Below are 57,671 nucleotides of genomic sequence, written 5' to 3'. Positions count from 1 at the left end.
ACCTGCATACGTTGCCACCGGCCTCACCCGACATGAACACACCGGAAAAGCCAGCACCGCAGGATTTCCGTCAGCTGTTACAAAATCTGGTTAAACGTCCCGGAAAAAATCCATGATGCGTCGACTGCTTCCTCTTCTGCCGCTGCTGTTGCTGGCACCGGTCGCCCATGCCCAACTGCCGGGCCTGGTTAGTCAGCCATTAGCCAATGGTGGCCAAAGTTGGTCACTGCCGGTGCAAACGCTGGTTTTTATTACCTCGTTAACGTTTCTTCCGGCCATTCTGTTAATGATGACAAGCTTTACCCGCATCATTATCGTTTTCGGCCTGCTGCGTAGTGCCCTGGGGACGCCTTCCGCGCCACCTAACCAGGTATTACTTGGCCTGACGCTCTTTTTAACTTTTTTTATTATGGCCCCGACGTTCGATAAAATTTATCAGGATGCCTACCTGCCTTTTAGTCAGGATAAAATCAATATGGATGTGGCGATTGAAAAAGGGTCGCAGCCGCTGCGTGAGTTTATGCTGCGTCAAACCCGTGAGGCCGACTTAGCGTTATTTGCCCGCCTCGCTAATACAGCACCCATTGCTGGGCCCGAAGCCGTGCCGATGCGCATTTTGCTGCCTGCTTATGTCACCAGCGAATTAAAAACCGCTTTCCAAATTGGCTTTACGGTATTTATTCCTTTCTTAATTATCGACCTGGTCGTTGCCAGTGTATTAATGGCGTTAGGTATGATGATGGTTCCCCCGGCAACCATTGCTCTGCCTTTTAAATTAATGTTGTTTGTTCTGGTGGACGGCTGGCAATTGCTGGTGGGATCGCTGGCACAAAGTTTCTATTCCTGATCTCATCCGTTGCACGGGAGAAATACATGACACCTGAATCGGTAATGGCTATGGGACAGGAAGCGATGCGCGTTGCGCTGCTCCTGGCTGCCCCCATGCTACTGGCCGCGCTGGTTAGCGGTTTACTGGTGAGCCTGCTGCAAGCGGCTACCCAGATCAATGAACAAACGCTGTCTTTTATTCCAAAAATTATTGCAGTGGCAACCACTGGCATCATTGCCGGCCCGTGGATGTTAAACGTGTTGCTGGATTACATCCGCACCGTCTTTTCTAACCTGCCTTATATCATCGGCTGATGATTACTCTCGATAGTAGCCAACTTGTTCACTGGGTCAGTCAGTTTTTCTGGCCGCTGGTGCGCATTTTGGCCCTACTGTCGACCGCTCCGGTGCTCAGTGAACGATCGGTGAGCAAACGGGTAAGAATTGGTCTTGCGGCCATGATTACCTGGATACTGATCCCCAATTTGCCCCCGGTAAACGTGACCCTGTTTTCACCGGCGGGCTTCATGTTGCTGATTCAGCAGATGCTCATTGGTATTGCCATTGGTTTTACCATGCAGTTTGCCTTTGCCGCCGTTCGTACCGCCGGTGAGTTGATTGGCTTGCAGATGGGCCTGTCGTTTGCCACCTTCTTCGATCCCGCCAGCCGACTGAACATGCCCGTCCTTGCTCGCTTCCTCGACATGCTGGCGATGCTTTTATTTTTGACGTTCAATGGCCACCTGTGGCTTATTTCGCTGCTGTCGGACAGTTTTCATACGTTGCCCATTGGTGGCGAACCGCTGCACGCTAATGCTTTTATGGCACTGGCAAAATCGGCCAGCATGATTTTCCTTAACGGCATGATGTTAGCGCTACCCTTGATCGTTTTACTCCTCACGCTAAACATGGTCCTGGGTTTGTTAAACCGCCTTTCACCACAGTTATCAATCTTCGCGATTGGCTTCCCGATTACCTTATCAGTGGGCATCCTGACCATCAGCCTGCTAATGCCTCTCCTTGCGCCCTTCTGTGAGCACCTGTTCGGCGAAATATTTGATCTGCTGGCCCTGTTCCTGACAGAACTGTCCCCCGCCTGAACATTAAGTATCTAACTATTTATCACTTTTGATACTTAAGAAACCCATAACTATCAGAGCATTTTTCAAACCACATTTTTCAGAAATCAACTAAGGATAATCTGATAAGCGTGCGGAAAGTCTTAAAATTATTCTTATTAAACCGCGCTTCGCGTATTTTAGTCAGGCGGTTAACAGAGTCATCGACAGGGTTGTTTTGGTGATAAATTCGGCAATACATTGAATTTATTCAAGAAAAATTTTTATGTGATTTTTCTTGTCAGAAAATGTTTTTTCCGGCATTGTCAAATCGCTTATCGACATCACACTTTCGTGAAATAAATGTTTTTAAGACTTGTCCTATCAGAAAACTCTGGGTTTTCGGCGATAGTGACAGCGCTCCCAAAAAACGGTATTTCGCTCAGTGCGGCTTTATATCAACAAATCAGGTTGATACAGGCTCATGTGTGAGGTCAGAGCAATACAAAATTTTTGCAGAACGGGTCAGGGAAGAAGACTTTTATGGGCCATTGCCTGTTGCCTCGCTGCATCAGCACAATAAAAAAAAGCGCTTTGAAATCTTCTCGTACCGCAACGCGTAATTCATCGTTGATTTAAACGGATAACAAATTGGTGAGGGTCGCTAACATGCCAACGATTATTATGGATTCCTGCAACTACACACGCCTGGGATTATCAGATTATATGTCGTCGAAAGGAGTGAAAAAGAAAAATATCACTTCCGTCTCCGACATTGAGCAATTACAGCAAAGATGTGAGCAGTTAAAACCAGGTGTTGTTTTTATTAATGAAGATTGCTTCATTCATGAAACCGACTCCAGCGAACGTATTCGCAGTGTTATTAATCAGCATCCTGAGACACTGTTTTTTATATTTATGGCCATCAGCAATATTCATTTTGAAGAATATTTGTATGTCCGTAAAAATTTAATTATCACCTCAAAAGCCATCAAGCCTTCGACGCTGGATTCACTTTTGAGTACCTATTTGCAAAAGAAACTCAATATGTCACCGCGTATTTCTTCGGGTCTCGATGTCCACCCGCTTACGCTAAGTCAGACGGAGTCCAATATGCTGAAAATGTGGATGTCAGGTCATGACACCATCCAGATATCAGATAAAATGCAAATTAAAGCGAAAACCGTTTCGTCCCATAAAGGCAATATCAAGCGGAAAATTAAAACGCATAACAAACAGGTGATTTATCACGTGGTGCGTTTAACCGATAACGTGACGTCCGGCATCTATGTCAACGTAAGGTAGTACCTCCCGTCTTCAGGAACTGGCCCACAAGGCCGGTTTTTTTTTGGATTAGCGATCCAGATCTCATTTTCAAGCGTAAACCTTTCCGTTCTTTTGCCGATGTTTTGTTCAACAGAACAACCTCCTAAGAGAGCAAGGAAATGAACACGACGCTGGTTAATGAAGGACATCACAAACTCAGTATTTGGCAAAATATCCGCCTGGTTCCTCTGTTTAGTTTGATATTTGGCGGTATCTTGTTTCTGTTCGCGCTCTGTATCGCGATATCAAGCTATTTCCTTATCCTTAGTAATCAATCACTAAAAGACGCAACCGACGAAATTCAGGTACGTAATGGGCTGGTCGACAGTTCCTCTCATATGCGTTCTGCGCGGTTAAATATTATCCAGGCCGGTGCCGCAGCACGTATTGGCGAAATGGATGAGTTCAACGCCAACCTGGCGGCAACCGATGATCGTATCAAACAGGCTTCAGAAGGTCTTAAAATCTATCTGAATCGTAAAAGTAAAACCCCTGAAGGCACCAAGGTGGACGAGCAGTTACAGGCTCTGTTCAAAGAGTATGTGACTAAGGGCCTGATGCCGATGATCGACGCCGGAAAACAGGGCAGTTTTGAAAGTATCATTGCTCAGGAAACCGATACGACGCGCAAACTGGATAACGCCTATAAAGCCGTGTTGATGCAAGCGATTAAACTTCGTGATGTGCGCTCCGCGCAGATCAACGAGCAGGCTGCCGAGCAGTCTCGCATTGGCTTTATCGCTATGGGTTCCGCATTTATTGCTGCCCTTCTACTGGTGTTGCTGACCTTTGTGTTTTTACGTCGGGTGGTCATTAATCCACTGCACAGTTCAGTGGCGCATATAGAACGTATCGCGCAAGGGGATTTAACGGCACCTTCCGTCCCGCACGGTCGTAACGAGATTGGTTTGTTGCTGGACAACCTGCAACACATGCAGCAGTCGTTAATCAAAACGGTAGGCACGGTTCGTGAAGGTGCGATTGCGATTTATCAGGGATCAAGTGAAATTACGGCTGGCAACACCGACCTTTCTTCTCGTACAGAGCAACAGGCTGCCGCACTCGAACAAACCGCAGCCAGCATGGAACAGCTAACGGCCACGGTAAAACAGAATGCTGATAATGCGCACCATGCAAGCCAGCTGGCCGCTGATGCATCAGGCAAGGCACGTAGTGGCGGTGATATGGTGAACGGCGTGGTGAAAACCATGAACGACATCTCCGGCAGTTCGAAGAAAATTGCCGAGATCACCAACGTGATCAACAGCATTGCCTTCCAGACCAATATTCTGGCGCTTAACGCCGCGGTTGAGGCTGCGCGTGCAGGTGAACAGGGACGCGGGTTTGCGGTCGTCGCCAGTGAAGTACGCAACCTTGCCCAGCGCAGTGCGCAGGCTGCAAAAGAAATCGAATCGCTAATCGCAGAATCCGTGAAATTGGTCAGCAGTGGTTCACAGCAGGTGGGTGAAGCCGGCAGCACCATGGGCGAGATCGTAGAAGCGGTCCGTCGGGTGACCGATATTATGTCGGAAATTGCCGCGGCCTCCGATGAACAAAGCCGGGGTATTCAGCAGGTCAGCCAGGCCGTGACTGAGATGGATAACGTTACACAGCAAAACGCCTCGCTGGTTGAAGAAGCCTCTGCAGCAGCGTCCTCACTGGAAGATCAAGCGGGTAAGTTAACGAAAGCGGTCGCCGCGTTCCGTTTACAGGATACGCCGGTAGCGAAGTCAACTTATCAACCGGATACAGCCCCAAAAGTTTCCGCGCCAACGTTACGTCCAGCCGCGGTCACTCACGGCAACGAGAACTGGGAAACGTTTTAAAAAACGCTGAAGCTTTAGCCACACTGCCAGACATTATCTGACTGGCAGGCAGACAAGTAAGAAAAAAATCGCCCTCTGCGTATCACTATGCAGAGGGCAATTTTTTTACCGGTTACGCGCAGGCGTCAGGCGGAAGGATAGGGTTCGACGAAAACGCCATCCTGATGGCTGCTCTCGTTAAAAAACCAGATACCCTGCGGGTAATCTTCCAACGCGACCAGAAACATTGTGCCTTCACTAAAAGGCTCTACGGCAAGAATTGTGCCGGTTCGCCGTGGCCCACCATCCGTTTTAACACTGACGCGATCGTCTACCTTCATTTACGACTCTCCTGATATTTTCCTGCTGAACAGTTTAATCGAAGAGCGCCCGTAATGCAGGCGTTAGCGACGTGCGATAACCCAGACAGCGTGGATGATACCCGGGATGTATCCGCATAGCGTCAGTAAGATATTGAGCCAGAACGCGCCTGCAAAACCCACCTGCATAAAAACACCGAGTGGGGGGAGTAAGATCGCGATAAGAATTCGAAGTAAGTCCATAACCATTCCTTTAGGTATTGATAAAAAACGTTTTGTTATCAAATATAGCCCCTTTTTGCCAGGTTACAGCAAAAGTCAGGTAAATCTGAGTAATGCGTTTTTTCATTTTCCTGACATTTCCCTGCGAGACGTTTAACAGGCAGAACAGATAAGCTTCATTTCGTTGCTTTCCTCCCCAGGAAATACAACACCCAAAGTAACAAGGATTATTTGCCCGCGCAGCGCGGGCTTTTTTTTAACTTCCCTGCCCCCGCATTTTCCGCTAAGTTGTATATTTATTGCTCACACTGACCGCTGGAGGCATGCCATGACGCTTCCCCACTTACCCGATCAGAACGACAGAGACAGAGAAATGGACGCGCTGCTTAAGGCGATACAGCCTGAAAGCACTGGCGATCTTCAGGATTACTTTTCTCAACAAAAGCATTCATCCTCGCTCGCGGATGATCATCGTGCCGGGCTGTGCCGTGAACCCGCCGAGCAATGTGAGATGGATATTCAGGATTGCCGTTATGGCGAGATAAGCCGATAGACGACAAGCCGCGCGCCTGTCGCCATAGCGCACACAAAAAAATACCCGGCGCGAGCCAGGTAAGTAGTCAATTCGTTACATCAGGGAAGTCATAGTGCTCTTCGAGACTACGCTTCCCATAAGCCATAACAAGCCTTTTCCATGCGTGTTTTACTCACCTCATTGCCGTCCGCGCGGTCAAACCCACTTCTCTGTCTTGTTAATTCAGCAATAATCGATGCACGATATGACGGAACCGGCTTTTCCCCTCTTCCGGTTTTAGGAATCCTCCTGATTATAAAGCTTCCACTGCGCAAATCAAAGCCTGCTGTAGACTCAACTACACTAAAACGTAATGACTACGCTGTAGTGTCAAACCAGAGTGAAGGAAATCAGGATGCCCAATTTGAATGAATCGCTGATGATAGTGACCGACCTCGATGGATCGCTGCTTGACCACCACGATTACAACTGGGATGCCGCCGCAGAGTGGCTCGACAGGCTGAGGCAGCACGCTGTCCCCTTAATTATTTGCTCCAGTAAAACGGCGGCTGAAATCCTGCCCCTGCAACGCAAACTCGGCGTTGTGGGCGCGCCTTTTATTGCTGAGAACGGTGCGGTGCTCTACCTCGACGACAGCAAAAGCGTTCGTATCCCGGACGATAAAATGAACTATAAGTCGATTTGTCGGGTTCTGGCCACGTTACAGCAGCAGTTCCGCTTTACCGGCTTTCATGACTTTAGCGATGTCGATGTGTCATCCATGACCGGCCTGAGTGAGGCGGATGCCGCCCTCGCCCGCCAACGTGATGCATCCGAGGTGATCGTCTGGCGGGATACCGATGAGGCGTTCAATCGTTTTCGCGCAGCACTTGCTGACTATCATCTTTCCCTGACCCAGGGCGGTCGTTTCTGGCATGTGATGCCCGCCAGAAGCGGTAAAGGTGAAGCCTTACGCTGGTTGCTGTCGCACCAGACAGACCAGCCGTATATCACTGTCGGCCTGGGCGATGGGCCAAATGATGCCCCGATGCTGGATGCGGTCGATTATGCCGTGGTGATAAAGGGCTACAGCAAGACGCCCGTCACTCTGCAACGCGCGGATAATGACCGCGTTTTCCATTCGACACATCATGGCCCGGAAGGCTGGCGTGAAGGTCTGGACCATTTTTTGACTCAGCCATGAAAAGCTGTTGTTCCTCTGGCAACCCCATAAGGATGATGCAATGAGTGATTTTTTTCAGAATGGCGTAATTACTAACTTTCACAATCTTACGCACCGCAGCGTTGAGTCACTGGAAAAGGAAATGGTGCGCTTTGCCCGTAAGCGCAAAATGGGATTGATCCTGCCATCGCTGTTTTCCGAACTGGAAGGCCCGGCATTGACGAAAATCGTGGATGAGCTGGCTAAGGTGCCCTATCTCGATGAAATTGTCATCGGGCTGGACAGGGCTGACCGCGATCAGTTTCTTCATGCCCGCGAGTTTTTTTCCCGACTGCCACAGCGTCACCGTATCCTGTGGAATGATGGCCCGAGGCTCAAAGCCATTGACGCGGAACTCGACAAAGAGGGCTTATCGCCCACCAATCCGGGCAAGGGCCGTAACGTATGGTTTTGTACCGGCTATACGCTGGCGTCGGACCGCACCAGCTGTGTCGCACTGCACGACTGCGATATCGTCACCTACGAACGCGGCATGCTGGCGCGCCTGCTCTACCCGCTGGCGAACCCGGCTTTCCAGTATGAGTTCTGTAAAGGGTTTTACGCACGGGTTGCCGATGGCAAGCTGAACGGCCGCGTAGGTCGCCTGTTGGTGGGCCCGCTGCTGCGCTCATTGCAAAAAGTCTACGGTCACTCCGAATACCTTGATTATCTGTCCAGCTTTCGCTACCCGCTCTCCGGCGAATTTGCGATGCGGACACACGTGCTTAATGGCATCAAAATTCCGGGTGACTGGGGACTGGAAATCGGCGTGCTCTCGGAAATTTACCGTAACTACACCACACGCCAGTCGTGCCAGGTGGAGATTGCGGATAACTATGACCACAAACATCAGCCGCTGGCGGAAGATGATGGCACCGGCGGCCTGAAGCGCATGAGCAACGATATTGTTCAGTCACTGCTGCGCAAGCTGGCGACCATGGGCGTGCCGTTAACCAGTGACTCCTTCCGGGTGCTTAAAGCGACCTATTACCGTAATGCGCTGGATATGATGGAAATCTATAATCACGAAGCGGCCATGAACGGTTTGAAATTCGATCAGCACGTTGAGGAAGCCGCCGTCGAAATGTTTACGCAGTCGATTCTTGACGCCGGACAGTCATTTATTGAGCGCCCAAATGATAAACCCTTTATCCCCAGTTGGAGTCGGGTCCAGTCGGCTTTTCCGGATATTCTGCAGCGTATTTATAAAGCGGTAGAAGAGGATAACGACGGCAACGTCTGATGCTGCGCGCGCCTTGTGATAACGGCGTGTAAGCCAGGTAGCATAAAATCGGCCAGGCCAGTGAGCAATCACAGGCCTGGACGGCAGAAATCAGGACGTAAACTGGGGCTGCGATTCGCTGGAATGACTAAGCTCATCACTGCGAAAAGCTTCATTCCTGACCGCATAACCATCATACCATCGACATTCCACCATGCCGCTGGCATGTCCGGTCACCACCATCGTTTGCCCGCCTTCCTTATGCTGTACTTCATCACTGATTGCAAAAACCATGTTGCGCCCTCTTTGAGAATTGGCTGTCATTGAAACCATTTCTTTATAGCACGGTAAAAGAGTTGCTGCTGTTAAGACGCGCATAAAAATGGCTAATTCAGAATAACGTAGAAGGATATAGCGGAAATAAATAAAGCGGATAAGGCATTATCCGCTTCGGGGGTTGAGTAGATTAGATTTTGCAGCCTTCGCAATCGGCGTCGTCAATCAGGTCTTCTGGCACTTCTGCCGCCTTTTTTTCTGCCTTCGCTTCGGCCTGCTCTAACTGAGCATCAATATCAAATTCAAACATGTCGTCGCTCATAGTTTTCTCCCCAGAACGCGTTAAAGAATGCGCTTTTATACCGATGACTCACGCAGTTTGGCAATAAGGTTAACCACTAACAGCACGATTGACCCAATGATAAAACCAATCACTAAGTTTGCGCCGTTACTGAGCAGGCTTGAAACCAGCGCACTGAACGGTGCAATCGCATTTTCAATCAGATGATGTAATGGGGTCAGGCCATGGACAATAATGCCGCCACCGACCAGGAACATCGCCAGCGTGCCGACCACGGTCAGAATCTTCATCAACCAGGGGGCAGCGGCCAGTAATACCGCACCCAGCGCCTGCGCCACGCGTGAGGATTTTTCACGCAGCCAGAACCCCAAATCATCAATTTTAACAATGCCGGCCACAATGCCATAGACGCCAATCGTGACCAGAATCGCGATACCTGCCAGGATCACGACCTGATTCAGTAACGGAGCTTCGGAGACGATGCCTAAGGTGATGGCGACGATTTCGGCTGACAGAATAAAATCGGTTCGCACAGCGCCTTTGATCTTTTTCTTTTCGAAATCGCGCGGATCTTGTTTGGACAACTTATCCAGACGTGCCTGACGCGCCTCTGGCGAGTTTTCTTGTTTATCATGCTGTAGGCTGTGCAGCACTTTCTCCACGCCTTCATAGCAGAGGTACGCCCCGCCAATCATCAACAATGGCGTAATCAGCCAGGGCGCAAACGCGGAGATAATTAGCGCCAATGGCACTAATATCAGTTTGTTCAGGAAGGAGCCTTTGGCAACGCCCCACACGACCGGCAACTCGCGGTTGGCTTTCACACCGCTCACCTGCTGTGCATTCAGTGACAGATCGTCACCGAGTACGCCTGCCGTTTTCTTTGCGGCGACTTTTCCCATTACCGAGATATCATCCAGCAGCGTGGCGATATCATCAAGTAGCGTTAATAAACTGGTTCCTGCCAAAATATTTCCCTTATTCGGTCATCAGCAACGGTTTCTGCCTGCATCAGCCGTAACACATCATCCTCGACGATGTGCATGGCAATGCGGTGTTCACCGTGGTGCCTGTTCCGGTTCGTTATGTTGACAACACGGGCATCGTTCAATTTCTGTCACGGTCATATCAGCGATGCCCTCACAATCCCATTCGACACGCACTGCTTGTCCGGACGGACCCGCCATATGCAGATATTTACTGACCGGGCTTTCCGTCATCCCGGTAATCTCTTCCGTGGCCACCAGCGTTTCCCCAGCATAGATTCTGGCGGTGGCTTTGGTGTTCACCATGCGCTCATCACGAATCTGATAAAGGCGTTTAACCGTCAGTTTTATGCTGCTCATTTTGGGCTCCCGGTCACGGAAAAGCGTCTATCTAACCTTTTACGCGACGGATTAGCAAGGCTGGCTCATTCACTCTCGCGGTAATGATGAATGCCCTGGTGATCAATCTCGGCGCTGTCACTCATCGCCAGCAGCCACTCTTCCAGGCGTTCAAGCAGCGCCTCATCGTCCAGTTTGACTTTACCGCGTAGTGCACATTCCCAGATGATCAGTACCTTCCAGCCATTTTCCCGTAACTGCCGGACGTAACGCTGGTCGCGCTCCACATTGCTGTTAATTTTGCCCGTCCAGAATTCGGTGCGCGTGGCGGGCACTTTAAATAAATAACAGTGATGGCGATGCCAGAAGCAGCCATGAACAAAGATAATGGCCTGATGCGACGTCACGACAAAATCGGGCCGGCCCGGTAGATTTTTGTCCTGTACCCGGTAGGTGAATCCACGATCTTTGAGCAACAAGGCTATCCGCTGCTCGATGGCTGTGTCCTGCTGACGAATGGCGCGCATATTTTTACTGCGCGTTTCGCTGGAGTGAACGTCGACCATAGCACCTCCTTAATAGCGACTTATTCAACTTTAGTCGCCGTCCTGAAAAGTGAAAGCCAGCACCATCAAAGTGGGGCAAATATTTAGCTTGATGTCCACGCGTTCCGTGACGACGCGGGCAACAATTGTCTCTTTTTTGAAGCCCGCGCACACGGAAACACCGTCTAACCCCGTGCCTGCGGATTTCCTCATTGGGCAAGGAGTGTTAGCATAGGCGCTTCACTGTTAAGGATATTTGCATGCACGCCGTCGCACCCGCTGAACCTCTTCTCCCTGCTGCTCTGCATTCCGATGAACTGAACATGTTACACCAGGTGCTGTCGATCTATTCCGTCCGGGATGTGGTCGAACGTTTGCATCAGGCAGGCTTTTCGCACTGGACGCCGCCGCTGCTGAACAGTATTCGTCAGGGCAAGCGCGCGTTGCCCTCTCTGGCCTCTGCGGAACGATCACTGTTACAGGCGTTATTGCCTTCACGACCGGCGCATTATGATTCACCCGATTTCCGCTTTATCGATCTGTTTGCCGGCATCGGCGGCATTCGACGTGGGTTTGAACGTATCGGCGGTAAATGCGTATTTACCAGTGAATGGAATAAAGAGGCGATTCGTACTTATCGGGCCAATCACTACAGCGATCCGCAGGAACACCATTTTAATACGGATATCCGCCAGGTGACCCAGCCCGCCGGGCTCACGGACGAACAGGCGATTTATCAGTCAATTGATGCGGCAATTCCCGATCATCAGGTTCTGTTGGCCGGCTTTCCTTGTCAGCCTTTTTCCCTGGCCGGGGTCAGCAAGAAAAATGCACTGGGCCGGGCGCATGGGTTTGAATGTCAGGCTCAGGGCACGCTGTTTTTTGATGTTGCACGCATTCTGGCGGCCAAGAAGCCGCCGTTCTTCGTCCTGGAGAACGTGAAGAATCTCAAGAGCCATGATAAAGGCCGGACCTTTGCGATCATTATGGAAACGCTGAATGAGCTGGGATACGACGTGGCGGATGCAGATGCCACGTCCCCCGATCCTAAAGTGATTGATGCACGCTATTTTCTGCCACAGCACCGTGAACGTATCGTTCTGGTTGGCATCCGGCGGGATATTGCCGGTTCAGAACAGTTTACGCTGCGCGATATCCGCAAATTTTTTCCTGCACAAGTCCCCAGCTTACAAAGTTTGCTGGAGCCTCAGCCTGACGAAAAATACATTTTGTCGCCTGTATTATGGCGTTATCTCTATGACTACGCCAAAAAGCACAAGGCACTGGGGAACGGCTTCGGCTTTGGCCTCAACGATCCGCAAAATCAACAGTGCTGTGTGCGAACCCTGTCAGCCCGCTACTATAAAGATGGCTCGGAAATTTTAATCGATCGCGGTTGGGATCGGGAAAAAGGCGAAGCCGACTTTCTTGATGCCCGTAATATGGCACGACGTCCGCGTCGTTTAACGCCACGGGAATGCGCGCGATTAATGGGGTTTGATACCGCAGACAGTCAACCGTTCCGTATACCGGTGTCCGACACCCAGGCCTACAAACAATTTGGTAACTCCGTAGTAGTGCCGGTATTTGCCGCCGTCGCACAGCTACTTTCACCGTATATCCGCGATTTAAAAGCCTGACTCACACTGAAAGTTGCGCTTAGGCGCAACGATTCCTCTCTTTTCCTGCTACCCGGTGGGATTGTCACAACATCGTCACGCAAGCCCAGAATACTGCTGCTTTTTCACTTGATGGGTAGAATGATGTCACCTCTCACTTTATTGTCGCTGCGCGTTCTGAAGCAACGCCCCAGGTTTATACTTCCCGCCATCCCCACCTGGCTGACCAGCCTGCGCGGGAATTTTATGCTCTTTGTGGTGCTGTTCTGTTTATTGCAGTCCATCGGTATTGTTCTGCTTACCGCTCAGGTCAGCCATACCCAAGTCAACCTGACCCAGGCCAGCGCCATGCGTGACCGGCTGGCTTTGCTGGATCGTGCGCGCGTTGAGCTGCTGACAGCCAGCGATAACAGCCATCGCGCCGGCCTTTATCTGATGGAAGATCAGAAAAGCGGTTCCGTTGACAGCTGGAAAAGCCTGGCGGAGACCGCTAAATCGTCTTTGCTGCATGCGGAACAGCTTTTTGCCGACTATCACGCGGCGCCTGGCGGCGAACTTCAGCAGGGATTTGTGTTGCTGACCCAGGGATTAGAAGAACAGTTGAAAGGTCTGGAGGCGAACAACATCGATGCCTTTTTTATGGTACCGATGCAGGCCTATCAGCAGCAGTTTAATAGCGCATGGTTTAACGAAATCACCCAGACCAATAAGCAACTCACTGCCGTAAACAGCCTGACGCTGCAAACGCTGACTGAAAGCCGCAACCTGTCGCTGATGGTAACCGCGCTGCTGTTTACGCTGCTGCTCACCGGCGGCGTACTGTTGCTGCGAGGTGTGATCATCCCATTACGCCTGGCCAGCCGTCAGTTACAGGATATCGCAACCGGGGACTTGATTAGCTGCCCGGTTCCGCCCCGTTTGCAGTCGCTGGAAACCGCTAAACTGTTCAATGCGGTGGCGGAGATGCGCCAGGGGCTGCGCGCCATTGTGGTAGAAATCAATACCATTGCAGCAAGTGTGGCAGACGGAACGCGTGAAATGCAGCACACCAATGAACAGGTGAGTGAGCAATATACAGCGCAAAACAGCAGCTTTAGCCATATTTCACAGCGTTTACACCGCGTGTCTGAAGAAGTTGAAAACAGTACCCTGTTTTCACAGCAGGCCTCCGAGCAGGCCCATTTCGCCGATGACCTGATGCAGCAGTGTACGCTTCAGGTGGATGAAATGGAGGTTCAGATGCGCCACATTGTAGATTCCTCAGGGGAAATTGCCGGTATCGTTGAGATGCTGGATGGTCTGTCGTTGCAAACGCGTTTGCTGGCGCTCAACGCCGCGATTGAATCCGCCCATGCGGGGGTTTATGGACGCAGTTTTGGCGTGGTCGCGAAAGAGATGGGAAATCTGTCCAATAAGAGTGGCGAATCTGCTCAACAAATTAATGGTCTGGTAAATAATACGCAGCTGCACATTTCAGAGGGCTTCAATAAGGTGAAATCGCTGGAAGCGCTGTTTAACCAGATCAGCGCATCAGTCAGCGCCGTCGTGGCGCAGCTGAAAGAGCTACAGGAAAACGCCACGGCACAAAGTCGACGCGTCACAGGCATTGCCGCAGAGGTGGTGGCGCTGGATAAACAACTTCAGACGAATGAAGGGCTCAGCGCCCGACAGGGCCGCACGGTTGATACCTTACAACAACAGGCTGCACGCCTGGCCGAAAGCGTCCAGCAGTTCCGTATCACGCTGTAGCCGTAAAGATTGAGCCGTAAAAAAGCCGCCTGTACTAAAGGCGGCTTTTATTTATTGTCTTAACGGCATTCACGTCGGATTTTTGTTATTTCTTTTTCTTGCTCTGCTTCTTAAGCAGCGTACGGAGCTGCTTAATTTCGCTTGAGTTTAATGCATCCGAGGCTTCTTCCTCTGTGTTCTGGCTGTCAATGATGGGCTGAGAAGGCGCATTCAGGCTCGCCTGAAGCCGTTGCACGATTTCCTGGCTCATTGACACCTGATTTTCGAGCGCCAGCTGTTTGATATGTTCTTTCAATGCAGGATCAATTTTAATCGTTAAATTAACAGTTTCGGTCATTTCATCACTCCTTTTTGTTATTACTCCCACGCTACCGGATGACTGTATCGATTCCTATACTGTCATAAAAATTTAATATTCAACGTGTAAGGGACTAAAATCGCGAAGCACCGACTCATCCAGGCCCACTAAATTGCCTTGCAGCTCCGCACACAGCTTGGCCATGTAGCCTACCAGGAAGTCAGCATTGTGTTCTGCCAGCATGCGCCCCGCTTCGGTTTGCATGGTTTCTGGCAACCGCAGTAACTTGGTCTGGAAGTGATCCAGCGTCCACTTTACATCATTGAGTTCCCGATCTTTACCAAGCGGGTCCGCACTGTTAAATAAGGGGCGATTCATCGTACCTGCCGTGTAAAACACCCGCGCAAGGCCGATTGCACCAAGCGATTCCAGCCTGTCGGCATCCTGCACAATTTTCGCCTCCAGGGTTTTTGGCGTAATGGCCGCGCTGAAGCTGTGTGCCTGAACGGCATGCATTACCTGCTCGATCAGTTCCTCAGGAAAATCGATGAAGTCCTGCTGTAAAATGCGCTGTGTTTCGCTGGCGGCATAGGTGGATGCCTTATGACGCTCAGGATGATTTTTCGGTAAATTCACCACATCGTGGAAATAACACGCGGTCAGGACCACCAGCGGATCGGCCTGGGTGCCGGTCATAATATGCTGAGCGCTCATCCACACGCGGCGTAAATGTGCAATATCATGCGCGCCATCATCATGAATCCAGTTGTTTTCAAACCAGGTTTCATAGCGAGCCTGCCAAAGAGTGAGTGACATAGTCTCTTTCCTGTCGGGGTTGAAGTGCGTCCTGATTGACGACGATTTAAGCGCTTACGGCCTACCATCATAGCGAATAGCTAATGACATTTTCTTTACACAGCGGACGTTAATCACCTTTTGAACCTTTAAATTTTTAAAGAAAATGAGACGCTGATCATTTTTATAGCATTTTGACGTAATTAAAACGGCCATTTGCTGCTTTTTCAGCCTTGACTGATTTAATTACAGGCAGGTTAATTAGTTTAATAAATGTAATGATTTCTGAAAGGCATTTTATCGAAGAGGCACAAAAAACATGACATAACCCGAATCGCACTTATCAATAAAATCGGCGAAAGTGACAGACAGATAAATCTGAAAAGGTTCCTATTTTTGCCGATATAACGTACTGTATTCTCACTATCAGATGTCCCGGAACGCGCATTAACACCCGCGTTGTTGATTTTTTATCCGCCCCCCTTTTTCGGGGCAAAAATCACCAATGCTCAGATGGCTATAAGACAGCAAATTGTTAAGGGTAATGATTTATAGTTTTTATGATATTGCCACCATTTAGATGCCCTTGTTGTTTTAGCAGTAACCGGGTTCTACTAATAAAAAGAGGTAATCCATGAAAGAGCGGCCGATTCTTTTTTCCGAACAGCGGGTTCGTGCCCTGTTAGTTGGCCAACAAACGCAAACCCGGCGCATAATGAAAACGCAGGCTTTCGGTCCGGGGCAGGATCACCATGAAGGGGTTCATGCTTTTGATGTTCAGGCGAACCACCTGCATGGCGATAAAATGATGACAATGAACGACATTCGTTATCACTGCCCTTATGGCATGCCGGGCGACCTACTCTGGGTGCGCGAAACCTGGCGTGGCCCGATTGTGCCAGAAAGTGCGCTGGCGGATTATGAACGCGATCCCGTGCCTTTCCGTTCGCCAGAATTTTGCCAGTACCGGGCGGACAGCAATGAACTGGGGCAGCATACCTTGGGTGGACCGGACGCCGAGCAGTTTGGCTGGCAAACGGCGATACATATGCCGCGCTGGGCCAGCCGTATAAATCTGCTCATCACGGATGTGCGTGCGGAGCAAATCCAGGACATCAGCGAAGATGACATCATGGCGGAAGGCGTTCAAACCGATTCGCACTTTCTGAATAATTTTTTCACCATGAACGTCAATTCAGAAATGCCAAAAGAAGCCTATCGCAAGGCCTGGCAAAAGCAGTACGGCGCAACCAGCTGGCAGGTAAACCCGTGGGTGTGGGTGATCGAGTTTCAGCGCGCCGAACGTGAGTAAACTTAGCCTGCGCTTTGCGGGCTGAATCACAGACAATTTTCTTGCTAACAGGTTGAATATAACGTCTTCATTCCTGAAGCCCGACAATGCCAGCATGAGGTTCTGATGCTGGCATTTTCCTGTCCGGTCTCTCAGGATTCTGCGACAGCTGGACTCAGTGCGGGACTTACGATGTTCAAATGGCCATGGAAAACACATAGCGACACTGCCGTGATCGAATTGCCCTGGCAGGCCGGTCTGGCACAGCCGATTTTTACCCTACTCCGTCCCGATGAACAGCAATGGTTGATTGAACTGGGGCAACGCTTTCTGCAGCAAAAGAAACTGGTTCCGCTTGAAGGCTGTCAGCTTGATGCGCACCGCACCGTCCGTATCGCTCTGCTGTTCTGCCTGCCGGTGCTGAAACTGGGGCTTGACTGGCTGGATGGCTTCCATGAAGTGCTCATCTATCCTGAACCCTTTAATGTGGAAGATCAGTGGCAGGATGAAACGGGTCTTGTCCATCATGCGCCTGCTGTCCATGCCGGGCAGAGCTGGACCCAGGGCCCTGTTATCCTTAACTGGCTCGATATTCAGGATTCCTTCGACCTGTCAGGCTATAACCTGGTCATTCATGAAGTGGCACACAAGCTGGATGCCCGCGGAAGCGGCTACACCAGCGGTGTCCCGTTGATCCCGCTCCGTGACGTCGCCCAGTGGGAAAAAGACTTGCGTGAGGCGATGGCGGACATCGAAAATGAGGTTGATTTAGTCGGTGAACAGGCGGCCAGTATCGATCCTTATGCCGCCAGCGATCCCGCAGAATGTTTCGCAGTGCTCTCCGAGTATTTCTTTACCGCCCCTGCCCTGTTAACGGAACGTTTTCCGGCGATGTATGCACATCTTCAGCAATTTTATCAGCAGGACCCGCTAAGCAGAATGCAGGCCGGGGAAGGCTGATCTGCTTACTTCGCGAACGCTTTGCATTAAAGCTAGCCAGTTGAATGCTAACCGCTTTTTTGCTGTTGACACACCAGAGCGACCTCGCTAATATGCGCCTCGTTCACACGATTCCTCTGTAGTTCAGTCGGTAGAACGGCGGACTGTTAATCCGTATGTCACTGGTTCGAGTCCAGTCAGAGGAGCCACATTCTTGTTTTCATGCGTCTTCACGAATCTTTATACGATTTTGATTCAACAAGTTAGCGTGAAAATCCTTCCCGATGCACTTTCATTTCCCCCTCCGCATCGGGCAAGATGGGTAGTCTTATTGGGTCTCATTTCAGTTCGATTATAGCGTGACCACTCTACGTCTCTGAACGGCACGACCATCCGCAGCCTAAACTCATCCGCTCAACCTTTCAAAGTATCCTATTCTCATGGCCTGTCCCTTTTAATCAATCCAGGCAGTTCACGTCTCTGGTATCTCAACTATCGGATCAATGTGGCGAATCCCGGCCTGGCTCAGGGGCTATCATCAGCGCCACCACCACGCCCTGATTACAGGCTTCCTGGATCGACCCATGCAGCGCGATGGATTATGCCGCATCAATCGCTACCACTTTCCCGCCTTAAAAGATCAGGTTTTGCAGCTGTCCTGCTGCTGCGCGGCGTTATCGGCGTTGACCCGGTTGGTTTTTGCCACTAACCCCTGCCTGATGCCGTCTTCTGCTGCCAGGTTCCAGACAGTCATCATCTGCTGGCACCAGGTATTTCCGGCAAACGAGCGGCTGAGTGCGATCGTGGTATCCGCCGGACTGGTACCCGCAAAGGCAGAAGCAGAGAGAGCCGAAAGCAGTGACAACGCGGCGATATAACGGTTCTTAGGGTTCATTAGATGAACGTTTTTAATGTTATATCGGGTACGCGTTTACGGGTGCAGGCAGAGCCCACACCGGTTTTCACCGGTGCGGTATGCCCGTTACTTCAGGGTTTCTGGGTTGATAACGTAAGGTTTCAGGGCGTCTTTCTCTCCTTTCAGATAATTAAGGATGTTGTTGATGCAACGCTCGGTGACCAGCCTTTCAGCCATGCGGTCCATACCGGAAACGTGTGGTGAAAGCAGAACATTGTCGAACTGGCGTAGCGGTGAGCTGGCCGGTAACGGTTCCACTTCGTAGACGTCCAGCCCCACGCCGCCCAAATGACCGCTTTTCAGCGCCTCAACCAGTGCTTCTTCATTAATCAGCGGGCCGCGAGAGGTATTCACCAGGATCGCGCCGGGTTTCATCATCGCCAGGGTACCAGCGTTAATGGTATGGCGGCTTTCCGGGGTGGACGGCGCATGCACCGAGACCATATCCGCGTTACGCAGCAGGGTTTCCAAATCGACCCGCTCGGCGTTCACACTGGCCAGCAGTTCGTCGCTGGCCCACGGATCACACACCAGGATGCGCATCTCCGCCGCATGGCAGCGGCGCGCCATGGCATAGCCGATGCGGCCCAGGCCGATCACGCCCGCGGTACGCCCCCAAAGACCGGGGTGGAAGCCGTCAAAGAACCACTCGCCGCGCTTGACCATTGCATCTCGCTGCGGCAGACGACAGGCCAGAGTCAGCGCCATCGCATAGGCGAATTCAGCCACGCTTTCGTGGTTGGCACCAAACGCCATCGCAATCGGCACGCCGGCAGCGGTAGCCGCTGGGACGTTTACCTTGTCGTAGCCAACCCCCCAGCGGGCAACGATTTTCAGATTAGGGGCCTGAGCGAAGACGTTTTCGGTATAGGGTTCGCCCCCGGCAATGGTCGCCACCACGTTCTGCTGAAGTTTGCTAATCAGTTCCTGCTCATTGGGCAACCTGAAGGTTTCATTTACCTCAACGTCATAGCCAGCCTGTCGCAGCGGATCGAAGACAGGATCGCTGTTTTTAAACTGCTCGGTGAATACTACGATTTTTTCAGGTGTTGTTGCGTTCATAATTCTTTCCTTTGATTTCTGATGTTTTTTTCTCTTCCGAAGGCAGTAAAACGAACAGGGCGACGGCAATCACGGCGGCAATTGCCAGCGCGTAAAGGCCGGCAGCCGGCGTCTGGAAGTAGATTTCAGCCCAGGTACGCAGGTTCGGTGCAACGAAGCCCCCTACCGCGCCGCAACTGTTGATCAGGGCGAAACTTGCCGCCGCCGCCGCACCACCATAGTAGCGGGTAGGCCAGGTCCAGAAGATGGGCTGGGCGGTCATAATCCCCATCGTGACGAAGCTGAGTGCGACAATGGCTAACAGCGGGGAAGCATGGGCGGAAACGATCAGACCAAACGCAATGCAGCACAGCGAGATGGCCCCAAACAGGCGAGCTCGGCCCAGACGGGCAGCCAGCCCAGGCCAGGTGGCTCCGGCAACCAACGCGCATAACCAAGGAATCGCGGTCACCAGGCCGACCATCAGACCAATCTTTACGCCCAGCAGCGCGGCAACCTGGGTAGGCAGATAAAATGCGACGCCCAATCCGGTAATTTGGATCAGGAAGTAGATGGCGGCAAAGTGCAGCAGTACCGGGCTTTTAATCGCGTCGATAAAGCGGGTATGTCCGGCGCGAGCCTTGTCGGCTTTCTCTTCGTCGAGCGCGGCAGTCAGCACCTGTTTCTCTTCCGCAGTCAGCCAACTCACCTCCTTCGGTGAATTACGCAGGAAGAACCACAGAACCACGCCCAACACACTCGCTGCCAGGCCTTCTACCGCAAACATAATCTGCCAGCCTTCCCAGCCGCCAAAGCCGTGCAGATCCAGCAACAGACCGGAAATCGGACCGCCAATAATCAGCGCAATCGGAGAACCAAAATAGAAGATCCCCATGATGTGGGCCCTAAAACGCGAAGGGAACCACTGGGCGATAAAATAGATCGCCGTAGGGAAGAATCCGGCTTCAACAATACCCAGCAGCACGCGCAGAAAATAAAAGGTCTGCTCGTTCCAGGCAAAGGATACTGCCGCGGAAACCAGTCCCCAGGTGACCATAATCCTTACCAGCCAGGCGCGGGGGCCAACGCGGTGCATCAGCAGGTTGCTGGGTAATTCAAACAGCGCGTAGGAGAGGAAGAAGATCCCGGCACCAAAGGCAAAGGCCGCATCGGAAATACCGGTAGACGCCTGATAGGCCGATTTGGCAAAGCTGACGTTCACCCGGTCAAGGTATGACATCAGATACATCACTATCAGGCAGGGAATAATCCGCCATTTTGCTTTATTTACCGCACGGACTAATACGCTATCGTTTATGGCTTGCTTACGCATTGAATGCACCTTCATTTTGGGCGCCAGAGAGAGGCATAGCCTCTGGTGCTGGTTCAGGGTGGATAAATCAGCTGATTTTATTGTTATAGAATTCTGTTCCGCTGCGGATCTGGTCGAGAATCACTCCCAGCCCCCAAAATTTTTCCAGCACATTTTCTTTGTTTACCCGGCAGGCTTCGCTCTCGAAGGTGCCCAGGCGCTGATGGTAGATTTTGGCATTCTTCGGATAGCCCAGCGTTTCCGACACGGCAGCAAGAGACAGGAATGTCGCCAGCTCATTGGCCAGAACCGGATCTTTCGCGTGGTGGTGATAAAGCCAGACGTACAGCTCTGGATGGAAATTGGTAAATACCCCGCTGAAACCTTTTGAACCGGCCTGCATGGCGGGCCAGGCAATAGCGGCGTTGGCGTTAATGATATTCAGCCGCGTACCTTCGGCCAGCGCCACGCGGCGTTTTACCGTGTCCAGATCGCAGCTTACGTCCTTCAGCACCGTGAAACGTCCGCTGCGGGCGCACCATGAGAACTCATCATCCGTCAGAAGGCGGCGATAAGGTGCCGGGCACTCGTAGAGCCCCAGCGGCAGGCTCTCCGGAAGCGCGTCCAGCAGGGTTTGCAGAGTGGCGTAGAACACCTCGCTGCCCTGGTTCTTCGGATCGAGATGGTTGGTTACCAGCACTAACGCATCGGCACCGGTAGAGGCCATCGCCAGCAGCTCTTTGCGCTGATCGTCGATATCATCACTGATATGCCCGGAAACAATCACCGGCACGCGGCCTGCGGTTTTCTCCACAACGAAGCGTCCCAGCTTTACGCGCTCTTCCAGCGTTAAAAATTGCATTTCGCTGGACTGACATACTGCGAACAACGCATCAACGCCCTTCTGCAGGTACCACTCAATCAGGCGCTCCAGGCCAGGCCAGTCGATTTCGTTCTGCGCGTTAAATGGGGTCAGCATGACGGGTACAACACCGTTAATCTCTTTCATTTTTTTCCTTACAGCCACAGTGTGGTCAGAAAACAATTAAACTTTGCTTTTCAGTCTGTTAAGCGCCTGCTGGCGCTCCGGCATATTTGATGCGCCTTCGCGCTCAACGGCCAGCGAGGCAAAGGCAGAGGCAAAGGTTGCCGCCTGCATCAGCGGCTGACCGTCGGCAATTGAAGCAGCCAGCGCGCCGTTAAAGGCATCTCCGGCACCTGTGGTATCAATACTCACGGCGGGGAAAGCGGGAATGTGCTGGAACTGCTGATTCTCATACAGCAGCGCGCCGCGGGACCCCATCGTGATAATGATGCAACGAGCCCCCAGTTCGGCGATGGCAGTGGCAGCACGACGGGCGCTCTCCAGATTGGTGACCTCGATTCCGGAAAGCAGCGACGCTTCCGTTTCATTAGGCGTAATAACATCCATATATTCCAGCGCTGGAATAATATCGGAGGAATAAGGTGCAGGGTTCATAATGACTTTTACGCCCAGCGCTTTTGCCAACTTCATGGCATTCAGCGTGGCGAAAAAATTATTTTCCAGTTGTAGCAACAGAACGCTGGCATCTTCCAGCTCTTCTTTCAGTTCCGCGATTTCTTTTTCACTGATTGTTTTATTTGCACCGGAATAGATGGCGATCATGTTTTCGCCATTCTCCTGTGAAACATAAATAATTGCACTGCCTGTTGGTTCTTCTTCTGACTGATAAAGTTTAAAAGAATAAATTTCAGAGGAAGAGAGATGCTCCATAGCAAACTGGCTGAACTGATCTTTCCCTACTTTAGAAACAAAATGCACTTTCGCCCCGGCACGGCTTGCTGCCTGCGCCTGGTTTGCGCCCTTCCCGCCCGGCCCAAGCGAGCTACCCAGCGCCATCAGCGACTCTCCGCCTTTCGGAAATCGAGCCACTTTCGCCACGATATCTACGTTAAAAGAGCCGAGAATACAGACTTTATTTTTCATATTATCCACTGAACCTTTCTCATATTTCCTCTGCTTGATATTTTTCAATAAAACTTCAAAATCATTGTCAGTTTCGGAAATTAATTTTGATTGCAGGCTCTTACGAATAATAATAGCGCCACCATGACAGCGTTGAATATATCCCTGCTGTGCCAGCATTCGCAGATCACTGCGTATGGTTTCTTTCGTTACGCTAAAATACTGAGCCAGATGCTTTACCGTTGCACTATTATGTTTATCCAGAAAATTAAGGACATTGATCCTCCTCTCGTCCATAAACATATTCACCCCCCGTTGCTGACTGAAGCATAGGGTAGGCGCATTGGCTAAAAAGTGATGAACATCCTGGAACAATCAAAAAAACAAAAACAAACAAAAACCAAACAATAAAGAAACAACGTAACCCTCGGTTAGTTATAGCGTTAATCCTTATTCGCGGCGCGGCATGTGAGAACGCGCTAAGGGAAGTCAGTCCCGATTGTGTGGTCTGACAAGGCTCTTTCCGTTCGGAGTTACGCGTTGTTCTGGCAGGCGGGTGCAGAGAGATGACGGGTTCATCAGAACAGACTGTCGCGTGATCCCACGCTTTTTATCTGCTCAATAAACAGCACGCGGAATAGGTTGGCGTGGTCAGAATAACATCACCTGACCACGTTACGGAAAGAACGGCGACATCGGGTATCACCGTGAATCATGCCATTGCCGCCTGCTGACCGGCATCTGGACATCTTGCCTGATGTTTACTTCGCGCCGTCAACCAGCTGTCGCAACATCTCAATATGAACGGGTTTATCATTGAGCGCCGGTATGTAAGTAAACGACGTTCCCCCCGCATGCATGAAGATTTCCCTGTTCTGCTCATCCAGTTCTTCCAGCGTTTCTAAACAGTCTGCTGCAAAACCCGGGCTGATTACATGCAGGCTTTTGATGCCTTCATTCGGCAGATTTTTAATCGTCTCATCGGTAAAAGGCGTTAACCACGGCTCTCGGCCGAATCGGGACTGGAACGTCATAATGATCTTCAGCGATGGCATATTGAGGGCGTCAGTGAGTAACTGGGTCGTTAACTCACAGCGTTGCTGGTATTTATCACCCTCACTGGAAAACCTGACCGGTATTCCGTGATACGAAACCAACAATGCATCCGGCACACCGTTCGCCTCAAAAGACTCAAGCACCGAGGTTTTTAATCCCTCAATGTAGGCCGGATGATCGGCATAGTCATTGACGAAATTGATGGCTGGTGTGTAGCGGTTCTTCATTTTTTGCAGGTGACGGCTCACGCTATCCCAGACAGATGAAACCGTTGAAGATGAAAACTGCGGGTACATAGGGATAACAATGATTTTCTCGACGCCTTTTGCAAGAAGTCGGTCAATTGCCCCCCCGATACTCGGTTCACCATAACTCATCCCCAGCTCGACGGGCATCCCCGTCGTCTCTTGAAGCAGGCGGGCCTGACGGACGCTGTAAACCATCAAGGGCGAGCCCTCATCCATCCAGATAGAGGCGTACAGTTTCGCCACTCGCTTTGCACGCAATGGGATAATCACCCCATGCAGGATCGGGCACCAAATGATTCTGGGTAAATCAACCACCCTGTAGTCGTGCAAAAATTTCGATAAAAATGTTTTAACCGCAGCAGGCGTGGGTTCTTTTGGTGTTCCAAGGTTAACAATTAAAACACCCTGTTTATTCGTCATTAGCTGGGACCTCTGAAAACCCATGGAAAAAAAGTGCCTGAATAATGTAACACACTCAAGGACATCATCACCTCCGTCTGCACCGCTTGCGCGCATTGAGGCGAAACGGAGGTTTATATATTTACGCATCCCGGTTGATGGGCAACGGCCGTTCAACCCTGAGTTAACTGACTACGCGCTTTGTTGCCGTCGCGTTGACCGGCGTTCAGCACAGGCCGCCAAAAAACGTCTCCGCCAGCACCTGGCGTAGGCTGTCCGGTCTTAAAAAAAACCAATCTGCCAGTGACACGTTGAGGCGCCAGTGTGACGTTAAAACCGTCATGCGCAGCGACAGACCCTTTGCTGATTGTTGACCGGGTTTTACTTACTCAGTCAAAACATAAAACATCAGGTTGTATCTTATCATCGCCCTGTCGACAAAAGACCAATAGCTCTGATAAGTCACCTTTTCATTTCACACCTGCTCGCTTTTTGTCCCCCTGCCTGACGAAAAGACAGCCGCTCAATCATCACATTCATACCGGGTTTGATATCACATCTTGTCGACATTTCGATTTATCAAAGTGAATATTGAGCGTGCTAATATTTAGGAATCTATGTTAACAGTGCTCTGGCAGGCGCATCTCCAGCCACATCTGGCGACCGCTTCACGCCATTCAGCGGAATTCACCTGCCGGAGCCTGGATAAAGTAAAACCAGATCGCAGTCATGAATCAGGCTGGTACCACCACTTTCGCCATCAGGCGTTTTCGGGACGGAAATAATTATGCGTACAGGGGTTTCTTCAGGCGAAGCATCGTTGCTGCAACACCGGTCATTTGTGGCGTTCTGGCTGGCCCGAACCTGTTCTTCATTTGGTTTTCAGATGTTTTCCGTGGCCGTCAGCTGGCAAATCTATGCGATTACCCACAGCGCCATGGCGTTAGGCATGATTGGCCTGATGCAGTTTCTGCCTTCGGTACTTTTGGCTTTGCCTGCAGGTCATTTGGCCGATCAATTTGACCGTCGTCGTATCGTCGTCATTGGGCAACTGATTGAGTGGGCCGCGCTGCTCGGCCTGGTGGCACTAACGTTACTGCACTGGGCAGATCAAATTGAAATTTGGGGGTTAGTCTTCCTGATCTCCCTTGCTAAAGCGCTGGAATGGCCTGCCATTACCTCTATGCTGCCTGCGTTGGTCCCGCCGCCGATTCTGGCGCGCGCGATGGCGGCCAGTTCCGTCGGCGGTCAGGCCGCGGTGATTGTCGGACCGACACTGGGCGGACTGCTTTATGTGGCGGGTCCCGAAGTCGTTTACGGGGTTTCCGCCCTCTTCTATTTGTTGTCGCTGATCTTAATAAGCCGCTTACGTTACGAACGCCCTCCTCAGGTGCGCGTGCCGATGAATCTGTCAAACATGTTTATGGGCGTACGCTTTATCCGCGAACGTAAAGATGTGCTCGGCGTGATATCGCTCGACCTGTTCGCTGTGCTACTGGGCGGCGCAACGGCACTGCTCCCTATCTTCGCCCAGGATATTCTGCACACCGGGCCATGGGGCCTTGGCCTGTTACGCGGTGCGCCATCGGTAGGAGCGCTGTTAGTCGGCGTCTGGCTGAGTCGCCACAAGCTGGAAAAGCACGTCGGCATGATTATGTTCGGCTCCGTTGCCGGCTTTGGCCTGGCAACGCTGCTGTTTGCCCTTTCGACTCAACTGTGGCTCTCACTGCTGGCGCTGGCGGCGCTGGGTGGTTTTGATATGGTGAGCATGGTGATTCGCGGCGCGCTGGTTCAACTGGATACACCCGATACGATGCGCGGTCGCGTCAATGCGGTTAACGCCATCTTTATCAATACCTCAAACCAGTTGGGTGAGTTTGAGTCGGGGCTGTTAGCGGCTTGGATGGGCGCGGTGCCTGCCGCCGTCATTGGCGGCGTCGGGACGCTGGTGGTGGTCGGGCTATGGATGACGCTGTTTCCGAATCTGCGGAAAAGGCAGAAGCTTGAGAATGAAACGGTGGAGTGATTGGAGGATGGGGTGTAAGCACCAAGCCGAACGCCAAACTTTTCATTGGCAGAGTTTGGCTTGAGCACTGAATGTACTGCAAGCAATTTGAAACTTAATCAATCCAATATGGAAATTTATTTGTGCCTCAGATAGTAAGGTGTTTTAAAGGCACTTTATGCATATTGAATGATCTACAGAGCTCTAATTACAGTTCTTATACTTCCATTTTTAAAGAGCATAGATTTGAGTATAATAAAATTCATTATTTCAACTAAAAATTTTAGAAAAACCATAAAAAATACCATCAAAAAAACATAAGATATAAAAAATCATCTAAAAAACTAACAACACAGAGTTACCAATAATAAAAATGATAAATAAAATGTAAAATCTCATCTATTTTTACATTAACCTTTTTATAAACCGACTGATAATAAATAAAAATGACAAAATTAATTATTTTTTAACTTAAAGAGTCTAAATAAAAAATCATTGGGGATGACAAGTCCCGCTCAGCTTAAGCCAAGCGGCACTATTAGGAATGAGTAAAGATCTGAACAAAAAAAGCAGATCATTTAAACAACGCCAACGCATTGTGGAATTAATCTTTATTCACCCAACCACCCTTTTGGCAGCCTTTCCATATTCTTTATCATCAACCAGACTTTTAATAACATCAAACGCTTCAGGGATATCTTTATTATCTTTCAATAAATCAAAGGCCGCACTTTTAAAAAGGATGTAACTATCTCCTTTTATTAACTTGGAAGCAAAAATTATTTCATCTTTCCCTATATCAAGAAGAGACAAAGTATTTATGCAATTAACGATCAAACTATCATCTTCAGTTTCATCAGACTTAATAATGCTAATTAGTGATTTTCTTATAAAATAGTCATCATAATCACCTTTATACAAACCCAAAACTTTAACCGCCTCAATTCTTATATCATCATCGTCATCATTTTCTACCACCTTTAGAAAAAACTCGGCTAATTCCAAATCAAGCTTCTGATCAAATTCACGTAAGAATTCAAACTGCGACTCTCTGCTTAGGTTACTGTATTCATTAATGATTTCTTGAGTTTTTTTCATTTACAACCCTATTTGATTATCAGTCTTGAGCTAAGTTTAGTCACATCATCAGGTAAATCTAAGATTTGATGTGCAATTTGAGATGCATTACCGCCTATGATTGAGTTTTCACGAGACAGACCGATTCTGCTTACATCTGTAGGTAAACCTCCAGTCCGCATATCTGGTTCATGCAGCCACACATTTCCATCGCCAGCTGAACCTAATGCTTTAACATGGTTTCGCCCTTCTCTCTCCAGGGCTGCATTGTAGTTATTGATTCGTCTTTTTAAACCTGACATCCCTTCAGCCTTAATTATTTTATTAAAGGCCCTGGTTTGTCCTCGCATTTGTCTCCGCAACTCACGTATGTTACTAACTTTATTAGGTTTTAATCTATGATTATACGTAATTGTCGCACATTTAAGTCCTAAGGGGTCAATCCATCCAAGAGGATTCGATACGTAAGCATAAGGATTATCTCCCCCCGCTAGCCCTATCGGGTCCTGACTAATATACCCTGCAATCTCCGGATCATAGTACCGATAGCGGTTATAGTGCAAACCCGTCTCGGCATCAAAATACTGGCCCTGAAAACGCAGTGGGTTTTCAATCCTGTCAGCAAATACCTGGCCTTTTTCACCCCAGGCACCGGTTTTTTCTGCCCAGACAATCTCGCCACTCACAGACGTCAACCTGACAGGTGCGCCATTGGGATCGCAGTGATAGTGCCAGCTTTGCTTGCTGTCGCCCTGCTGCGTCAGCAAAGCCAACGGACGAAACGTGCCGGGATAATACACATACTCCCGCATCGTACCGAACAGCGCCGCCTGAGCTTTTTGTCGCTTAAGGCGACTGCCGGTATCGAAGATACTCAGCGCCGCTAAGGATGCGTGCGTGCGGGTGACCGTCTCGCCCGCCAGCGCATCATCCTGCCAGTAGAACCAGCGGGTTTCGCTGTCGGTTTGTTTGAACACCCGGCGGCCAAGCCCGTCGTAGCCATAGTGTACCTGGCTGCTGCCTTTACGTACCGCGATCAGTTGTCGATTCTCATCCCAGAGAAAATCTTCTTTTTCGTCCTGTTCGCTCGTCGTCTCTGTCATTCGACGGCGCTGGCGCAGCTCGCCCGCGCGGTCAAAGACATAACGTACGCCCTGATGCACGCCTTCACGAAACCAGCCTTCCGCGCTGTCGTTGACCTCACGGGTTTGCGTTTGCAACGGGTTACCCGTTGCATCCTGCACAAACTTTCGCAGTGCGCCGTCCGGGGCGATATGGGCCGTCAGCCTGCCAACAGGATCGTAACGGTAGCGATCGCAGCCCCACTGGCTGTCCTCGTGCGCGGTGATATTTCCGCTTTTGTCATAGACAACGCCGCTGGCGAACAGCGGTAAATCGTTTTGCAGCACCTGTTGTGAGGTGAGCCGTCCCTGATGGTCGTAACGCAAGGTGCGCGTAAGCGCCTCAGACAGCTGTTCATGGATACAGCGCCCCGCGGCATCGTAGTCAAACGTGATCGGCGTATCGCCATTCAGTTGCACCGTGCGTAAACGTGCGTACGCATCGTACCCGTAAACCACCCGGTGGCCGCTGTCGCTTTCACGCACGCTCAGGCGTCCCTGTGAGTCGTACTGATAGCGCAACTGAAAGCCGTCCTGATCGTCTGTCAGTAACCGTCCCGCGTCATCGTAGCGCCAGCTGAGTCGTCGCCAGGGGTTCTGGCAGAGCACCAGCCGCCCGCAGGGATCGTAGTGAAAGGTCGCCTGCAAGGTATCACCGCTGCGCCGTTCACTCAGTCGTCCGGCCTTATCGTAGCCATAGTGCACTTCACGTCCAAGCGGATCGCGACGTGCGATCAGGCGGCTGCCCTTATCCCAGCTGTACTGCGTTTTCTGTCCCCAATAATCCTGCTCTGCGATCACGCGTCCGAGCCCATCGCGCTCCATCTGCCAGCGTTGACCAGATTGATTGATCACAGCCAGCAGGCGATCCTCAGGATCGTATTCATAACCCAGTCGTGCGCCATCAGGGGTTTCACAGGCGGTAAGCATGCCGGTACCGTTATAGTGGAAACGCGTGGTCTGTCCCACTTCATCGGTAAAGGCGACCGGTTCATCTTCACGGTCATAGTCTATCCGGACATCGCCGCCCGTCGGGTCGACCGTAGCGATGAGGCGATCTTTGGCATCCCAGTAAAAGCGGGTCACGCTGTGACCGGCATCGGTCCGTTCGAGGAGATTGCCGCGCACGTTGTGCCTGAAATGCGTGGTGCCCGCTCCCGCCACGCTGACCGCCAGCAGGAAGCCAAAGCGGTCATAGCGATAATCGGTTTGCGGTGAGCCTGGCTCATTGGCCTGGGTAAGTTGCCCCAAACGATCGAACTGATACGTTGCCGTTATGCCACCCGGATCGACACTGGCAATCAGATTGCCGCTACTGTCGTAGTCGGCGTGCCAGACCGCGCCTTTCTGGTCGGTCATCGTCAGCGGCAGGCCGTCATCGTTGTAAACGGCCTGCACCATACTGCCATCGGGTAAATGCTCGGCCACCATGCGCCCCTGCGCATCGTAATCCCACCGGTGAACGCTGCCGTCTGGTTCAATCACTTCCACCGTTCGGCCAACGTCGTCGTAACGAAACACCGTATTGCCGCCACAGGGATCGATTTCAGCGATCGGCAGGCCATTATCATCAAAGGTGATACGTGAGAGATGGCCCAGTGAATCGGTTACCTCAACCTCATTGAGCAACGGTTCGTAAGCAAAGTGATAATCCCAAACGCCGCCGTCGCCCCAGGCATGAATAACGCGCCAGTCTTCATTGTACTGGTAGTGAAACCCCTGACCGTTCCGATCAAAGTGGCTGACAAGATAATGGTGTTGATAGTCAAAACGTCGGGGATGCGACAGCGCATCAATTTCGGCGCTCAGTTGGCCATTCGCGTGGTATTCATAGCGCGTGAGTGGTGTGATTTCACCGTCAAGTGCATTGTGCAGGCGCAGCGTACTCAGGCGGCCTTTATCGTGGGTGACAAGAATTTCTCGTCCGGTCAGCCCTTCAATACTGAATTCACGGAGCAGCGTCAGTGCTCCCTCGTGCCAGTCGAAGGCCCAGCCATTGCCGTGACGGTCGGATAACTGCTGTATCGGTAGCTCTCCATCGGCACCGGTGAAATGCCACAGACTGCCCCCTTCCTGTTCGACGCACCAGGTCATCCTGCCCTTCGCGCTGTCCCGCCACAGACGGCTGCCATCCGGCAAGCCCATTACCGCATGTTCACGCCCGTCCGCCTGCGGGAGCGTGGCAAACAGTGTCATCCCATCTGGCTGGGTAAAAAACGCGATACCTTCTTCAGTCAGGATTTCGAGCCGCGTGTCGGCAGGCGTCAACCAGCCATAACCGCAAAGCCCTGCAGTATCAACATCGGCCGAGGAATAGGTCCGGTTCCAGGCCAGCGGCAAGCGGCCTGACAACATAAAATCCTGCTGTTCGAGGCTGACGCTGCCATCGCGGATATCAACGGGTTCGGCGCGCAGTACACGGCATTTGAGAAAACCGGGCTCCATGTTGCGAAACAATTTGCGCCTGTGCTGGGCAAAGCGCTTCATGAAATTTTGCCACTTCACCGACTTCCTGAACGTCTTGAGCCCTTTACCCAGACCGCTTAATCCGGCGCGCATCAATAACGCCATCAGGTTGATGGTCGGCGGGCCCCCCACGATCACGTTGTTAGGAATGGCAAGATTAAAGGTCAGTGGCAATGTCAGGGAAAGCGGCTTTGGCTTGGTGGCGCGTTTGAGGCGGAACGGCGGGATCATGCCGATGATGTTACAGCTCAGCACCGGCATACCGATGCGTGAAAAGGGTTCGCCGTCGACTGAGACGGTTTTACTGCCCATGAACAGCTCGTCTTCAATCTGCGGACCGCCCGGCATACGCAGTGGCGGCACCCAGGCGCCGCCAACCGGAATATGTACCGACATTCCGCCCGTTCCGGCGCTGGCGCGTTTGATGCTGTTGACATGTACCGTAGTGCCAATCAATGGCAGATAGTCGAACACATCAAACACAATGCCAATATGTGGCGTCGGTAACGGCCAGGGATAGGTATGAATATCCAGTCCTAGCTGCGGATCAAAGTGCGCGCCGGAATGCATGGGTTATGCCTCAGAAGATGGCACGCAGCAGCGCGCGTAAAAAGGTTCGGACCTCGGTCGCCAGACCGCTGTCGGAAAGGCTCAGGAACAGCAGTGCGAGTACCGTTACGACGACGATAAGAATGATGCGATTTTTCATACTGCGTTGCTCCCTGCATTTTCAGGTGATGATGGATTTGCACTTCCCCACGCTGGCAGGCTTTGCCATTCGCCTGGAGGTGCATCAAAAGGATGGGCGATATCCGGCAGGCCGTTCCACTGGGGATGCAACTGCTCCCGTGCCAGTTGGATAACGCGACGAAAACTGTCGTCACCGTTACGAATAAGCGTTTCTCTTTCCTCGCGGATCAACAGGAAGGTGGCCTCAAGCTGCAGTTGCAGACGGCTTTCTGTTTTCCTCACCGATTCGGTGTTGGGTGGGCAAAGTAAGCCCGCTTCTGCCTGCTGGATCAGCCGCTGTTTATCATTCTGCCAGCGCGTGGCACAGGCTTCGATGGCCTCAGTACGGCGCTTATCGTGCATGCGCAACAAATCCTGGAAAACCAGCGGCAGTGTGGTTTCCCCGCGCTCCGCCAGCGGGATGCCGCCTGCCGCCTGCACGGCTTTGCCGTACGCTTCCATCGCGGCGGCATGATGACCTGACAGCCACAGACAAAACCCCGACATGCGCCAGCCTTCAAGGGAAAAAACCGGATGCGGAATCGCCTGGGCTTCCAGCGCGGCCTGGCGATAGGCTTTTGCGGCCTGCAAATAGGCTTTGTTGGCGAACCATGCTCCGGCTTCACCAAAGGTACTTTGGGTACGAAGCTGGCCTTTTACAGCGGGATCGTCGATGGCGCTTGAGACGTTTTGCGCCTCACGGTAATGTCCGACCGCTTTGCTGTGGTCTTTGCCTTTAAGCCAGCCGCCTGCAATCAGGTTGTGCAACATCGCCTGCTGATCGTGCCAGCCGCGCCGCTGCGCGACGGCCAGAGCCAGGTTACCCCGGCCAGCCACCTGGGCGGCGCTGCCTTTCTCCAGCAGCAACATCGCATCCGCCAGGTAACGACGCAGCAGCAAACGATCGGAATCGGTATCACTTTGCTGCTGGGCGGTCTGATGCATCACCTTCATGCCGTCGACATCATCGACAATCAGTTGTACGTGTTCAGGATGGGCCTCGTACAGCGGCTGCCACAGGGGCTGCTCGGTGGTATCGATCAGCAGCAAACGCGGTGCGGGCTCGGCGTCCTGCCGCCAGCTTTCGAACCAGCGCATCAGGGCGCGCTCGTCGCTGACAGCGGCGGGTTTTAGCACCAGCATCAGATAACGTAAATCGTCGGGAAAATGACGGGCGAAGTCCTGCAACAACAGCCGTAACTGCGCCGCGGAATAGCAGGGTTGTAGCGCATCGCTGTTCCAGTCGGCCACATCGGGCGTGGCTTCGTAGTGCTCAATAAACTCCCGTGCCAGCGCCTCGCTGTAGCCATAGCCTGTTTCAAAGGCGGTCGTCAGGCTCAGAAACAGGTCAGGGACTGAACGTCCTTCAGGATGCTGTTGCAGGGCAAGAAAGGCGTCAAGAAGCGACTCGCCTGAAGCCGGTACGCGCCAGATAAACAGACGCGCGTCACGGTTCTCACTGGCGGTGAGCCAGCTCAGCTCCAGCTCACTCATCACACGTTCGGTTGGGTTCTTTGCAGCACTCATGTCACATCCCTGTCAGGCATTCAGCTCAATTTTTTTACCATTCACCATCACGCCTGCGGCATTAATGGTAATGGTCGATCCGCCAGCAGTGATTTGCACGCTGCCATTACTGATTAAAATCCCGCTCTCGCCCACATTAATATGGAACGTGTCTGTTGCGCTGTCCGCAACGCTGCCCTGGGTAAAGCGCGTATCACCGCCGGTAATACTCAGCGTGCGGCCTGCGCCGATCGTCACGTCTTGCTTTTGCGCAATCGTGCGCACCTCATTGCTGTTCACGGTGACGTGGCGATTGCCCGTCACGTCGAGCGTCTGATTTCCTGTGACCTGCACTGCGCGGTTTTGCTGCACGCTGACCTTTTCATTGCCCTGAACCGTGCGGGTTCGGTCCTGAATCACCGTCAGCGTTTGTTTCCCTTCCACCGTGCCGGTGTTGTTACTTTTCACCGTCGTCGTGTGATTGCCGGTAATGGTTTCATCGCGATTTTGATCCACGCTCAGGGTTTCGTTGCCCTTTACCGTTTCTGTGCGATTTTGCTGGATCGTCGTGGTTTCATTGCCGTTGATCGTTTTACTGCGATCCTGGCCGACAGTTACGGTCTCGTTGCCGTCTACCGTGCGCGTGCGGTTCTGTTTGATATGACTGGTTTCGTCTTTGCCTACGGTTTTGGTCCGGTTGCTGCCGACATCATGGGTTTCGTCGTTTTCAACTTCGGTGTCCATGTTGCGTTCGGCGTGCAGCCACAGCTGCTCCTGACCCGGTTTATCCTCAAAACGCAGCGCATTGGCATTGTCTGGCGAGCCGTCTTTAGAGCGGCTCATAAAGCCCATTTGGGTCGCCGCAGCCGGCAGCGCCCATGGCGGCATGCTGGCTTCGTTATAGACGCGCCCGGTAATAATCGGACGGTCAGGGTCACCATTGATAAAGTCGACCACCACCTCATCGCCCACGCGCGGAATCTGAACGCCACCGAACCCCTGGCCCGCCCAGGCGCTTGACACGCGCACCCAGCAGGAACTCGTATCATCCCCTTTTGCCAGCCGATCCCAGTGAAACTTCACTTTTACCCGACCGTAGCGGTCGGTCCAGATGCTTTCGCCCTTCGGTCCGACCACCTTCGCCGTCTGGGGCCCGCCGGTGCGCGGCCAGGGCGTTTTCTGCTCTGGACGAAACACCACGCTTGCCGGAATCACCGAGAAGGTCGTGCGATGGATGGTTGCGCTGTCGGGGCCGCTGGCGTAGCGATTCTCTTCGAATTCGTACTCCGCACCGGTAACCAGGTACTCTCCGGCATCGCTGAAGAAAGCGGCATTGGTGAGTTGAAAGGTGCAGCCCGGCACAATGCCCATGGCGGTGGCGGTGCCCTGAGTTTGCTGATGCTCCACCTGCCAGCGCTCCTGACGGATGCGTGCATAAAACTCGCCGTGGCCGTGTTCAACAAAACGGCCCGGCCAGTCATAGACATCGATGGTGCCAGGAGAGGGTGACTGCGGGTTTTGTCGCGCCTGGAAAAGCCAGGCGTTGGGCTTACGGAAATCGTAGTCGTCCAGGCTGTACAACCCCGGCGTTACGCTGTCCGTCAATGCCCACTGGCTGATGCCCTCTTCGCTGGTTGTGCCGCCCGAGGGCGTTTGATGGTAGGGAATAAATTCGTAGCCGCTAAAGGGCTTGTATTGTGCAACGGCATCGGTGAGCACGATCGTGTGCTTGTCAGCCTCATGGCGAACGTGCCAGGCGATGCCTTCCAGCTCCATCAGGCGGCTGATGAAATTAAAACTGCTTTCCTGATACTGGACGCAGTAATCCCAGTTGCGGTAACTGCCTGTCAGGTTATTTTCCACATTAACCTGATACTCGCCGAATAACGTCTGCACAATCTGTGGAACCGTCTGTTCCTGAAAAATGCGCAGGTTGCGATCACGTTTCATCGGCCACAGGTCGGGCTCAAGCGTGAGCTGATAAACCGCATAGCGCGTACCGGATAACTCCACCGCGCTGACGGCAACCCGGGTGATCTTGCCGTTGAGATAGCGCGGGCGCGCCAGGGTTTGCGTTGGGATAATCAGGGTGGCGGATTTGCCCAGCAGCGCGCTCCGTTCGATGCGCGCATCCGTGCCCAATACCTGCAAATTCAGCGTAAAGGATTCGGACAGCGCCTCTCGTCCGGAGAGCTTCCAGAACAGCAGGTCTTCAACAGGTAACTGAACAGTAATACGATTAAGCATAAACCAGACCCTAACGTCAGACGAAAGCCACGCCGGGCTTCGTTGGTGCGTTTGTCGTTGTAGCGTAGAAATAGCCTGATGAACAGTTAAAGTAAATAAGACAATGTCCAATATGTTACTTAGATACTAAGAAGTGTGAGAGGCTATTACATTCGCGGCAGAAGCTTGCATTTCCTGGGGTGAGCCGCAAAAACCAGGCGTTGCAAAGGGAAAAAGACCGGGTGAGCGGCGCAGGAATGCGCGCGGATAGTGAAATAATACTACTTAGTGACAAGTTGTTAGCATTCGTGCTTTCTGGGCTGTGCTGGCCTCGCTCAGCGTCATGCACGCGAAGCACGGGTCAGCAGCAGAATCACAAAAACACCACCGATGCCTGCCGTAATAATCCCGATCGGCAACTCCTGGGGTGCCAGCAGCGTACGGCTGGCGATATCGCCAGCGCACAGCAAAACCGCGCCGCCCAGGCCACACAGCGGCAACAACAGACGGTGTTTTACCCCGGCAACAGAGCGACACAGATGCGGCACCATCAGGCCGACAAAACCGATCACCCCGGTCAGGGCCACCAGCATTGAGGTCGTCAGTGCACAGCAGAGAAAAGTTTCGATGCGCACACGACTGACGTTAATCCCCAACGAGAGAGCCGTTTGCTCCCCCGCAAGCAGGCCGTCCAGAGAACGGTGTCGTAGCAGAACAAAGCCACTCAGCAGTGCCACGCCGGTGAGCGCAACGGGCAGATTTTGCCAACTGGCCAGCCCCAAACCGCCCAGCGACCAGAACATGACCGAACTGGCCGCCCGCTGATCGCCAGAGAAAATAAAATAGCTGGTGAGCGCGCCAAACAAAAAAGAGACAGCCAGCCCACAGATGATCAGGTGCTCTGCGCTACGCCGTTTTTTAAAATGGAACAGCAACATAACCGCCGCCGCAGAACAAAGCCCGCCCGCAAAGGCCGCAACCGGCAAAGTCAGTTCACCCAACCTGTCACCGAAACGGGTGATGACCAGCACCGCCCCTGCCGAGGCGCCGGAAGAAAGACCAAAGAGAAAGGGATCGGCCAGATCGTTGCGGGTGGTGGTTTGCAGCAGTGCCCCGACCATTGCCAGTCCGGCACCGGTTAACGCCGCCAGCAAGGTGCGCGGCAGCCGGAGGTCAATCACGATACGGTTGACCATTTCAGACGGGGGCGCAGGGAGTAGCGCCAGCGCGCCCAACACCTGCTTTAATGATAACGCGACCGTGCCTGTAGCAATGCTGATGAGCAGGAGCCCTGCCAGCAGAAGGACGCAACCGCACATGACCCATGCATAACGGTGAGACACCGCACTCACGGCGCGGTCCCGGAATACAGGGCATGCGCCAGTTTTTCTACGGCTGTGATATTGGCGGGCCCTGGCGTCAGCTCGGCATACTGCAGCTTCAGATAACGATGATGTTGTACGGCTGGCGTGAGTTTCATCAGCGGATGATGTTCCAGGAAACGCCGCAGCGCATCTGCCCCGCCGCCGGTCTGATAATCCAGCAGAATAATAAAATCAGGTTCCGTTGCAGCCACGCTTTCCCATGATGTGGTGCCCCAGCTGATATCCAGACCGCCCATCGCATTGGTCGCGCCAGCGGCTGCAATAATGGCCGTTGGCATGGCATATTTTCCACTGGTAAACGGCTTATCCTCGCCGGAGTCATAAACAAACACCTTTACGGGCCGGGCCGTGCTGGGCCGTTGAGGAATCTGTCTGAGGCGTTGCTTCCAGCCCTCCACCAGGGCCTGCGCCTCGGCCTGTTTGCCGAAGATTTTACCTAACGTCAGCTCATCGTTATAAAGCAGATCCATGCTGGCCTGATGCTTGTCTTTTTGGGTAAAAACACAGCTTTCACTCAATACCAGTGTCTTAATGCCGTACTGGCTTAACGACGCAGGCGTCACGTCGCCCCCCACTTTCATGCCGTAATTCCAGCCGGCAAAAAAGAAGTCGGGATTTACCGCCAGCAGCGTTTCAAGAGACGGATATTTAGGTGCCAGCTCAGGAATGGCTCCCATCGCCTGCTTAAATTCAGGCGTCATTTTGTACCAGCCGCTGATGCCCGTCAGCCCGACGATACGATCCTGCACATGAAGCGCAAAAGCCATTTCCGACATATTGAGGTCGTTAATCACGGCCCGTTTTGGTGGTGAATTAAACGTGACCGGCTGGCCGCAGCTCTGAATAGTGACAGGGAAATCGGCGGCAAGAGCGTGCCCGACAGGAATGCTCATCAGCCCGGCGGCAAGACAGAGCGTTAACAATGTTTCAGGCACAGTCTGGCACCTCGAAAATGCGTAAATGTTTTCCGTTAGCGGGATGCGGTACGGTAAAACTGTTTAACCCGAACACCGGCCGGAGATAACGGGATGACAAGGCTCGGGCTGGCGTATCAAAGACCACCTGCTCGCCCTGAGACAGAATCAGCACGCGGTCTGCAAAGCCGTCAATCAGTGACAGATCGTGCAACACCGCAACGGCCGTGATGCCTTTGTTTTTGATTAACGTCAGCAGCGCATGTCGTCCCAGGGGATCAAGGTGATTGGTCGGCTCATCCAGCAATATCAGCTGTGGCTTTTGGGCCAGAACGCGCGCCAGCATGGCTCTTTGCCGTTCTCCCCCCGATAGCGCATGTAACGAACGTCGCCGTAACCCCAGCAGCCCCGTTTCCGCTATCGCCTCGCTGACAATGCGCTGGTTTACAGAATGCGGACAGGTGCGGGCATGAGGAAGGCGTCCAAGTGCAACGTAATCTTCAACCGACAACCGCAGATCAGGCACGTCGTTCTGCGCCATAACGGCAACACATGTGGCTAAGTCCTGTCGGGTAAATGTTTTCAGGCAGCGCCCGTTGAGTGCAATCTCGTCCTGCTGTAGCGCCAGCTCGCGGCTTATCGCCCGCAGCAATGAGGTTTTACCACTGCCGTTCGGCCCGATAATGGCCAGGCGCTCCCCTGCCCGGAGGCTGAAGGTAATGTCATTGAGCAGGCAACCGCCATCGGGTTTGTACAGCGCCCCAATCTTCACCCGCAGTATCGACTCAGTAGGACGTAACGTCTCAGGCCGCATCATGTTAACCCATTCGTTATTTGTTATGTTATAACATAACTATTGGGTTTTGAAAAAACAAGCATTCTGGCGAAATGAAAAAAGGTGCCGACTGAGCGGCACCAAAAGATGGGGATAACGAACGACAGAACAGACTATTTAAATCGGTTTTGAAACAGGCTGGCGGTAATGGCTAACATGCCAGCGCCCAGAGAGCTATGTAGCATCAATGTATTCAACATAACCTATCTCCTCGATTTCACTGTAGGGACAAGCGGTTAAACCGCCTCAGCCAGCTTTTCCTCGTTGGCCTCTTTCTCAATCAAGCGCATCAGCAACGATACCCGGCGATCGGTTCGCTCTGGGGTATCCGGTGGCAGGTTATAACGCAGGGTGTAGAGCTTGCCCTTCTCGTTGTAAAAATCCACCACCAGCACAGGCAGAATTCCGCCTGGCACTTTATTGTAATTCACCGACAAGCGGGTCCTGCCCAGCTGCAGTTTGGCAGCCATGAAGGTCTCGCCGACCAGTTTTGGATACAGGCTACGATCTTCGGGCACGCTGATGACTCTCATAACAGCCTCCTGATTATCCGCTTGATAACATAGTGCGGAGAGCGCTGTTCACGCTCCCCGCCGTCGGGTCAAACTGCCATTAAGCCTGATGTTCAATTGCCTCGGAAGTGCGGTGTTCAATCGGAATGCGGCGAGGTTTCTCGCTTTCTGGCACCTCATGATGCAAACCGACCCGCAGCAATCCGTCCTGCAGCCGGGCAGTGGTCACTTTCATATGTTCGGGCACGCTGTAGCTCAGACGGAAGTCTGAACGACTGATGCCCCGATGCAACCAGCCGCTGTTCTGACCTTCTTTGTCCGCCTCGTTATCCGTCACCTCCTCTTTCTGGCCGGTAACCGTCAGGCGACCGCCCGCCACCTCGATCTCCAGCTCGCTTTCTTTCCAGCCGGGTACGCTGACGGTGAGCTCATAGTGCTCATTGTCAGTTTGTCTGAGGTCATAAGAGGGTGAAACCGACACGGGCGCATCACCGGTCAACTGGCTGAAAAGCCGATCGATACGGTTAAACCGGTCAGAGAATGCGGAATCCGCGACAGAAGGAAATACAGGGAAATTACGTAATGCCATAGTGATAACCTCCTGAATTAATGGTTCATTCAAAAGCTCATCTGCGTGGGGACCTTCCCCGTTGCTCAGAGAAATTTATAGGATCGTTTCGGGGAATTTCAAGAGGATGAAAAAATTTTTTTAAGGTGACTGTCACCTGTTCTGTGACAGATGTCACGGCCAGCAGGACCGCTCTCTGTATGACGCGTCAGAGCCAGTACAGAGAGCATCAGCCGGTGATCAGAAGTGATATTTGAACCTGACTCGGGTGCCGTAACGATCTTTATTTCCGCTATGGTTATCGGCATGAACCTGAGACCAGTAAGCGCCCAGATAGATATCGAAATTTTGCATATTCATTACATTGCGAAAACGGTACGAGGAATGCACGGTGTGAATGTCATACTTCCCTAAAATGAAGTCGCTCAGGCTGGCTGTAGGGAGATGCTGCAGCGTAAATTCTTTAACATCGTTGCGCGCATAGATATAGCCGAGTTGAATATCACGCCATAAGCCATTCAGACCCGCACTGAAGTTTTGCTCTTTCTTCGCGTCCATATACGCCGTGCTTAGATTGATGACTGCGCCATTATCCGGGTTGGCGCGCTGGCCATTCCAGCTTAGCGTTGCACCGTAACCGTTGCGCCCGGACTGATCCTGAAACTGACCATTTTGGTCCGTATAACCATACGCATTGCTCACCACATTGCTTTCCATGGCGACCGCCGCCGTTACATCGTTACCGTTCCAGGCGATAACCGGACGCAGATAGATCACATTCTTTTTATGCTCAAGCGTATTGCCATGGTATTCACCATTTTGAAACAATTTGGTTCCGTCATTCGCCATGGTATTTAATTCAAAATAAAAACGCCCCATTGTTTTGCTCAGCTGGATGGCACCCGCAGATCCTCGGCCACGCGCCTCTTTCATCATGTAGATATAGCCATAGCCATCTTCATAGAGATCGTTAGCGGTGTTGCCGGAATACTCGATAAGCGTGTCCTGGTTAAGCGGGAACATATCAAAGGCTTCGTAACGACCCACTTTCACCTTCCAGTCTTTTTCCTGACCGAAGAAAAAGGCGGCATCGTCTAACTCAAGCCCGCCTGACAGGTCAGCCAGCGGTTGCACGCTAAAGCCTGCAAAGGATTTATCCGCCATGCTACGGTAACCATCCAGCCCGATTAGAATTCGGCCATTGATATCCCAGCGTTCCGCCTCTCCTGCCTTCCAGTTTTTATCAGCACTGGTTTTTAATGAGGTAATCTGGCCCGTTCTGCTTGCACCGTCGAGATTGAACTCAACATCGCCATAGAGTGTAAGCGCACCTTGTTCTGTATCAAATGTCATCGCGGAAAAGGATGCTGAAGAGACAAAAACCAACCCCCAGAAATAATGACGGTATTTCATAGCCAACTCCTTATGCTAAATAACCCTGAGTGAATAAAACCTTTAAGGGAAGTATTTTTTTGAGGTCGTAATAAATTCGTTATAGTTATTACACTGACTGATCTTTTCGATAATATCGTCGTGCAGAATATTGGTGAGGAAATCATATATCAACATACTGTCAATGAAGTGGTCTTCACTGATGGCCAACATGAAAACCAGTTTTACCCGTTTGCCGGTATCCCATTCAATGCCATCGGGAAAAATGGCAACGGAGACCAGGGTACTTAACGCAATGGGCGCTAAAGGATGAGGAATGGCGATTTTGTCATCCAGCAGCGTGGATGCACGCATTTCCCGATCTAATACAGACGCCAGGAAATGATCATTCACCCGCGCCTGCGCGTTTAATCTGTCGCAAAGAAAGGTGATTAACGATGACTTAGTATAATCCCCCGCATTGAGGACAAAAAAGTTGTCAGCTGAGAAATAATTAAGCATCGCATTAACAGGTTGTGTTTCAGACACCAGATAATATTTTATATTCTCAAGCTGCCATCTTTCCGGAAACGGTGGCAATAGAATAATACGTTTATTCTTTTCAACGATATTGACCAGACTGATAACAATATCTTCTTCAACGTGAGACATCAGACTATATTGCTCAACGGAGATCTGCCTGACGATGTGCAAACCCGGATACAGGCTCATGATTTTTTGACAGACAACCCGCGTCGATGCCATTCCCTGATCGCTGACCACCAGCGCCCGCATCCCTTGACCACTCTGATGGCAGATACTTTCTTCCAGAATCGCACCAATATGCATCACCAGATAACCGATTTCATCGGCACTGATGGTAGCCGTGAAAAACTGATCTAATTCGCTGAATGCACTGAGCGTTAATTCATACATTAACGGATAGTGGCACTTTATTTGTTCGAGTAGCGGGTTAACAATCGTAATCGCGTTGTTGACGCGAACGCGCATGGCTCTGATATGGCTTAACAGCGTAGCCTGTGACAGCGCGTCGTAATTCACGTTAATAAACCACGATGTACTCACGTAGCTCAAAAAGTGATTCATGATTGTGCGTTCAACAGAATACGCCTCAGGGACCCAATCGTGGCTGGAGGTGGTGGTACAAAAGGCAATAAGGTTCATGGCCGTGAAATCTATTTCACTTTGCGGAAACGGCACGGCTGGGTTAATCCATAATGACTGAAGTAAGGCTTCAGCAAGCATCTTCCAACCAGGCCCGGCATCACAAAATTCAAAATCCAGTAGCCATTTCCCTCGCGCCATTCTCTCCTGGGCAATAGCGATGATCAGACTTAAAAAATGCAGGTTCGCGTCGCTTATTTCGAGCTTTTTATCGCTAAGAAAGCGACTTAACACGTTTCTACAGTCTGGATAAGCCCTGACCAGGTCGGTATTATTACCGCCGTCAGTGGCCTGCGTGAGCCGCAGTTGGTGGTCGTATATACAGCGCCGAAAGGCAATTTCGCTGCCTTTAAGCTTAAAGATGTCATCGCCCTCCGACACGATACGCAATTGATAGAGAGAAACGTGACGCTTCAGCAAAGCCATATCATTTCTGAGACTGTAAATACTGATAAACCATTCGGCTTCCAGCTCAGCAAGCATCACGCCCTGCTCATCAGACAGCAGTGCCTCCAGCATGGCCGCGCGACGCTCCGCACCCGAACGTGTTTCTTTCCAGGGTTGTTGGCACTGATGCAGTAACAGATGCAAGGCATCGGGATCGCTAATCTGTAAAGAGAAGCCCTTTTTGCGCGTATAGATAAGACGGTTACCAGACTGCCTGACAATATCGCCCACTTCTTTGAGGTCAGTACGGATGGTCCTTGTCGACACCTTCATCTCTTTTGCCAGAGCGGACTGGGTGATATCGCCCTGCGCGAGTGTCATGAAGATGTCCCTGACCCGTTTGCTGGTGAACAGTCTCATGGTTATATCCGTTTAATCTGCACCGTCTGCACATCATTTGGCCTGAGCATCAGGCGCGTCGGCATGGGCGTCACCTCATCCAGCATCACGAAGTGTGCATTCGGGAGTGATGGAATGACGACGTCGGTTTCGAGATGGGGATTATAAAATCTGACAATGATTCCGCTGTGGTCTTCCGCACATTTCACCGCACTGACCAGCGCATCCCTGAACGTCGCGGGCAGATTCAGCGCACTGTAGGTTTCGGGATAATCGCGTTTCTCATCATTCCAACAAAAACGCAGTCGTCCGTTCAGGAAGTCGCTGTCCTGATAAACGGGAAACTCGGTCAGCCAGGTTTTCGACACGCGGGCATGTTGGGCCTCATCGAATGTGCCGCGGTAAGTTCGCCAGCCAAACGCAAATGACAAGGTTTTCAACAGCTGGGCATCAGGCGTTTCTACGATACTTTCACCGGACGCGCGGCCCGGCCGATAAAGCAGATTTTCTTTACCCATAAAGCCAAACGTGCGGAACAGCGTCAGCGAGAGCGTATTGAAATCATCCCCTACGATTTCGTATTCACGAACGCCATTGGTGTGCAGCGTAAAGCCGTGCTGCTCGTCATGCACATTGACATAGCTTTGCATCGGTTCAATCGAGATCGGCTTTTCCTGCCAGCGTTCTTCTTCCCACAGGTGAAGCGCATTAGTTAACTGCACAGGCCGGGTTACGACGCCGAACAATTGATCGGCACATGACACGTTGGCACAGATATCCGTGGCAAAGTGCACACAAAGGCGGTGGCTCAGGCCATTATTATCGACATCCAGGGTAAACCGGATGAGATCGTCGTCCTGTAACCTGATGTTTACGGACAAATTGAGCGTTGCAGATGTCACTCTTGCCGCCCTTTCGGTCAGATCACCCGGCACCTTAAGGGCATACGTAAGCAACAGACTTTGGCTGATCGCACTTTTCTGACTTTGCACTGCCGTCATGCTGTTTTCGGAGGTAATGATCCAGTCAGCACGCGGCGGGGAATAATTATAAGAATCGCCATCGTCACCATTTTCCACAAACAGCATCTGCCGCTTATAGCCTTTCCCACTCAGCTTATCGGTAATCGTCAGCAAGCCATTTGCTTCTACCTGGATGTGGTAATAGTCATTTTCGATACTGGTCTGGTTGCTGGTATCAGGCTTAGTGGCCCCGTCTTCAGCAAAATCCATATACCAACGGCAATAGCCCAGCGCGGGTAAGCCAGGACTTTTGGCGGTGAGTCGCGTGCGATAGACTTTTTCGGGTTTGTGCCAGGGCTTGCCCGGATCTAAACGGATACTCTGGTTAAGTACATACTGAGTGAGGTCCTGCTGCTGCTCAATAACGCAGGGAATAGCCTCACCGTTGTTGTCACGTAAGGTAAAAGGCAACCCGGGCAACCAGGCCTCGAAAGTTATTTGCGGAGCTACCTGCCACGGCAGAGGATTAAACACGGTAAAGGTAAAATCATGATGGCGCGGAATGCGCTCTGTGATAAGCCTTGTATGTAACTCCAGTAAATTCTGCGCCAGCCCTTTTGCTTCTTTATAGCGGAAGAAGACATCCTGATTGGTATCATCGCTGTTACATCCGCCGATGCTGTCATGCGCCGCGTTATAAAACATGCGTTTCCAGATGTCGGCAACAATATGCTTTGGATAAGCATGCCCAAGGCTCTGGCTGATGGCCAGTATGGGCTCAAGCGTGTTAACCAGCAGCGCTTCAGTCTCATTGTTGAGTAGCTTCAGGTCAGCACGGCAGGAAAAGATCGTTTTATGTACCCGTGAATGTTTGGCTTCGGTGAGTTCACCTTCTAATGTCCGCGCGTCGGTGCCCACATCCTGCTCCAGCGCCTTGATAAATGTCAGCGGGTTGCTGATTTGATAATGGCGGCTATCATCACGGGCATTAAACTGCTCGACTAATTCTGGCAAGTTGCGGCGCACGGGAGCCTGGTCGAAGCCATGAGGAAACAGCAGGTGCTGGCGATGACTGCGCGCTTCTATAGCCGCCATCTTCTCATCAAGAAAGGCTTTCATGGTTTCAGGCGTTTCATCCAGCAGGCCACCATAGTGGTATCCCCATGGCATTTGCAGGGCAAAAACCCGGTCACCATTATCACCCTGCCAGAAAAATTCTGTTTCGTGCAGCGTATTATCGGCGATGCCGCGCCAGAACAAGGCGTGATTGATACCGAACTGGCGATAGAGTTGCGGCATATTGCCGCCCTGCCCAAAGCAGTCAGGGACATAGCCCAGCTTCATTACGTTGCCATGGCGTTGAGCCACTTCCATACCGTAAAACAAATTCCTGACAACAGACTCCTGATGAATCACCAACTGATCTGTTTGGGTAAACCAGGGGCCGGTCAGCAAACGCTCATCGGCGATCAGTTTCGTGAGTCTGGCTCGATCCTCAGGAGCCCACTGAAGATAGCTTTCGATAAGTGAACTTTGCGCATCAAGTAAATAACAGGGAAAGTCTGGATTACCCTCCAGCACCTGGATAAGGTTTTTGATATGGTTAAACAAATAAATACGCGAACGTGATGAGGTAAAATACCACTCCTGGTCCCAGTGAGTATGCGTATAGAGATGAACCATGCGTTTCTTCATGTTATTAACCTTACTAAAATAAATTTTTAGTCAAATTTAATTTCAATATCATTGGAGGCGTTATTGATATTTTCGTTGATGATTTCCGACTCATTAAAATTCACTAAGAAATTTGCACCTATGGCTATAATCAGAGTCCCGACCAATGCACCGAGAAAGTAAGCCCATGCATTCCCCACGGTAAAGCCACCATACAATCCACCCAGTGGCGGCATAATGGGATAGGCTTTAAACAGCGCCACGGTCATTGAACCCATGGCCCCTGCCAGTATGTTTAACGGAATTAATCGCGCCGGATTTTTTAAGGTAAATGGAATCGCCCCTTCCGAAATACCTAAAATGCCCATAATGACCGAGCCATTTCCGGCTTCTTTTAAAGTCTCACTGAAATTACCGGGACGGAGGAATCGTGCAGCGGCGTAGCCTAAGGGGGGAATAATAATGGCGACATTCACTAAAATGGCCGGTAAATACACGCCACTCATAAACAGCACATTTGCCGTTCCCCATGCGGCTTTATTTACCGGCCCCCCCAGGTCAAAACAGATCATCCCACCCAGTACCGCAGCCAGCACCACCGTATTGGTGCCGTCTTCGGTCATACGCTGGACCCAGGCCATCAGCGAACTGTTAAGCCAGGACAGGACATCGCCCAGCAGCAACAGCATCACCACAACCTGCAGCCCAACAGTAATAAACGGCAAGATGATAAGGGGCACGGACGAGGCGGCAGAACCAGTGATGCGGATCTTCCGGGATACCCATTCCGCGGAGTAGCCTGCCAGCAAGCCGCCCAGTACGGCGCCCAAAAAACCTGAGCCGGTGACAGAGGCAATCAGACCCGCCGCAAAACCCGGAGCCAGACCTTTTTTACCTGCAATGGAATAGGCGACATAGGCACCTAAGACATAATTCATTAAGCCAATAATTTTAAATCCGATATCCTGGGCAAGATACAGCCATTTCTCCAGGCCGCTACTGTGAGCGAAGCTGTCCAGATTAGGTTCGCCAAGCAGGATACCGATAATTTTGGCCACCGCGACCACTAACGATCCGGCAATAATGACAGGCAGCGCAAAAGAGATACCGGTCATTAAATGGTTTTTGATATTGACCATAGTTTTTTTCATTTTGTCACCAATATCACGGGTTACGGCGCGCCTCGACAGCCGCCACGCATTTTGTAATGACCTCGGCTGCATGTCCGACGCACTGGCTGATTTTCACCCTGATTACGGTCTTACCGGCGAAGCGCTCTTCTTCTTCAATCGAGCGATCGGCGGCAATCAACACAAAGTCCGCTTCAGCAATATGTTCCGGGGTTAATTTATCGATCATCCCCATCGCCCCTTGCTGTTCGATATGCACCTGATGTCCCAACTTGCGCCCCGCTTTTTCCAGCGATTTCGCTGCCATCGGTGTATGCGCTAAGCCAGCAATACAGGACGTGACGCCTACAATATTCATGCTTCCTCCTTAAACTGGATTCGTTGCATCATAAACTGATGCAGGGCATCCTTATTTTCGATCGTAAACAACGCTTGCCTGAAATCGTCATCGACAATCTGACTTGCGAGCGCGTTGATGATTTTTAGATGCAGAATACTGGCACCCGATTTTGGCACCAACAGTGCGAAGATTATTTTGATGGGTTCTCCATCCAGACTTTGCCATTCAATTGCGTCATTCAGACGAATAAAAATCACGCCGGCCTTTATTACGTTTTCCGTTTTGGCATGAGGCATGGCGATTTGGCTCTCAAAGCCTGTGGAATATTCCTGTTCCCGCAGCCAGAGGTCGGTTTTTATTTCCTCCACGCTCATCGCCCATCCCTGAGCAACCGCATGTGAAGCGATAAAATCGAATACTTCGTCTTTACTGGTAAATGCTTTATTTAAGAATATGCTTTCGCGATCAATAAGCATGGTTTCCCTCTTGCCGGATTGTTCCGTACCTTGATGAAAAGCCTAACGGAAACCTAAGGTATGTAAACACAAGCGGTTTCCGCTAAGGTGCGGAAGATGTCTGCGGCAGAGCGGGCCAGAAATGGGAGGCAGGTCTAAATAAAAAAACGTTATGAGCGTCAGATCACTTGATTTGATAAGGGAAGGTTTAACAGAAGTAAGTAAGGCCGGAATCTATTTAGGGTGACAGGAAGGGATATATTTGGAGATGTGTGGTGGATTTTAGAAGACGGGAGACAGCGTTATCGTGTTGAGTGTGATTCAACGCGAGGATAAAAAAGGGGATGTGGGCGGAATGGGGGAATGAGTTGGTCTGCAAAGAGGATACCACAGACCAACCTGCGGGCTATTTCATGCGACGCTGCCGGGCAACGCTGGCGAGGCGTTGTGTCCGGCAGTAAATGGCAAACAGGATGAAAGCCTGCCCGTTAAGTATCCAGCGAGCACCAGCCAAAGCAACCAATGCCAGAAGCAGCCACAGTCCCGAGTGGCTACCCTTAACAATGCTGTAAATCAATAGTAAAACGGTCGATATAAGCAACATCGCACAGACGTAAGCCAGCCCCGCCACACCGGCTGTTTGGCCTCGCGCAAGCAGGTAACTGGCCGTGAGTATCGCGCCAATAATGACGATTGAGGGAACAAAAAAACTCAACGCATGTACTTGTGGGCTGAGCGGAGGTAACGCGTGCAGAAATGTCAGCAAATTAAATGCAAAGGCGACCAGCAACAGCATCAGAACTATTGCAACCGGGAAGCCGTTTTGCCTGGGAAGCGACCCGGAAGGCTGTGTAAAATAACGTTCAAGCTCTGGAGTGGAACGGGCTAGTATGGACTTATCCTGTCGTGCGATTACCTGATCTATTTCGCGACCATGTTGCAGTAATTCAGCGATATTACGCCCGACAAGCCATGATAAAAATTGCATTAAAATACCGCCAACGATTGAATGGTTCCCACAATATAGCGCCCGGTGCGTGGCACGTTACCGGGAGCAGCAATGATACCACTGACAGCACTGCCTGCCACAGCCGCTGCGCTCGTCACGACCTGCGCGAGTTGCTTAACAAGTTCTCTTTGCACTGGCTCAACAGGGAAACGCTTTGGGTAAAGTCCTGGATTGTAAAACCAGGTTGTTATCTTTCTGTTATAACGTAATTTCCTGACCCACTCCATGCTATTTCTTTATAAGACATATTGATTTTATTCTTTTCTTTTAAGTAATCCATGATCTGAGATGGTGCCCATCCCTGTCCATATGAAAATAAAGCATCGATTTCGATCAGCTTTGTAATCGCTATAATTTGTTCACTTTCGTTTTCAAAGCTAACGCAGTGAGATTTTCCTTTTTCCAGAAAGCCACGCGTTGAAAAACAAGATATGTCCTGGCCGCAACCTACCGATTCAAACACCACTTTCTTATCATCTAATATAGTTACAATTATGGCGTTTAACATATCAATCCTTAATGCTTTTTATATTTAATTGTTGCCGTCTGTTTCAATTTCAACTGAAGCAACTTTGTTTTAAATTGCGTAATAAGGCTTATCCATTCCGCATAGGAAACATTTTTAACATAGTAATCACCTAACCATCTTGGATGACAGCGTGAAAGTAAACTTTCAATAGCTGAGAACCTCACAGGATATATTTCGTTTAATGTGAGTACATTACTCATTAGATTATTAATTTCTTCGGCTTCATTAGCGTAAGAGGATGACATCAAGATATCATATATTTTTTGACTCAACCCTTCTAAACCCATAGTAATCCTGTTGACCGTTAATATATGGCTGACCGCAGTGACCACTTTCCATCTAACTCATCAATTCCATTACAACTCTAGCGTAATGCCAACCTCAAACCATCGGCACTCTGCTTAAAAAATTAATATCTTATAATCAAAAAGTACTAAAAGCTGCATAACTATAAGATTTAATTATTTTATAAATTCTTATAAGATATAAAAACACCAAGCCTTATTTATGATTTAATTTCTTTCTATTTTGAGTGAGTAGCATGATTTCATATGCATCTTGTGCACTTTGTTGAGCTTTGAATGCCTCTTCTGGACTCACTTTACATTTAACATCTTTATTAACAACCCCACCCTCATCGTAATTTATATAGTACTCCTCATTCTGTTGAGTAATAAACATACCAAAACCACTGAAAATAACTTTTTCCATAACTTTATCCAAATTTTAAATTTTAACAATTATTTTCTTAACTACTTGATTAGGATTAATGGTTGCTTCTGAACTCATGACCAATAATAAACTAACACAGCACACATTTCAGCCTGTCAGATTCTATATCATTTAATTTATTACTTCTTAAGAATTATGTTTTTTCAAGCATTTTATCAATTCATTTTTAAATTAGCCCCCATCAAAATTGAAGCTATACCCCTCCTTCTCTGGATTGGGTAGCAATAATAACTTCATAGGCATCACGTTCACTTCTTTGAGCTTTCAGTGCTTCAACAAAAGTAATTTTTGATTCTTTTTCAAACATAGCAACTGTGCCATCGTCATATCGAACGTAGTAATCATCATTTCTTTTTATTATGTCTATACCATAACCTGTAAAAATGAGCTCAGTCACAGAAAACTCCTTATTGAAGTTACTTTTAATTATGCTTATAGTAGCAACCTGAAGTCCAGCTATAGTATCACGACTGATATTTTTTAGTGCGTCGTTTTATAAATGCAATTATTTATTAATTAAAAAGTATTTTTTAAACCTCAGTATTATAAGAGACTTATAGTTCATCATTAATTTTAACAACCACGCCGCAATTCAATCAATTTCATACACTTAATGAATTTAGCCATGAATTCATTAAGCTTCAACTCATTATGTCACTCTATTGAAGTCAACATGGCAATTCGATTAAGTACTCTTTAAGTCTTTTTAACAACACATCATCATTAAGGCAATCAATTGGTCGAATATTTTCCAACATTGCTATTTTTCTTTCACTCCATTCAAGACCACCTTTTAGACCAATCTTACCATTTACTACTATAGCTATATCGCTCATACCATTCATTTTTCGTGCTAAAGCCTTCACATCCTCATCTGGGTAGGCCCCACTAAATGAATCAACTAAATTCCTCCACGCGTCATCTCCAATATAATCCGATTCTATTCCCATTACCGCCTCAAATGATATTAAATTCCTGCCTGTTGAATTACGAATTGACGGAGCGCGAAAACCTTCAATCAGAAAGATCTCTTGTTTAGTGGAAGTGAAAGAAAGAACTAATCTACTACCAAATTTTACATTTCCATTTTCTTTATTAATATTAATTTTAGCTCATCCATGGGGGATGAACTTTTAACATATACAAAACTATGTTTACTTAAAAACAAGATACACATCTGCTTCTTATGGACCTCAGTCTTCATCTGATTTTCTTAATAAGACATCTTGTCAAAATCTGACTTATCAATCCATCCCAGCTCATTCCGCGTCTACTGATAAAGGTTAGCCTGCAGGTTGTTTAGTTGACCTTATCCACCAAGCTTTCCACTAAAAAGCCATAAAATTAAAAGACAAATGCCTCATTGCAAAATAACACTCTTGATTCAGAATCAAGAGCACTCTTTATTGAGGGCATTATTGTCAAATACTCCTACAAGATAGGACTCATAACGAGCAGGCTGTAACTCCTTATAAGTAAAAACAACTAAAACATCATGCAGTTCATTTGAACATTTTGTTTCAAAAAATCTTAATTGGCTATTTTTATATCGATACTCTTGGGTTTCATTTCCAGTCAACTTCAACCCTTTAATACTGCTGACTACAGCTTTCATTTTCTTTTCTTCATACATATCTAAATCCGTTGAATTGTGCAATCCATAATAAACCATGCCATCACAGTACGGACACGAAATCAGCTTATCATTCATCAAGAAAGCATTTTCTAAACCATCGTGAATTAATATCTTCTTTTTCTGATAATTAATTAATTTCATACTTTTAGTAAATAGCCATTCTCGATTAGTTTATCAATTATTGAAGGGGTTTCATGTTGAGTTTCGTAGCTTGGTTAACCTAGAAAACACAGATAAGTGAAACATAGTTCTGAATTTCCTGCAGATAGGTCAGCATAGATAAAACGCCCTACACATTGAGGTTAAAAAATAAACTCTCTGACTTACACATTCATCAATAGAGAGTTTTTTACTTTTAAAGCGGAATGCGTTTTTTAAAAGAAAGATATAAAATAATAATTTTTTATTTTTTCCTCGGTACCTTTATTATTTTGTCACTTAAAGAAATTATCACTTCACAAGCATCCCGTTGACTTTTTTGAACTTTTTCAGCTTCCTCTTCGTTAATTTCAGCTTCAAGGTATTCGGGAACAAGCTCACCGGAGTCGAGCAAAGCAAAGATTTTCCCATCTCTATCTACAAGAGTTATGCCGTAATCACAAAATATTTTAATATCCACTTTCAAAGCCTATTAAAGAGCACGCCTTTGCCTTTACCGGCAGACCGTTAACCCGAAGATCCCGATGCGGACTTTTTCCCCGCGCACGCTACCGATCTGACATGACCTTCTCTAAAAACGCAGCGAACCCTGGCAGGCACTTCAGCGGATGAGCGCGGTGATGGCCTGACAGAAGGTTAAAGTAAAAAAACGGAAGGTTCGTTAAGATTGCTTCCGGATTAAACCTCGAAAACATTAACCAATCAACTTGATGATATCATTCTTAATATCAAAAGCTAATTTTACTATCTCACCATTGTATTTTTCTGCATCCGACAACACCTTATTTATATGAAATTTAATTTTCATAAGGGCCTCACCAGATGTGGCGCTGTAATCAATAGCATCTGTAATATCCTTAGCAATATTCGCGCTATTGACCGACTGTTTCTCCAACTTGCCAGCTAGTATTTTTGAACGAGAATAAATGTCATTTTTCATAATTAAAAGAGATTAAAGTTCTGAATATCAACAGCATCCGGCGGAACCACTACTTCGATCCCACCCCCCAAGTTTTCTCCAACCCCCGGAGCAGGCCTCGTGACAAATTCAGCCCCAGGTTTTAAACGTGCAGTCATCAAGAAATTACTTCTGTCCACATTTTCCTGTGGGATTCCATATCTATTCGCATAGCCCGGCGAATGGGGATGTTCTAAAGCCCAGAATTGTGCACCTACTGTTTCACTACGCCCGGTCGTACCAACACGATATAACGTTGCCCCGTTTTCTACTTGTGATCTGGCTGCCAAAGCCTCAGGAGCGGTTGATTGAGTTGCTGGTCCGTATGGGGTTTCTACATCTTTATGCGTTGAACATCTACTCAGCCCCAGCGGGTCAATCCAGCTTAACGGATCCGGCGCATATGCATAAGTATTTAAACCACCCGCCAGCCCTATCGGGTCCTGTTGGGTAAACCGGCCACTGTCCGGATCATAATAACGGAACAGATTGTAGTGCAGTCCGGTTTCACGGTCCAGATACTGGCCCTGCATACGCAGGTTCTGATTGTAGCCCGGAACGCGCTGATTAGACTCGCGCAGAAGTTTGCCCCATGGGCTGTTCACACCTTCCCAGGCTTTTTGCCCTTCACCGTCAGTCAGCAACTCCGGCATTCCATTGGCCGCATTATGGAACCAGTAAATCTCCGGGCTTTCCACGCCATCAATACGGGCCAGCGGCTCATAGCTCTGGCTGTCGCTGTACACATAGGTAAGCGGAATGTCGTCGTGGATCTCCTGCAGCAGACGATAGCCTTCCCACACAAAGCGCGTTGTGACGGCCCTGTCAGACGGCCTGCCCTGTAACAGTTGCTGGCTGGTTTTACTGATGCGTCGCCCCAGCGGATCGTAGCGAAAACTCACCTTAGCGCGTGGCTTATTGCGGTCCCGCGGTTCGCTGATGACGTCCGTCAGGCGGTGCTCACCATCGTAACGGTAGCGCCAGCGGGTCTGGCCGTCATCCTTCTCGGTGGTACGGCCATGGATATCGTACTGCCAGCGGATACCGTTCAGCTCGGTGACGCGGTTATGCATGATGTGGGAAGCAGTATGGCGATCCAGCGGGTTGCCTGCACCATCCCAGCGCCACTGCTCATTACCTGGCTGTGCGCCTTCCTGAGACAGCAGCCGACCGGCGTTATCATAGTTCCATAATGTCTGGCTGAACGGGTTATCGTCGCGCTCTTCACGGATCAGGTTGTTGCCGTAATCGAAGTCCCGCCGACGGGACCAGACGCGCGGCGCAGGGCGCTGTGCTTCCCCTTTGAAAACGTCACGGCGGCGCAGCCTGCCCAACCGGTCATACTCACTGCGCGTGGTCAGGCCGCCCTGCGTGCGGCTGAGTTCCCGATGCAATGTGTCACGGGTAAACTCGGTGACCGGCAAGTTGTCCAGCGCGATGCTCAGTAAATGGCCACTGCCATAGTAAAGCTGTTTCAGGTTACGGCCATCCGGCAGGGTTAAGGCCGTGCAGTTGCCCAGCGCGTCGTAATCCCAGGCCAGTGCGCCCTGCTCCCCCTGCTCACCTACGATGCGGCCCAGCGCATCATACGTAAACGTAATCTCCTGCTCAGCCTGCTGGCTCCACGCGGTGTCAGACAGCGGCAGATGCTGCGACACTTTACCCAGTTGACCACCACCGCTGTAGTGATAGCGCGTCTGGCTTTCCGGTGTGGTCCGCGCCAGCAGTTGCCCTGCACGGCTCCAGTGGTAACGATGGGTAATGGACTGAGGATGTCCGGCGGCAAAGGTGCGTGATACCGTGCGGCCCGCGGCGTCATAATCGTATTTCGTGGCAACGCCATCCAGCCCAACCTGGGCCAGCAACAGGGAATCTGCACCCCACTCGAACTGATACTGCTCGCCGTTCTCGTTTTGCAGCGCCGTCAACCGGCCGCGGCTGTCCCAGCTGCGCTGAACCGTCTCACCCTGGGCATTACGGTTGGCGATTAAGCGTCCGACATTATCGTAGCGGAATTCACTACGTTTACCATCGGCTGACTCATGGGCCAGTGGCAGGCCGTTGTCGCTCCAGCGCAACCGCTCTTCCCAGCCCTCTGCCCGCTCCAGCAGAACAGGACGGCCCGCTGCATCATAGTGATACCGGGTTTCTTCACCATCCGGCGCAGTCACACAGCTGAGCCAGCCAAGGGGATGATAGCGGTAGCGCGTCGTCAGCCCTGAACAGTCTGTTTCACGGATGACCTGGCCGGCATCATTGAATTCGCGACGATAGCTGTTACCCGCCGCGTCAGTTTCTTCGACAACAAGCCCAAACTCATCCCGTTTATAGAAGGTACTCTGCCCGAGCGCATTGACCACGCGCTCAAGGCCATGATGGGGATCGTAATAGTATTTCGTTGTGGCACCGTCTGCCCCTGCGACGACCGTCGGCAGAGAGCGGTGTGACAGCCATTGCACCGCCTGCACACCGCCATCCGCATCTTTCTCTTCAACGCGGTTGCCCAGATCGTCATAGGTGAAGCTCACCGCGTTGCCCAGCGGATCGATACGACGCGTCAGGAGTTCGTTTTCATCCCACTCATAGCGCCACTTCTCGCCGCGCTCATCAATAAAACAGGTGATGAGGCCTGCGGCATTCCAGTGGTGTTCGCGCTGTTGACCGTCATAGGTGGAGACGCGCGTGATAGCGGCCTCTAAGTCGTAATGCATATGGCAGCCGTCGCCGGTATTGGTGCGGTTTTCAACGACGCGCCAGTGATCCAGTTTCTGCCAGCGATATTCGCTTTCCAGCCCGCCGGGCAGTTGATGCCAGACCATTAACCCGTCATCGTTGTAACGGAAGCGACGCGAGACAACGCCTGCGGCATCGGTGACGCTGGCAAGCTGGCCCTGTTCATTGTAGGTCCAGTGGGCTAATGGCCAGTGCTGATCACCATCAAAATGGCTGGCTGATGTCGGACGCCGTGTGTGCAGCCTGTCGTCGTAATGCAGGGTGACGTCAATAGCCAGCGGCGCGTCATGAATACGCACCAGGCGAGCCTGCTCATCCCAGCCCATCTCCAGCGCATTGCCGTACTCGTCGCTCAGAGAAGCCAGCCGCAGCACTTGCGGATCAGCGGCCGTGCGTCTGTACAGACGCCATACCGCACCGTCGTCGTCGGCAATGGCGATATCACCCAGTTCGTTGCGCCGTACCATCAGCCCTTCGCTGATGCTGTAGAGCACCTCTTTTTCACCGGGAACCGCAAAGCTCAGCTCGCGCCCGTTGTCATCAAACCAGGTCGCCTGATTGCCATCCAGCGTTAAATAGCTGTCAAACACCGTCGCCCAGCCAGAACCAAATAATCCGCTGCGCTGTGTCAGGCTGTTATAGCTACGTTGGAAACTAAGCGGGAAGCGGCCAGGCAGGGAGAAATCGCGCTCGGCATCATCATTAAGAACTTTGACGCCGGTGGAGGCATGAACCGGGAACAGCGAGGAGAAGGCGGCGTTAATCGCCATATCCGCCATCATCCCGCCCACGGCGCTCGCCAGCGCGCAGGGCATATTTTTCAGGATCTGGCTGGGGCGACCACGAATCAGGGAAAGGCCGATCATCATCACGGCCAGGCCTGGCACCTTGCCACTTTTAATCTCTCTTACAGTGACGGTTTCACCACCAATGATGACATTGGGGGAAACATCGTCACTCACCGTGGCATCACAGGTGGTTTTATCCTTTGCCCGCACCGCAGGCTGGCCATTGATAAAGACGCGTTTCGATCCCTGCGCCAGATATTGCGGTGCACTGTGCTTTTCACAGGCCACTTTGTCCTGCTCCAGCGGAGAGGTGCCAGCATCGGCGGAGGCGACCGTGGGTTGCCACATTGCACTGCCAAACTGCCCCACCGCAGAGAGCAGCATGCCGCCATAGTCTGCGAAACTCTTGGGCGATTGCGGTTCCGGTGGCGGCGTATCTCCAGGCGTAAGCATCCCGGCCGCGCGTGCAGCTAAAAGACCATTAACGTGAACATTCTCAGAGCCGCTAGCGATCACACCGGCTGGAGAAGGCGGGAATATCATGTCTCCCAGCCCATCGGCCGCTTTAGTGATGTCATCCGAAATGCCCGCAGCGTTCGCTAATACACCGCCAATAATGCCGCTGAGCAGACAGCTGGAACCAATGGCTGCCACGCCGGCCGCAGCCATTCCTGCACCCAGCAATGGTGCTGCTGCTGTTGCCGCCGCACCGACCGCAGCGCCGATCACGGCGTAGGCTGCGCCTTCAGCAACAATACTGGTGATATCAGCGAAAATACTGGAGTGAATGATCTCATCGCCCACGCGGGCCGCACGGTTATCCATAGCTTATGCTTTCCGTGGGTTGTTCAGACTCAAGCTTTGTTTGAAGGCACTCCAACGCTGTCCGTCTTCTTCATTGAAGGCGCGCATCGCGGAGAGGGTAAAAATCATTAAGATGTTGCTATCCGGAACCCGGGCCGCCAACTGTCGCTGCCACACGGCTTGTCCGTTACGATCGAAGGCGGTTTCAACTTCTACCGCACGCAAAGCGTTATCCGCGCCAGCCGTAACCCGAACAAACTCAGTCTGCTGAATGTGACCCATCTGGCTGCGCAACGTGTCCCACTGACGTTGAAACTCTTTTTCCGCATCGCTGTCCTCAGGAATCACACCCCGGCTCACCACTAATGCCAGTCCGCTGGCGTCATCCCGCAAAATATTCATGGTGGTGTCCTGCCAGGCAGCAGGAAACAGCGCAAAAGCGCCTTCATTAAACTGATAATTCATAGGGTGTCCGTTTTATTGATTGTTTGTGGCGGGTGG

Annotated in this window: 56 protein-coding genes, 1 tRNA gene and 1 pseudogene (1 of these 58 running past the window's edge); 16 read left to right on the top strand and 42 right to left on the bottom strand. The window is 50.9% G+C overall.

The window, feature by feature from the left end:
• The 6 genes from fliO to CMR03_RS00270 all read left to right on the top strand — a co-directional run.
• A protein-coding gene (gene fliO, locus CMR03_RS00295) for a flagellar biosynthetic protein FliO (protein WP_063879985.1) crosses the window boundary here: on the top strand, positions 1-116 show its final stretch. 283 nt of this gene lie to the left of the window's left edge; the window shows 116 of its 399 coding nt (coding positions 284-399); the start codon falls outside the window, past its left edge; its stop codon occupies positions 114-116.
• Positions 116-847 carry a flagellar type III secretion system pore protein FliP gene (gene fliP, locus CMR03_RS00290; protein WP_063881197.1) on the top strand — a complete coding sequence of 244 codons (732 nt, stop codon included), beginning with the start codon at positions 116-118 and terminating at the stop codon, positions 845-847. The genes fliO and fliP overlap by 1 nt, the downstream gene beginning before the upstream one ends.
• Before the next feature lie 26 nt (positions 848-873).
• A complete protein-coding gene (gene fliQ, locus CMR03_RS00285) occupies positions 874-1,143 on the top strand; it encodes a flagellar biosynthesis protein FliQ (protein ID WP_063879986.1) in 270 nt (89 codons plus the stop codon).
• Positions 1,143-1,928 (top strand): flagellar biosynthetic protein FliR, encoded by a 786-nt coding sequence (gene fliR / locus CMR03_RS00280; protein WP_063879987.1) that lies wholly within the window; start codon positions 1,143-1,145, stop codon positions 1,926-1,928. Before fliQ ends, fliR begins: the two co-directional genes overlap by 1 nt.
• A gap of 627 nt (positions 1,929-2,555) precedes the next feature.
• Positions 2,556-3,191 carry a transcriptional regulator RcsA gene (gene rcsA, locus CMR03_RS00275; RefSeq protein WP_014593952.1) on the top strand — a complete coding sequence of 212 codons (636 nt, stop codon included), beginning with the start codon at positions 2,556-2,558 and terminating at the stop codon, positions 3,189-3,191.
• 140 nt (positions 3,192-3,331) lie between these two features.
• Positions 3,332-5,038 carry a methyl-accepting chemotaxis protein gene (locus CMR03_RS00270; protein ID WP_096010444.1) on the top strand — a complete coding sequence of 569 codons (1,707 nt, stop codon included), beginning with the start codon at positions 3,332-3,334 and terminating at the stop codon, positions 5,036-5,038.
• Between the two features lie 125 nt (positions 5,039-5,163).
• On the opposite strand, the gene dsrB is transcribed toward CMR03_RS00270, so the two are convergent.
• Positions 5,164-5,358, bottom strand: a complete 195-nt coding sequence (gene dsrB, locus CMR03_RS00265; protein ID WP_096010443.1) for a protein DsrB — start codon at positions 5,356-5,358, stop codon at positions 5,164-5,166.
• 63 nt (positions 5,359-5,421) lie between these two features.
• A complete protein-coding gene (locus CMR03_RS00260; RefSeq protein WP_074181025.1) occupies positions 5,422-5,580 on the bottom strand; it encodes a YqaE/Pmp3 family membrane protein in 159 nt (52 codons plus the stop codon).
• A 307-nt stretch (positions 5,581-5,887) separates the two neighbouring features.
• On the opposite strand from CMR03_RS00260, the gene CMR03_RS00250 reads away from it, so the two are divergent.
• The 3 genes from CMR03_RS00250 to CMR03_RS00240 all read left to right on the top strand — a co-directional run bounded on the left by CMR03_RS00250 (position 5,888) and on the right by CMR03_RS00240 (position 8,538).
• Complete coding sequence (locus tag CMR03_RS00250; RefSeq protein WP_063879990.1) at positions 5,888-6,112, top strand: DUF2525 domain-containing protein; 225 nt, start codon at positions 5,888-5,890, stop codon at positions 6,110-6,112.
• 376 nt (positions 6,113-6,488) lie between these two features.
• The gene (locus CMR03_RS00245; protein ID WP_096010442.1) at positions 6,489-7,277 is read left to right on the top strand and encodes a mannosyl-3-phosphoglycerate phosphatase-related protein; all 789 of its coding nucleotides are present in this window, start codon (positions 6,489-6,491) and stop codon (positions 7,275-7,277) included.
• A gap of 40 nt (positions 7,278-7,317) precedes the next feature.
• Positions 7,318-8,538: a glycosyltransferase family protein gene (locus tag CMR03_RS00240; protein WP_063879992.1), complete on the top strand. Its 1,221-nt coding sequence runs from the start codon at positions 7,318-7,320 to the stop codon at positions 8,536-8,538.
• A gap of 90 nt (positions 8,539-8,628) precedes the next feature.
• Here CMR03_RS00240 and CMR03_RS00235 read toward each other — a convergent pair whose 3' ends face one another.
• From CMR03_RS00235 to CMR03_RS00220, 5 genes are all read right to left on the bottom strand, one after another.
• A complete protein-coding gene (locus CMR03_RS00235) occupies positions 8,629-8,811 on the bottom strand; it encodes a YodC family protein (protein ID WP_063879993.1) in 183 nt (60 codons plus the stop codon).
• Between the two features lie 172 nt (positions 8,812-8,983).
• A complete protein-coding gene (locus CMR03_RS25745; protein ID WP_255474456.1) occupies positions 8,984-9,115 on the bottom strand; it encodes a hypothetical protein in 132 nt (43 codons plus the stop codon).
• A 35-nt stretch (positions 9,116-9,150) separates the two neighbouring features.
• Positions 9,151-10,062, bottom strand: a complete 912-nt coding sequence (locus CMR03_RS00230) for a DUF808 domain-containing protein (protein WP_063879994.1) — start codon at positions 10,060-10,062, stop codon at positions 9,151-9,153.
• A gap of 90 nt (positions 10,063-10,152) precedes the next feature.
• Positions 10,153-10,440 carry a hypothetical protein gene (locus CMR03_RS00225; RefSeq protein ID WP_063879995.1) on the bottom strand — a complete coding sequence of 96 codons (288 nt, stop codon included), beginning with the start codon at positions 10,438-10,440 and terminating at the stop codon, positions 10,153-10,155.
• Positions 10,441-10,505: 65 nt separating this feature from the next.
• Positions 10,506-10,985, bottom strand: coding sequence for a very short patch repair endonuclease (locus tag CMR03_RS00220; RefSeq protein ID WP_096010441.1), 480 nt, complete (start codon positions 10,983-10,985; stop codon positions 10,506-10,508).
• Between the two features lie 239 nt (positions 10,986-11,224).
• On the opposite strand from CMR03_RS00220, the gene dcm reads away from it, so the two are divergent.
• Both dcm and CMR03_RS00210 read left to right on the top strand, forming a co-directional pair.
• Positions 11,225-12,604: a DNA (cytosine-5-)-methyltransferase gene (gene dcm, locus CMR03_RS00215; RefSeq protein ID WP_096010440.1), complete on the top strand. Its 1,380-nt coding sequence runs from the start codon at positions 11,225-11,227 to the stop codon at positions 12,602-12,604.
• 111 nt (positions 12,605-12,715) lie between these two features.
• Positions 12,716-14,332, top strand: coding sequence for a methyl-accepting chemotaxis protein (locus tag CMR03_RS00210; RefSeq protein ID WP_096010439.1), 1,617 nt, complete (start codon positions 12,716-12,718; stop codon positions 14,330-14,332).
• Positions 14,333-14,417: 85 nt separating this feature from the next.
• On the opposite strand, the gene CMR03_RS00205 is transcribed toward CMR03_RS00210, so the two are convergent.
• Positions 14,418-14,669 (bottom strand): Arc family DNA-binding protein, encoded by a 252-nt coding sequence (locus tag CMR03_RS00205; RefSeq protein WP_063879999.1) that lies wholly within the window; start codon positions 14,667-14,669, stop codon positions 14,418-14,420.
• 72 nt (positions 14,670-14,741) lie between these two features.
• Positions 14,742-15,446 carry a phosphohydrolase gene (locus CMR03_RS00200; protein ID WP_096010438.1) on the bottom strand — a complete coding sequence of 235 codons (705 nt, stop codon included), beginning with the start codon at positions 15,444-15,446 and terminating at the stop codon, positions 14,742-14,744.
• Between the two features lie 613 nt (positions 15,447-16,059).
• Here CMR03_RS00200 and CMR03_RS00195 point away from each other — a divergent pair.
• From CMR03_RS00195 to CMR03_RS25435, 4 genes and pseudogenes are all read left to right on the top strand, one after another.
• Positions 16,060-16,737 (top strand): ASCH domain-containing protein, encoded by a 678-nt coding sequence (locus tag CMR03_RS00195; RefSeq protein WP_063880001.1) that lies wholly within the window; start codon positions 16,060-16,062, stop codon positions 16,735-16,737.
• Between the two features lie 171 nt (positions 16,738-16,908).
• Positions 16,909-17,676 carry a DgsA anti-repressor MtfA gene (gene mtfA / locus CMR03_RS00190; protein ID WP_172823902.1) on the top strand — a complete coding sequence of 256 codons (768 nt, stop codon included), beginning with the start codon at positions 16,909-16,911 and terminating at the stop codon, positions 17,674-17,676.
• Positions 17,677-17,788: 112 nt separating this feature from the next.
• Positions 17,789-17,864: transfer RNA gene (locus CMR03_RS00185), tRNA-Asn, on the top strand.
• A 167-nt stretch (positions 17,865-18,031) separates the two neighbouring features.
• Positions 18,032-18,187: pseudogene (locus CMR03_RS25435) on the top strand (integrase); the annotation flags it as partial.
• A gap of 108 nt (positions 18,188-18,295) precedes the next feature.
• Here CMR03_RS25435 and CMR03_RS00175 read toward each other — a convergent pair.
• The 6 genes from CMR03_RS00175 to hemH all read right to left on the bottom strand — a co-directional run bounded on the left by CMR03_RS00175 (position 18,296) and on the right by hemH (position 24,596).
• Entirely contained in the window at positions 18,296-18,550 is a 255-nt protein-coding gene (locus CMR03_RS00175) for a hypothetical protein (RefSeq protein WP_063880003.1), read from the bottom strand.
• Between the two features lie 87 nt (positions 18,551-18,637).
• Complete coding sequence (locus CMR03_RS00170; RefSeq protein WP_063880004.1) at positions 18,638-19,633, bottom strand: phosphoglycerate dehydrogenase; 996 nt, start codon at positions 19,631-19,633, stop codon at positions 18,638-18,640.
• Entirely contained in the window at positions 19,614-20,945 is a 1,332-nt protein-coding gene (locus tag CMR03_RS00165) for an MFS transporter (RefSeq protein WP_063880005.1), read from the bottom strand. Before CMR03_RS00165 ends, CMR03_RS00170 begins: the two co-directional genes overlap by 20 nt.
• Positions 20,946-21,012: 67 nt before the next feature.
• Positions 21,013-21,933, bottom strand: coding sequence for a dihydrodipicolinate synthase family protein (locus CMR03_RS00160; RefSeq protein WP_096010436.1), 921 nt, complete (start codon positions 21,931-21,933; stop codon positions 21,013-21,015).
• A gap of 36 nt (positions 21,934-21,969) precedes the next feature.
• The gene (rbsK, locus tag CMR03_RS00155) at positions 21,970-23,175 is read right to left on the bottom strand and encodes a ribokinase (protein WP_063880007.1); all 1,206 of its coding nucleotides are present in this window, start codon (positions 23,173-23,175) and stop codon (positions 21,970-21,972) included.
• 458 nt (positions 23,176-23,633) lie between these two features.
• Positions 23,634-24,596 (bottom strand): ferrochelatase, encoded by a 963-nt coding sequence (gene hemH / locus CMR03_RS00150; protein ID WP_096010435.1) that lies wholly within the window; start codon positions 24,594-24,596, stop codon positions 23,634-23,636.
• Positions 24,597-25,362: 766 nt separating this feature from the next.
• Between hemH and CMR03_RS00145 the strand changes: the two genes are divergently transcribed.
• Positions 25,363-26,601 carry an MFS transporter gene (locus CMR03_RS00145; protein WP_063880009.1) on the top strand — a complete coding sequence of 413 codons (1,239 nt, stop codon included), beginning with the start codon at positions 25,363-25,365 and terminating at the stop codon, positions 26,599-26,601.
• A gap of 594 nt (positions 26,602-27,195) precedes the next feature.
• Here the strand turns inward: CMR03_RS00145 and CMR03_RS00140 are convergent.
• From CMR03_RS00140 to CMR03_RS00005, 27 genes are all read right to left on the bottom strand, one after another.
• Positions 27,196-27,678, bottom strand: coding sequence for a hypothetical protein (locus CMR03_RS00140; RefSeq protein WP_096010434.1), 483 nt, complete (start codon positions 27,676-27,678; stop codon positions 27,196-27,198).
• Positions 27,679-27,686: 8 nt separating this feature from the next.
• A complete protein-coding gene (locus CMR03_RS00135; protein WP_096010433.1) occupies positions 27,687-31,814 on the bottom strand; it encodes an RHS repeat-associated core domain-containing protein in 4,128 nt (1,375 codons plus the stop codon).
• A gap of 10 nt (positions 31,815-31,824) precedes the next feature.
• Positions 31,825-31,953 carry a hypothetical protein gene (locus CMR03_RS25740; protein ID WP_096010432.1) on the bottom strand — a complete coding sequence of 43 codons (129 nt, stop codon included), beginning with the start codon at positions 31,951-31,953 and terminating at the stop codon, positions 31,825-31,827.
• Positions 31,950-33,500, bottom strand: coding sequence for a hypothetical protein (locus CMR03_RS00125; protein WP_096010431.1), 1,551 nt, complete (start codon positions 33,498-33,500; stop codon positions 31,950-31,952). Before CMR03_RS00125 ends, CMR03_RS25740 begins: the two co-directional genes overlap by 4 nt.
• 12 nt (positions 33,501-33,512) lie before the next feature.
• On the bottom strand, positions 33,513-35,726 hold the full coding sequence (locus CMR03_RS00120; RefSeq protein WP_096010430.1) for a type VI secretion system Vgr family protein: 2,214 nt from the start codon (positions 35,724-35,726) through the stop codon (positions 33,513-33,515).
• A gap of 320 nt (positions 35,727-36,046) precedes the next feature.
• Complete coding sequence (locus tag CMR03_RS00115; protein WP_257469695.1) at positions 36,047-37,024, bottom strand: FecCD family ABC transporter permease; 978 nt, start codon at positions 37,022-37,024, stop codon at positions 36,047-36,049.
• Between the two features lie 29 nt (positions 37,025-37,053).
• Entirely contained in the window at positions 37,054-37,983 is a 930-nt protein-coding gene (locus CMR03_RS00110; RefSeq protein WP_164484292.1) for an ABC transporter substrate-binding protein, read from the bottom strand.
• A 34-nt stretch (positions 37,984-38,017) separates the two neighbouring features.
• A complete protein-coding gene (locus CMR03_RS00105) occupies positions 38,018-38,821 on the bottom strand; it encodes an ABC transporter ATP-binding protein (RefSeq protein ID WP_096010427.1) in 804 nt (267 codons plus the stop codon).
• Between the two features lie 254 nt (positions 38,822-39,075).
• Positions 39,076-39,372 carry a hypothetical protein gene (locus CMR03_RS00100; protein WP_096010426.1) on the bottom strand — a complete coding sequence of 99 codons (297 nt, stop codon included), beginning with the start codon at positions 39,370-39,372 and terminating at the stop codon, positions 39,076-39,078.
• A gap of 79 nt (positions 39,373-39,451) precedes the next feature.
• Positions 39,452-39,940, bottom strand: a complete 489-nt coding sequence (locus CMR03_RS00095; protein ID WP_063880016.1) for an Hsp20 family protein — start codon at positions 39,938-39,940, stop codon at positions 39,452-39,454.
• Between the two features lie 219 nt (positions 39,941-40,159).
• The gene (locus CMR03_RS00090) at positions 40,160-41,332 is read right to left on the bottom strand and encodes a carbohydrate porin (protein WP_096010425.1); all 1,173 of its coding nucleotides are present in this window, start codon (positions 41,330-41,332) and stop codon (positions 40,160-40,162) included.
• Positions 41,333-41,374: 42 nt separating this feature from the next.
• Positions 41,375-43,243 (bottom strand): BglG family transcription antiterminator, encoded by a 1,869-nt coding sequence (locus CMR03_RS00085; protein ID WP_244181277.1) that lies wholly within the window; start codon positions 43,241-43,243, stop codon positions 41,375-41,377.
• A 41-nt stretch (positions 43,244-43,284) separates the two neighbouring features.
• Positions 43,285-45,918 (bottom strand): mannosylglycerate hydrolase, encoded by a 2,634-nt coding sequence (gene mngB / locus CMR03_RS00080; protein WP_096010423.1) that lies wholly within the window; start codon positions 45,916-45,918, stop codon positions 43,285-43,287.
• A 26-nt stretch (positions 45,919-45,944) separates the two neighbouring features.
• Entirely contained in the window at positions 45,945-47,048 is a 1,104-nt protein-coding gene (locus CMR03_RS00075; protein WP_244181275.1) for a PTS fructose transporter subunit IIC, read from the bottom strand.
• A 13-nt stretch (positions 47,049-47,061) separates the two neighbouring features.
• The gene (locus CMR03_RS00070; protein ID WP_063880021.1) at positions 47,062-47,385 is read right to left on the bottom strand and encodes a PTS fructose transporter subunit IIB; all 324 of its coding nucleotides are present in this window, start codon (positions 47,383-47,385) and stop codon (positions 47,062-47,064) included.
• Positions 47,382-47,843: a PTS sugar transporter subunit IIA gene (locus tag CMR03_RS00065; RefSeq protein ID WP_096010421.1), complete on the bottom strand. Its 462-nt coding sequence runs from the start codon at positions 47,841-47,843 to the stop codon at positions 47,382-47,384. Before CMR03_RS00065 ends, CMR03_RS00070 begins: the two co-directional genes overlap by 4 nt.
• Positions 47,844-48,228: 385 nt before the next feature.
• The gene (locus CMR03_RS00060) at positions 48,229-48,810 is read right to left on the bottom strand and encodes a hypothetical protein (RefSeq protein WP_096010420.1); all 582 of its coding nucleotides are present in this window, start codon (positions 48,808-48,810) and stop codon (positions 48,229-48,231) included.
• Positions 48,811-49,018: 208 nt separating this feature from the next.
• Positions 49,019-49,339: a hypothetical protein gene (locus CMR03_RS00050; RefSeq protein ID WP_096010419.1), complete on the bottom strand. Its 321-nt coding sequence runs from the start codon at positions 49,337-49,339 to the stop codon at positions 49,019-49,021.
• Between the two features lie 8 nt (positions 49,340-49,347).
• A complete protein-coding gene (locus tag CMR03_RS00045) occupies positions 49,348-49,647 on the bottom strand; it encodes a hypothetical protein (protein ID WP_096010418.1) in 300 nt (99 codons plus the stop codon).
• Between the two features lie 214 nt (positions 49,648-49,861).
• Positions 49,862-50,071 (bottom strand): hypothetical protein, encoded by a 210-nt coding sequence (locus CMR03_RS00040; protein ID WP_096010417.1) that lies wholly within the window; start codon positions 50,069-50,071, stop codon positions 49,862-49,864.
• A 214-nt stretch (positions 50,072-50,285) separates the two neighbouring features.
• Positions 50,286-50,489: a hypothetical protein gene (locus CMR03_RS00035; RefSeq protein ID WP_096010416.1), complete on the bottom strand. Its 204-nt coding sequence runs from the start codon at positions 50,487-50,489 to the stop codon at positions 50,286-50,288.
• Between the two features lie 271 nt (positions 50,490-50,760).
• A complete protein-coding gene (locus CMR03_RS00030; protein WP_096010415.1) occupies positions 50,761-51,042 on the bottom strand; it encodes a hypothetical protein in 282 nt (93 codons plus the stop codon).
• Between the two features lie 440 nt (positions 51,043-51,482).
• Complete coding sequence (locus CMR03_RS00025) at positions 51,483-51,869, bottom strand: hypothetical protein (RefSeq protein WP_096010414.1); 387 nt, start codon at positions 51,867-51,869, stop codon at positions 51,483-51,485.
• Between the two features lie 262 nt (positions 51,870-52,131).
• Positions 52,132-52,347 (bottom strand): hypothetical protein, encoded by a 216-nt coding sequence (locus CMR03_RS00020; RefSeq protein ID WP_096010413.1) that lies wholly within the window; start codon positions 52,345-52,347, stop codon positions 52,132-52,134.
• 234 nt (positions 52,348-52,581) lie between these two features.
• The gene (locus tag CMR03_RS00015) at positions 52,582-52,827 is read right to left on the bottom strand and encodes a hypothetical protein (RefSeq protein ID WP_096010412.1); all 246 of its coding nucleotides are present in this window, start codon (positions 52,825-52,827) and stop codon (positions 52,582-52,584) included.
• A 2-nt stretch (positions 52,828-52,829) separates the two neighbouring features.
• Entirely contained in the window at positions 52,830-57,191 is a 4,362-nt protein-coding gene (locus tag CMR03_RS00010) for an RHS repeat-associated core domain-containing protein (RefSeq protein WP_244181272.1), read from the bottom strand.
• Between the two features lie 3 nt (positions 57,192-57,194).
• Entirely contained in the window at positions 57,195-57,635 is a 441-nt protein-coding gene (locus CMR03_RS00005) for a DcrB-related protein (protein ID WP_096010411.1), read from the bottom strand.
• Positions 57,636-57,671: the final 36 nt, after the last annotated feature.

The organism is Pantoea allii (assembly GCF_002307475.1).
Classification (GTDB): Bacteria; Pseudomonadota; Gammaproteobacteria; order Enterobacterales; family Enterobacteriaceae; genus Pantoea; species Pantoea allii.
The sequence above is the reverse complement of the archived record's forward strand: the minus strand, read 5'-3'. Positions and strand labels throughout refer to the sequence as shown.

Coding starts and splice junctions, on each gene's coding strand:
- CMR03_RS00010 (WP_244181272.1), bottom strand. CDS start 57,191: ATGGATAACCGTGCGGCCCGCGTGGGCGATGAGATCATTCACTCCAGT.
- CMR03_RS00015 (WP_096010412.1), bottom strand. CDS start 52,827: ATGAAAAATGACATTTATTCTCGTTCAAAAATACTAGCTGGCAAGTTG.
- fliP (WP_063881197.1), top strand. CDS start 116: ATGCGTCGACTGCTTCCTCTTCTGCCGCTGCTGTTGCTGGCACCGGTC.
- CMR03_RS00210 (WP_096010439.1), top strand. CDS start 12,716: ATGGGTAGAATGATGTCACCTCTCACTTTATTGTCGCTGCGCGTTCTG.
- fliR (WP_063879987.1), top strand. CDS start 1,143: ATGATTACTCTCGATAGTAGCCAACTTGTTCACTGGGTCAGTCAGTTT.
- CMR03_RS00135 (WP_096010433.1), bottom strand. CDS start 31,814: ATGCATTCCGGCGCGCACTTTGATCCGCAGCTAGGACTGGATATTCAT.
- CMR03_RS00065 (WP_096010421.1), bottom strand. CDS start 47,843: ATGCTTATTGATCGCGAAAGCATATTCTTAAATAAAGCATTTACCAGT.
- CMR03_RS25745 (WP_255474456.1), bottom strand. CDS start 9,115: ATGAGCGACGACATGTTTGAATTTGATATTGATGCTCAGTTAGAGCAG.
- CMR03_RS00045 (WP_096010418.1), bottom strand. CDS start 49,647: ATGGGTTTAGAAGGGTTGAGTCAAAAAATATATGATATCTTGATGTCA.
- CMR03_RS00245 (WP_096010442.1), top strand. CDS start 6,489: ATGCCCAATTTGAATGAATCGCTGATGATAGTGACCGACCTCGATGGA.
- mtfA (WP_172823902.1), top strand. CDS start 16,909: ATGTTCAAATGGCCATGGAAAACACATAGCGACACTGCCGTGATCGAA.
- mngB (WP_096010423.1), bottom strand. CDS start 45,918: ATGAAGAAACGCATGGTTCATCTCTATACGCATACTCACTGGGACCAG.
- CMR03_RS00170 (WP_063880004.1), bottom strand. CDS start 19,633: ATGAACGCAACAACACCTGAAAAAATCGTAGTATTCACCGAGCAGTTT.
- CMR03_RS00040 (WP_096010417.1), bottom strand. CDS start 50,071: ATGGAAAAAGTTATTTTCAGTGGTTTTGGTATGTTTATTACTCAACAG.
- CMR03_RS00160 (WP_096010436.1), bottom strand. CDS start 21,933: ATGAAAGAGATTAACGGTGTTGTACCCGTCATGCTGACCCCATTTAAC.
- CMR03_RS00200 (WP_096010438.1), bottom strand. CDS start 15,446: ATGTCACTCACTCTTTGGCAGGCTCGCTATGAAACCTGGTTTGAAAAC.
- CMR03_RS00025 (WP_096010414.1), bottom strand. CDS start 51,869: ATGAAATTAATTAATTATCAGAAAAAGAAGATATTAATTCACGATGGT.
- CMR03_RS00270 (WP_096010444.1), top strand. CDS start 3,332: ATGAACACGACGCTGGTTAATGAAGGACATCACAAACTCAGTATTTGG.
- CMR03_RS00005 (WP_096010411.1), bottom strand. CDS start 57,635: ATGAATTATCAGTTTAATGAAGGCGCTTTTGCGCTGTTTCCTGCTGCC.
- rbsK (WP_063880007.1), bottom strand. CDS start 23,175: ATGTTTATGGACGAGAGGAGGATCAATGTCCTTAATTTTCTGGATAAA.
- CMR03_RS00220 (WP_096010441.1), bottom strand. CDS start 10,985: ATGGTCGACGTTCACTCCAGCGAAACGCGCAGTAAAAATATGCGCGCC.
- CMR03_RS00175 (WP_063880003.1), bottom strand. CDS start 18,550: ATGAACCCTAAGAACCGTTATATCGCCGCGTTGTCACTGCTTTCGGCT.
- CMR03_RS00165 (WP_063880005.1), bottom strand. CDS start 20,945: ATGCGTAAGCAAGCCATAAACGATAGCGTATTAGTCCGTGCGGTAAAT.
- CMR03_RS00240 (WP_063879992.1), top strand. CDS start 7,318: ATGAGTGATTTTTTTCAGAATGGCGTAATTACTAACTTTCACAATCTT.
- CMR03_RS00125 (WP_096010431.1), bottom strand. CDS start 33,500: ATGAGTGCTGCAAAGAACCCAACCGAACGTGTGATGAGTGAGCTGGAG.
- CMR03_RS00100 (WP_096010426.1), bottom strand. CDS start 39,372: ATGAGAGTCATCAGCGTGCCCGAAGATCGTAGCCTGTATCCAAAACTG.
- CMR03_RS00235 (WP_063879993.1), bottom strand. CDS start 8,811: ATGGTTTTTGCAATCAGTGATGAAGTACAGCATAAGGAAGGCGGGCAA.
- CMR03_RS00050 (WP_096010419.1), bottom strand. CDS start 49,339: ATGTTAAACGCCATAATTGTAACTATATTAGATGATAAGAAAGTGGTG.
- hemH (WP_096010435.1), bottom strand. CDS start 24,596: ATGACGAATAAACAGGGTGTTTTAATTGTTAACCTTGGAACACCAAAA.
- fliQ (WP_063879986.1), top strand. CDS start 874: ATGACACCTGAATCGGTAATGGCTATGGGACAGGAAGCGATGCGCGTT.
- CMR03_RS25740 (WP_096010432.1), bottom strand. CDS start 31,953: ATGAAAAATCGCATCATTCTTATCGTCGTCGTAACGGTACTCGCACTG.
- CMR03_RS00115 (WP_257469695.1), bottom strand. CDS start 37,024: ATGTGCGGTTGCGTCCTTCTGCTGGCAGGGCTCCTGCTCATCAGCATT.
- dcm (WP_096010440.1), top strand. CDS start 11,225: ATGCACGCCGTCGCACCCGCTGAACCTCTTCTCCCTGCTGCTCTGCAT.
- CMR03_RS00085 (WP_244181277.1), bottom strand. CDS start 43,243: ATGACACTCGCGCAGGGCGATATCACCCAGTCCGCTCTGGCAAAAGAG.
- CMR03_RS00120 (WP_096010430.1), bottom strand. CDS start 35,726: ATGCTTAATCGTATTACTGTTCAGTTACCTGTTGAAGACCTGCTGTTC.
- CMR03_RS00205 (WP_063879999.1), bottom strand. CDS start 14,669: ATGACCGAAACTGTTAATTTAACGATTAAAATTGATCCTGCATTGAAA.
- rcsA (WP_014593952.1), top strand. CDS start 2,556: ATGCCAACGATTATTATGGATTCCTGCAACTACACACGCCTGGGATTA.
- CMR03_RS00250 (WP_063879990.1), top strand. CDS start 5,888: ATGACGCTTCCCCACTTACCCGATCAGAACGACAGAGACAGAGAAATG.
- CMR03_RS00090 (WP_096010425.1), bottom strand. CDS start 41,332: ATGAAATACCGTCATTATTTCTGGGGGTTGGTTTTTGTCTCTTCAGCA.
- CMR03_RS00195 (WP_063880001.1), top strand. CDS start 16,060: ATGAAAGAGCGGCCGATTCTTTTTTCCGAACAGCGGGTTCGTGCCCTG.
- CMR03_RS00225 (WP_063879995.1), bottom strand. CDS start 10,440: ATGAGCAGCATAAAACTGACGGTTAAACGCCTTTATCAGATTCGTGAT.
- dsrB (WP_096010443.1), bottom strand. CDS start 5,358: ATGAAGGTAGACGATCGCGTCAGTGTTAAAACGGATGGTGGGCCACGG.
- CMR03_RS00070 (WP_063880021.1), bottom strand. CDS start 47,385: ATGAATATTGTAGGCGTCACGTCCTGTATTGCTGGCTTAGCGCATACA.
- CMR03_RS00060 (WP_096010420.1), bottom strand. CDS start 48,810: ATGCAATTTTTATCATGGCTTGTCGGGCGTAATATCGCTGAATTACTG.
- CMR03_RS00145 (WP_063880009.1), top strand. CDS start 25,363: ATGCGTACAGGGGTTTCTTCAGGCGAAGCATCGTTGCTGCAACACCGG.
- CMR03_RS00140 (WP_096010434.1), bottom strand. CDS start 27,678: ATGAAAAAAACTCAAGAAATCATTAATGAATACAGTAACCTAAGCAGA.
- CMR03_RS00075 (WP_244181275.1), bottom strand. CDS start 47,048: ATGAAAAAAACTATGGTCAATATCAAAAACCATTTAATGACCGGTATC.
- CMR03_RS00110 (WP_164484292.1), bottom strand. CDS start 37,983: ATGAGCATTCCTGTCGGGCACGCTCTTGCCGCCGATTTCCCTGTCACT.
- CMR03_RS00105 (WP_096010427.1), bottom strand. CDS start 38,821: ATGATGCGGCCTGAGACGTTACGTCCTACTGAGTCGATACTGCGGGTG.
- CMR03_RS00260 (WP_074181025.1), bottom strand. CDS start 5,580: ATGGACTTACTTCGAATTCTTATCGCGATCTTACTCCCCCCACTCGGT.
- CMR03_RS00030 (WP_096010415.1), bottom strand. CDS start 51,042: ATGGGAATAGAATCGGATTATATTGGAGATGACGCGTGGAGGAATTTA.
- CMR03_RS00095 (WP_063880016.1), bottom strand. CDS start 39,940: ATGGCATTACGTAATTTCCCTGTATTTCCTTCTGTCGCGGATTCCGCA.